Raw genomic sequence first — 53687 nt, forward strand, 5'->3', positions numbered from 1 at the left:
CCCAGCCTTCGGCCGGGGGGACCCCCAGAGCACGCACCTGACGCCGCAGGGCCCGCCCTTCGGGCGGACGACGGGAGTTTGACGACAGGGCCTAGGCCGGACGGCCTGGTACCGGCGGTCGTGACCGGTGGTCCGAAATGCCGATGCAAGGACCGTAACCGGGTTGAGAGCATGACGCCCATGCTGGAAGCCGCCGACACCACACCTGTCATATCCCGCCGCACGGCCGCGCCGACCTGGCTGGTGGTGGCGCTCGCCTGTGCCGGACAGTTCCTGGTCGTCCTCGACGTGTCGGTGGTGAACGTCGCCCTGCCGTCCATGCGCAGCGGCCTCGGCCTGACCCCGTCGGGCCTGCAGTGGGTCGTGAACGCGTACGCCATCGCCTTCGCCGGGTTCATGCTGCTCGGCGGCCGGGCCGGCGACCTGTACGGGCGCAAGCGGATGTTCCTCGTCGGGCTCGGCCTGTTCACGCTGGCGTCGCTGGGCGGCGGCCTCGCCCAGGAGGGCCGGCAGCTGCTGCTGGCGCGGGCCGTACAGGGGCTGGGCGCGGCGGTGCTGGCCCCCTCGACGCTGACCCTGCTGACGTCCGCCGTGCCGGAGGGCGCGGCGCGGGCGCGCGCGATCGCCACCTGGACCGCGGTCGGAGCCGGTGGCGGGGCCGCGGGCGGACTGGTCGGCGGGGTGCTCGTGGACGTGCTGTCCTGGCGCTGGGTGCTGCTGATCAACGTGCCGGTGGGCGCGCTGGTGCTGGCGCTCTCGGTGCGCCGGCTCACCGAGAGCAGGGCCGGCGACGGGCGGCGCCTGGACCTGCCGGGCGCGCTGCTGGTCACGGCGGGCCTCGCGGTCCTCGCCTACGGGATCTCGCAGACGGAGGCCGAGGGCTGGACTGCTGCCGGCACGCTCCTCCCGCTGCTCGCGGGCCTCGCGCTCATCGCCCTGTTCCTGCTGGTCGAGGCGCGTACGGCGGCCCCGCTGATGCCGCTCGGCCTGCTGCGGCTGCGCTCGGTCGCCTCGGCCAACGCGGCGATGTTCCTCTCCGGCTCGGCCATGTTCTGCATGTGGTACTTCATGACCCTGTACGCCCAGAACGTCCTCGGCTACACGCCGTTGGAGGCCGGGGTCGCCCTCGTTCCCAGCTCGCTGTCCGTGGTCGTCGGCTCCAAGCTGGCGCCGCGCCTGATGCGGGCGGCGGGCGCGCGGACCGTGGCGGCGCTGGGCACGCTGGTGGCCGCGACGGGATTCGGCTGGCAGTCGACGATGAGTGCGCACGAGGCCTACGTCACCGCCATCATGATCCCGGGGATCCTGATGATGCTGGGCGCGGGACTCGCGGCGACCCCGCTCGCCTCCCTGGCCACGTCCGGGGCGGCACCGGGCGAGGCCGGTGTGGTCTCGGGGCTGGTCAACACCTCGCGCACGATGGGCGGTTCGCTCGGACTCGCCGTGATGTCGACCGTCGCAGCGGCCGGCACGGGCAGCGGCCACGGACCCGAGGCGCTGACCGACGGCTACGCGCTGGCCTTCCGGACCAGTACGGCGGTGCTGCTGGGCGGGGCGGTGCTGATGCTGCTGTGGCTGCCGCGGAGAATCTCCTCGACGTGAGGCAACGGTCCGGGGCGCCCATGGACTCCTTCAGACGTCTAGGAGGTGCCCATGGGGGACGGGAAGCGGGCTCGGAACGACGAGTTCCAGAGCTTCATGGTCGGCCGCTGGCCGCGGCTGATGCGTACGGCATTTCTCCTCACGGGGGAGCAGCACGCCGCCGAGGACCTGGTCCAGTCGACGCTCGAGCGGGTCTATGTGTCCTGGCGCAGGGTCGGCGCCGCCGACGATCCGGAGGCGTACGTACGGCGCGTGATGATCAACCTGCACGCACGCAGACACCGAAGAAGGCTCAAGGAGTTCCTGGCTCCGAAGGACGACTCGGGCCTGGTGCACGAGATCGCCGACACGGGGGACCGGATCGCGCAGGCCGACGACCGCAGCGCGCTGCTCAAGGCGCTCGCCCAACTGCCGGTGCGGCAGCGCGAGGCGGTGGTCCTGCGCTACTGGGAGGACCTGACGGAGACCCAGGCGGCGGAGGCCATGGGCTGCTCGGTCGGCACGGTGAAGAGCAACGCGGCCAAGGGGATCGCGAAACTGCGGGCCATACCGGGACTGGCCGAGACGGTGACGCATGGAGGGCGGAAGTAGATGAGCGCGGACCGGGAGAACCACGAGGTGGCCGACATGACACCGACGGACATCGCCCTCCTCCTCGCGGACGCCGCGGACGAGGCCGAGATCGGCATGGCCCCTGTCGAGGCGGTCATCCGCAGGGGCCGACGGCGCAGAGCCCGCCGCTGGGCGGTGGCAGCGGCCACGACGCTGGTGCTGGCGGGGTCGACGGGGGCGACGCTGGCGGTGACGGGCCTTCCCGGCCACAGTGACCGGCATGCGGCCGTGGCGGCCGAGCCGTCCACCCTCGAGGACCGGCATGTGGATATTCCGCAGGAAACAGAGCTTGCGCGCGGGACGGACCACGGCAAGAACTGGCGTGTGGTCGTCTCCGTGTGGGGAGCGCCGCGGGACGCGTCGGAGGCGGCGGTGCAGCTGGCCGCGATGCGCAAGTACGGCATCGAGTCGGCCGCGCTTCCCGACCACGGGCACCGGCACCTGGTCGGCATGACCTCGTACTACTCGGGTCTGTACTACGGCGACAACCCGCTCAGAACGATCATTTTCGGCACGGTCAAGAGGTGGGAGCCCCTGACGGGCACGAGCCTGATGTCGGGGGCCCTCCCCCTGGACAAGGCGAACTCCGGCGGCCCCGACCGGCTCGTGGTGGGCGCGGTCGCCATCACCGCCCGTCAGGTCAAGTGCGGCTGGAAGGACGGCACCGGCACGGTGGTCGAGCCCCAGGCGGTGGCCGGCTCGCCGGTGGAGTGGTTCGCCTGCACGGCCCCGGAGGGGACGGCCTACCAGAACGCGGAGGTGATCCAGTAGGACCGCAGGTGACTCACAGCCACCCCTGCTGCCGGGCCTCCCGTACCGCCTCTGCCCGGTTGCGGGTGCCCGTCTTGCCGATCGCCGAGGACAGGTAGTTGCGGACGGTGGACTCGGACAGGTGCAGTCTGCCGGCGATGTCGGCGACGGTCGCCCCGTCGACCGACGCCTTCAGCACCTCGCACTCCCGGGCCGTGAGCGGACTGGGCCCGGCGCTGAGCGCGGCGGCGGCCAGGGCCGGATCGACGACGCTCTCCCCGGTGAGCACGCGCCGGATCGCCGCAGCCAGTTCCTCCACGGGCCCGTCCTTGACGAGGAACCCGGCCGCCCCGGCCTCCATGGCCCGGCGCAGATAGCCGGGCCGGCCGAAGGTGGTGAGGACCAGCACCCGGCAGTCGGGCGCCTGCTCGCGCAGCTCGGCCGCCGCGTCCAGCCCGCTGATGCCGGGCAGCTCGATGTCCAGCAGGGCCACGTCCGGCCGGTGGGTGAGCACGGCGTCCACGATGCCGTCGCCCGAGCCCAGCTGGGACACCACCTCGATGTCCTCCTCCATACCGAGCAGCAGTGCCAGCGCACCCCGCATCATGCCCTGATCCTCGGCGAGCAGCACCCGAATGGACTTGCCGGACCGGTGCTCCCGGGGCATCTCGTTCATCTGGAACCTCCGAGGAAACCCCCGTCTTCAGGCGGGGGAGGAATCGGACTCCTGCGGAGCAGGGTAGGGAAAGCCGAATCGCCGGCAGGGCGATTCGGCATCCGGATGTGTGCGCAAGGTCTACAATCTCGCGCTTGCGGCCCGCACCGAGGCATGGACGCTGCGGGCGGAGCGGATCAACTACAACACGACGTCGGCGATGCTGACTGCGTGGAAGAAGACCGAGGAACTCGCCTACCTCAACGACGTCTCCTCCGTTCAAGTCGAGGAAGAAGTCCGCCGAGTACACCACCTCGGCGTTCCGTTTCCGTGACGGCGAGCTGACGCTGGCGAAGATGGCGGAGTCGCTGGCCATCGTATGGTCGCGCCCCGAGGGTGCCGTACCGTCCACGGTGACCGTCTCCCAGGACCCGGCCGGACGCTGGTACGTGTCCCTCCTTGTGGAGGATCCCGGCATCGAGCCGCTCCCCGCCACGGATACGGCCGTCGGTGTGGACGCCGGACTCGACCACCTGCTGACCCTCTCGACCGGAGAGAAGATCACCAACCCCCGCCACGAGCGGCGCGACCGCACGCGCCTGGCCAAGGCCCAGCGGGAACTCTCCCGCAAGGCGAAGGGGTCTGCGAACCGGGCTAAGGCGCGCCGGAAGGCCGCCCGCATTCACGCCCGCATCGCCGACCGGCGACGCGACACACTGCACAAGCTGACCACTCGGCTCGTTCGTGACAACCAAACGATCGTGCTCGGTACGGCCGCGAAGTGATCGCAGTCGACCGCTGGTTCCCCTCTTCCAAGCTGTGCTCCAACTGCGGACGCCTGCAGGACAGGATGCCGCTGAACGTCCGCACCTGGACGTGCGAGTGCGGCGTGACCCAGGACCGCGATACGAACGCGGCGAAGAACCTTCTGGCCGCCGGACTGGCGGTGTCGGCCTGTGGAGCCGGTGTAAGACCTCAACGGAGTACTCCGGGCGGGCAGTCGGCGACGAAGCAGGAAACCCCACGGCGCGAGCCGTAGGAACCCCCTCCTGAAGGAGGGGGAGGAAGTCAAGGGCTCAGGTTACGGTCGGAAACCCGTCGCGGCGGCCGTCGTACTCGAGCGCCGGCAGACGCAGGACCGCGCCGAACCAGTCGGCCGCGAAGCCGACGCGCTCCTCGGCCGGCGCGAGGTTGCAGACGTGCTGGGTGCCGCCGCTGGAGCGGGACCATATGCGGCTGAAGAGACGGGTTTCTTCCAGCCGTTGCTCACGGCACGGGCAGCCGCCGTCGATTAAAGACTTGGCATTGTCCGGTGCGCCGGGGGTTGACGGTCTCCGGCGGTACTCAAACAATCGCCCCTGCATTTCCAGGAATCCGCGCAATTTCCACCGTCAAATAGGTTCGGTATTTCGATCGAACGTTGTCCGAGATATCGAACCGAGAATCCGAGGTGCACCGTGCCCGTGAGCTCCCCCCACATACGCCCCCGGCGGCTGAGAAGCGCCGCCCTGTCCGTGCTCGCCGTCTGCGCGACCCTCGCCGCGCTGCTCCTGGGCGTCGGAGCGCCCCAGGCCGCAGCCGCGAGTTCGCTGCCCTGTGACGTCTACGCCGCCGCCGGAACCCCCTGCGTCGCCGCGCACAGCATGGTCCGGGCGCTGTACTCGTCGTACAACGGCTCGCTCTACCAGGTGCAGCGGGCCTCGGACGGCGCCACGAAGGACATCGGGCTGCTGGCCGCCGGCGGATACGCCAACGCGGCCGCCCAGGACTCCTTCTGCTCCGGCACGACCTGCATCATCACCAAGATCTACGACCAGTCCTCCCGCCACAACGACCTCACCGTCGAGGGTGCGGGCGGGGCCGGGAAGGCCGATGTCGGGGCGCCCGCCGACGCGCTGCCGGTGACCGTCGGCGGGCACCAGGTCTACGGCCTGGAGATCTCCGCCGGCATGGGCTACCGGAACGACTCCACCTCCGGCGTAGCCACCAACGGCGCCGCCGAGGGGATGTACATGGTGACCTCCGGCACCCATGTCAACGGCGCCTGCTGCTTCGACTACGGCAACGCCGAGACCAACAACAGGGACACCGGCAACGGCCACATGGACGCCATCAATTTCGGCACCGAGTGCTGGTTCTCGCCCTGCTACGGGCAGGGCCCCTGGGTGCAGGCCGACCTGGAGAACGGGCTGTTCCAGTCCGACGCCGGATACAGCAAGAACTCCTCCAACACCGGCACCGGACCGCTGCCGTTCGTGACCGCGCTGCTCAAGAACAACGGTCAGAACCATTTCGCGCTGAAATGGGGGAATGCACAATCCGGTGGGCTGACGACCACCTATTCCGGAGGTGAGCCGACCACGAGCGGATACTCGCCGATGCACCAGGAGGGCGCGATCGTCCTCGGCACCGGCGGCGACAACAGCAACGGCTCCATCGGCTCCTTCTTCGAGGGCGTCATGACCTCCGGCATCCCGACGGACGCCGCCGACAACGCCGTCCAGGCCGACATCGTCTCCGTCGGCTACGGCGGCGCGACCGGCAGCACCGGCACGCTCGGCGCCGGCTCGGAGATCTCGCTGCGCGCCACCACCTCCTGCTGCACCGCCGACTACGTCCGCCACCAGAACAACGCCGGGGTCCTCTCCTCCATCACCTCCAGCAGCTCCGGCCTGGACAAGAGCGACGCCACCTGGATCGTCCGCAAGGGGCTCGCCGACAGCTCCTGCGTCTCCTTCGAGTCACGCAACTACCCCGGCGACTACCTGCGCCACTTCAACTTCAAGCTCTACCGGCAGCCGATGGACGGCACCGCCCAGTTCCGGGCCGACGCCACGTTCTGCCCGCAGGCCGGCAAGAGCGGCACCGGCACCTCCTTCGCCTCGTACAACTACCCGACGAGATACCTGCGCCACTACGACTACAACCTCTACGTGGCGAGCGACGGCGGATCCAACGACTTCGACAGCAGCACGTCCTGGACGAACGACGTCAGCTGGGCGGTCAGCGCGCCCTGGGCGCCGTAGCCACCGCCTTCGCGAACTCCGCCGACTGCACGGGGAGTTCGGCGGTCACCGTGAAACCGCCGCGCGGCGACGGGCCGGCCGTGAGCGAGCCGCCCGCCGCCGCGAGGCGCTCGGTGAGCCCCTTGAGCCCGGTGCCGCCGATGCCCTGCTGGGGCCGGCTGACCGGCTCGCCGCTGCCGTTGTCGGTGACGGTGAGCCGGACCTGCTCGGCGCCGCACTCGACCGTGACCTCACAGCGGCTCGCGTCGCTGTGCCGGACCACGTTCGTCACCGCCTCGCGCACCACCCAGCCCAGCAGCGCCTCCGTCTGCGGCTCCAGCGGCGCCCCCGACTGCCGTACCACCGCCTCCACGCTCGCCGCCGCCAGCGCCGAGCGGGCCCGGGTCAGCTCGGTGACCAGGCTCCCCTCCCGGTAGCCGGTGACCGCCTCGCGGATCTCGGTGAGCGCCTGCCGGCCCACCGACTCGATGTCCGCGATCTGGCCCAGCGCCGCGTCCATGTCGCGCGGGGCCAGCCGCCGGGCCGCCTCCGACTTCACCACGATCACCGACAGCGTGTGCCCGAGCAGGTCGTGCAGATCCCGGGAGAAGCGCAGCCGCTCCTTCTCCACCGCGCGCCGGGCCAGTTCCTCGCGGGCGGCGCGCAGTTCCCGCACCGCCTCGGACAGGCCGAGGATCGCGGCGGTCACCATGCTGGAGAGGAAGGTCGCGTAGCCGATGTTCGTCGCGTCCCCCCAGCCGCCCCGGACGGCGGAGACGCAGGCCGCGTACACCGTCAGCAGCAGACCGGTGCGGCCCAGCCACGGCCCGCGCAGGGCGGCGCCCACGGCGAGGCCGAGCAACGGGAAGAACATCAGCCAGTTGCCGCCGTAGCCGAGCGCCAGACCCGTGGTCACCAGGCCCATGAGGAGCAGCGCCACCCGGGTCGAGGCGGCCTCCCGCTTCGCGCGGTCGAAGGAGCGGAAGGTGACGTAGATGTACAGGGAGTTGAAGGCGACCAGGCCCAGGGAGCCGACCAGCGGGTTCGCGGTCCTGCCCTGCAGGAGGTTGGAGAAGGACCCCATCCCCATCAGCAGCCAGGGCAGCAGCGCGAAGCCGGTGGGCGGCGGGCCCGGATGGTCGACGTCCGGCTTCTCGCCCCGCTTCCGGGCGGCCCGTTGCGCCGCCTTGAACCGCTCGTGCTCGGCCTTCCACCGGCGCCGCTCGGCCCGCAGGACCTGTATCTGGCACCGAACTCCCGACACCCACGTCATGTCTGTGTTTCCCCCGGTCACATGGTCCCCGCCCGACGGCGGTACGACAGCACAGCGTACGAACCGAACAGAACGAGCCAAGCCGTCAGCACGATGATGGCACCGGCGCCCGGCGCGTGCCCCTCGGACACGGAGGTGCCCAGCTGGGCGAACCGACGGGTCGGGGTGTACGCCGACAGGGTCCGCAGCCAGCCGGGAAAGAGGCTGATCGGGAACCACAGGCCGCCCAGCACCGCGAGCCCCAGATTGCACCCCATGTTGACCACCCCGGTGCTCGGCCCGGTCAGCCGGTAGCCGTTGCCGAGGCCGAGCAGCGTGAACGGGACCGAGCCGAGCCACAGCAGCAGCGCGGTCGCCGCCCACTGCCAGGCCTCCAGCCGCACCCCGTCGACCAGCCCGCCCGCCGCCAGCACCGCGACGATCGAGGGCAGCACGGTCACCACGCCGGTCAGTGCCCGGCCGGTCACCACCTCCCGTGGGGGCATGGGGGTCACGCGCAGTTGGCGAAGCCAGCCGGTCGCGCGGTCCTCGGCGACGGCACCTCCGGTGTTCAGCGCGGAGCCCACGGCGCCGTAGGCGGCCATGCCGACCATGGCAGCCGTTTTCCAACTCCCGTCGTTCTCACCGAGGTTGGTGAACAGGACGTACATCACCACCGGCATGGCCATGCCGCCGATGACGAAGCCGGGGTCGCGCAGGGTGCGGAGGGTTTCCAGGCGGATGTAGGCGAGCATCAGACGGTCTCCTTTCGGCCGCCGGTTCGTTGTGGTCGCTCGCGCCCACGCGGTGGCAGCCGCATGTCGGACACGGCCCCGCTCCCCTTCGGGGCGCCTGCGCCTCCGTCGGCCGTCAAGGCGAGGAACGCATCGTCCAAAGACGCCTGGGCCACCTCCAGCCCCCTTATCGCCCCCGCCTCCGCCAGCGCGATCACCGTCGCGTCCGAGTCGTCGGTGCGCAGTCGGACCCGGTCGCCGTGCACCTCCACCGAACGGACGCCGGGCAGCAGGGCCAACCCGTTCGGCTCCCTGCCGGCCAGGTCCACGCACACCAGGTTTCCCCCCGCCGCCCGCCGCAGTTGCTCGCCCGTGCCGTCGGCGGCGATCCGGCCCCGGTCGATGACCACGATCCGGTCGGCGTGCGCGTCCGCCTCCTCCAGGTAGTGCGTGGAGAACAGGACGGTGTGCCCCCGCCGGGCGTAGGCGCGCATCGACTCCCAGAAGGCGTGCCGGGCCGCCACGTCCAGTGCCGCCGTCGGTTCGTCCAGCACCAGCAGCGCCGGGTCCCCGGCCAGCGCCACGGCGAACCGCACCCGCTGCACCTGCCCGCCGGACAGCCGGTCCACCCGCCGCCCGGCCAGGTCGGCGATCCCGGCCAGTTCGAGCGCCCGCGCGACCGGCATCGGTGCCGGATACCGGGAGGCCACGAAGGTGACCAGCTCGCCCACGGTGACCCGGGGCGCGGGCCGGGCGTCCTGCAGCATGGCGCCCACCCGCCCCGCGCGCACCGACCGCTCGGGCGCCGCGCCGAACAGTGCCACGGCGCCGGAGTCGGGCTCGTGCAGCCCGAGCAGCAGGCCGATCGCGGTCGACTTGCCGGCACCGTTGCGGCCCAGCAGGGCCACGGTCTCCCCGCGCCCGATGTCCAGGTCGACCCCGTCCACGGCGCGCACCGCGCCGTACGTCTTGACCGCCCCCGTGAAGGACACGGCGGTGTTGTCCGTCTGTGTCATGTCTACGACGTTAGGAAGCGCGCGCCGCCTCCGGCAGATGCGCATGTACGGACTCGGGCAGTACAAATGTCACCGCCCCGTCCCGGGCAGCGACCCCTGAGCTGACACAGCGTCAGGAGCCTTCACAACTGTGGAGCGCTGGGCTATACAGAGGGCGCCGGACTGGAACGCGTTCTAGATCGGCCCGTAGCGACCTCGGTGCGGCCGACGGTGCGGACGTCCGCACCGGGGTCTTGAACCGCCGGCGGACCGCCGGCGGACCGCCAGTGTCAGGAGCCGTATGCCCATCGACGCAAGCCGAGCCCTCGCGGCCGAACCCCGGACCGGCGAGATCTCCTGGACCACCAAGGACGTCCAGCTCTACCACCTCGGCATCGGCGCGGGAACCAACCCCGACAAGGACGATCCCGCCACCGACCCCGACGAGCTGCGCTACACCCTGGAGTCCCGGCTGCACGTCCTGCCGAGCTTCGCCACCGTCGCGGGCTCCGGCGCGCCCGGGGTGATCAGCGGGCTGTCCATGCCGGGCGTGGAGGTCGAGCTCGCCAAGGTCCTGCACGGCGGGCAGACGCTCCGGATCCACCGGCCCATCCCGGCCGAGGGCACCGCGACCGCGACCAACCGGCTCGCCGACGTCCACGACAAGGGCAAGGCCGCCATCCTGGTCCTGCGCACCGAGGTCGCCGACGCCGACGGCCCGCTGTGGACCAACGACGCCCAGATCTTCGTACGGGGAGAGGGCGGGTGGGGCGGCGACCGGGGCCCGTCGACGCGCCTGGAGCCGCCCACCGGCGATCCCGACAGGACCGTCGAACGCCCCGTCCGTGCGGACCAGGCCCTGCTGTACCGCCTCTCCGGCGACTGGAACCCGCTGCACGCCGACCCCGAGTTCGCCAAGCTCGCCGGCTTCGACAAGCCGATCCTGCACGGGCTGTGCACCTACGGCATCACGCTCAAGGCGGTCGTGGACACGCTGCTCGGCGGGGATGTGAGCCGGGTGCGGTCGTACACCACCCGGTTCGCCGGCGTCGTGTACCCGGGGGAGACCCTGCGCATCCGCATGTGGCGGCGGGAGCGCGGCGTCCGGGTGGCCGTGAGCGCGGTCGAGCGGGGCGACGCGCCGGTCCTCGCCGACACCGTCGTAGAGCACTCCTGAAACCAGCATCGAGGGGAGCCGCACCATGCGCGCAGCCGTACTGCACGAGATCGGCCAGGAGAAGCTGGAGGTCCTCGACGACGTCGAGGCGGTGGGCTTCGGCCCCGGCAAGGTCAGGGTCCGGGTGCGGGCGACCGGGCTGTGCCACTCGGACCTGTCCGCGATGAGCGGCGTGCTGCCGCAGCCGGCCCCCTTCGTGCCGGGGCACGAGGGTGCCGGTGAGGTCCTCGAAGTCGGGGAAGGCGTAGGGAACTTGAAGGCCGGCGACCGGGTCGTCATCTGCTGGCTGCCCGCCTGCGGCGCCTGTCCGGCCTGCGGGCGCGGCCAGAGCGAGCTGTGCCTGGCCGGCTTCATGAACGCGGGCACCCCCAACTTCAGGCGCGCCGGCGGCACCGATCCGGATGTGTTCGGCTTCGCCGGCACCGGCACCTTCGCCGAGGAGGTCGTGGTGGACGCCGGCTGCGCCGTGCCGATCCCGGACGACGTGCCCTACGACATCGCCGCGCTGATCGGCTGCGGGGTCACCACGGGCCTCGGTGCCGCCCTCAACACCGCCGACGTGCAGGCCGGTTCGTCGGTCGCCGTCATCGGCTGCGGCGGCGTCGGCATCTCGGCGGTGCAGGGGGCGCGGCTGAAGGGCGCCGCCGAGATCGTCGCCGTGGACCCGGTCGCCTCCCGGCGCGGGTCCGCCCTCAGGTTCGGGGCCACGAAGGCGGTTTCGCCCGAGGAACTCGCCGACGCCAAGCAGCAGGTCACCGGCGGCGAGGGCTTCGACTACGTCTTCGAGGTCGTCGGAAAGTCGGCCACCGCCCGCACCGCCTACGAGAACACCCGGCGCGGCGGCACCCTCGTCGTGGTCGGCGCCGGCGCCATGGACGACTTCCTGCAGCTGAACATGTTCGAGCTGTTCTTCGACGAGAAGCGCATCCTGCCGTCCCTGTACGGCGGCGGGGACGTGCTGCGCTCCTACGAGCGCACCATCGCCCTGTGGCGGGCCGGCCGCATCGACCTGGCGGGCCTGATCACCCACCGGGTCCCCCTCGCGGGGATCAACGAGGCACTGGACCAGATGCGTACCGGGACGGCCCTGCGTACGTGCATCGAGATCTGAGGACGGGGACCGGCAATGGCACTGCCATCCGAGGGGCCGTTGAAGGGGCTGTCCGCCGTCGTCACCGGCGCCGGACGCGGGCTCGGCCGGGCCGAGGCGCTGGAGCTCGCCCGGCTGGGCGCGGCCGTCGTCGTCAACGACTACGGGCAGCCCGGGCGGGACGGGTCGGGTGCGGCCTCGGCGGGACCGGCCGAAGAGGTCGTCGCCGAGATACGCGCGGACGGCGGCCGGGCGGTCGCCCACACCGGGGACGTCGCCGACTTCCAGCAGGCGCAGGAACTCGTACAGTTGGCCGTCGACGAGTTCGGCAGGCTGGACGTCCTCGTCAACAACGCGGGCATCCTGCGCGACCGCATGGTCTTCTCCATGACGGAGGACGAGTGGGACTCGGTGATCCGCGTCCACCTCAAGGGGCACTTCCACACCACCCGCTTCGCCGCCGCGCACTGGCGGGAGCGGTCCAAGGCGGCCGGGGGAGAGAAGGTCTACGGGCGGATCGTGAACACCTCCTCGGAGGCGTTCCTCGCCGGTTCCGCCGGACAGCCCAACTACGCGGCCGCGAAGGGCGGAATCGTCGGCCTGACCACCTCCACGGCCCTCGCCCTCGCCAGGTACGGCGTCACGGCCAACGTGATCTGCCCGCGCGCCCGGACCCGCATGACCGAGGACGTCTTCGCCGGGTTCGAGCAGCCCGCCGAGGGCCTGGACCCGCTGGCTCCCGAGCACGTCGCCCCGCTCGTCGGCTACCTGGCCTCGCCGGCCGCCGCCGGGATCAACGGCCAGCTGCTCGTCGTGCACGGCGGCATGGTCGCGATCGTCGAACGGCCGCGGGTGCGGGCGAAGTTCGACAGCAAGCAGGAGACGTTCACCTACGACGAACTCGACGCGCTGCTCACCGCGCACTACGCGGACCGGCCGCCGGGGGAGACCTTCGCGGCGGCGGAGGTGCTGGGGCTGAGACGGGGGTAGCGAAAAGGGGCGCCCGTTGGACGGGCGCCCCTTCTTCCACGTGCCGTCAGGCAGCCGCCTCCGCGGTCTCCTCGGCCGGCTTGCGGTGCCGGCCGTGGGGGGCCGACTCGCTCTCCTGGGCCGCGATCCGGCCCCGGTGCCGGCCGTGGCCGGCAGCCTCCTGAGAGTCGGCAGACAGCTGCTCCGTCGTGCTGGTGTCGCTCATCGGAAGTATTCACCCCGTCAACATGATCTTTCGTACAGCCGGGCGAGTGTAACCGGCGCACCACGGGCCGAATCCAGGCGCACACGCCAACCGGCACTAGTTCGTTACAAGACGTCCCAGAGGCGCCTGCTGCAACGGCACCGGACGCGCCATCACCGGCTCCACGGTGCCCGGTTCCGCAGGTTCCACACGTTCCACGGGCTCCACACGTTCCACAGGTTTCGGAGGGTCCGGTTCCGCCGGCTCCGGTGGCGCCCCGAGCGCCCCGGCAGCCGTGCCGTCCCGGACCGGACCCTCCGGACCCGCGCCCCCCGCGGCCGCGACCGTACTGCTGTCCGCGGCCGTCTCCCCCCTGGGCGCCGTCAGCTCCGCCACGCCGCACGGAGTCTCCTCCGTGGCGTACGGCAGCCGCAGCACCCCGTCCCGTGTCCACAGCCCGGCACCGGCCAGCCACCCCGCGGGCGCCGGGAGATGGCTCGTGCGCCGCCCGGCCGGCCGCCAGACCGCCACCCAGCTGTTGCCGTACGGCCCGTCGAGGCGCAGGGCCACCGCGCAGTTCTCCGGCATCAGCACCTGACCCGGCTGGATCGCGAACGGCGTCACCGCGCAGTCCGGCACCCGCAGGCACTCCGGGAAACGCACCGGAAGCAGGCTGCCGAGCACGCCCCAGCCCAGTCGTTCCCGCCCCGGCGAGGGGGCGTCGGAGGAGATGATCAGCAGCCCGCTGTCGGGGTCGGCCAGCAGCAGCCGGTCGTCGCTCCCGGCCGCGATCTGCAGCAGCGGCGAGACCTCCCCGCGCTCCAGGTCCACCACGACCGTCTTGACCGGCCCGCCGGCCGGCTGCCGGTCCAGCGCCAGCATCCGCCCGGCGCGGTCCAGCCAGATCCCGCCCGAACAGCGCCCCGGCACCTCGGCGAGCCGCTCGGGCCCGAACGCCCCGCCCGCCACCAGCCACACCACGCTGGAGCGCGACCCGACGGCGAGGGCGTACGCCCGTACGCCTCCCGGGGCGGGCGGCAGCAGCGTGAGCCCGGTGCCGGGCTCATGGCACTCCACCGCGCCCAGCGGCAGCTCGCCGGTGCCGGGACCGGTCGGGTACAGCAGCGAGAAGGTGTGCCGGTGCTCGACCAGCCGGTGGATCAGCACCCGGCCGTCGGACAGGGGCTGCACCTCGGTGCCGGGCTCCTCCGGCTGGTTGCCGGGCAACGGCACCGCGTACGGCTCCGGGCCGTCCAGCGTCCAGCGTTCCGGGAACCAGCAGTCGCCGGCCGGGGCGAGCCGGGCCGCGTAGGCGCCGTCCGCCGTCACGGAGAACGCCGTCCCCGGCGCACCGTCGGCCCCGCCCGTGGACGGGGGTTCGATAGCACAGGCCGTCATCGTTCGGTCACCTCCAGCGACGAAGCTAGTTTTCGCACGCACAGGCGGGGGACGGGCCGACCCCGGCTTCACACATACGGGTGGCGCAGAAGCGATTCACCTGTGGAAAGCGGGGTCTTTGTGCTGAGCGGTGACAGAGCGGACGGATGCGGTACGGCCGCCCGGACCAGCCAGGTAGCCTTGCCTTCGTGCCCCGTCTGTCTGAAGTCATCGCCGCGCTGGAGAACCTGTGGCCCGCCGAGCGGGCCGAGTCCTGGGACGCGGTCGGCACGGTCGTGGGCGACCCCGACCAGGAGGTCACCCGGGTCCTGTTCGCCGTCGACCCCGTGCAGGAGATCGTCGACGAGGCGGTCAAGCTCGGCGCCGACCTGCTGGTCACCCACCACCCGCTCTATCTGCGGGGGACGACCACGGTCGCGGCCGGCCACTTCAAGGGCCGTGCCGTGCACACGCTGATCAAGAACGACATCGCTCTGCACGTGGCCCACACCAACGCCGACACGGCGGATCCGGGTGTCTCGGACGCGCTCGCGGGTGCGCTGGACCTCCGTGTCGTACGGCCCCTGGTGCCGGACCCGACCGACCCGGCGGGGCGGCGGGGCCTCGGCCGGGTGTGCGAGCTGGACCACCCGGTGACCGTCCGCGAACTGGCGGCCCGCGCCGCCGAGCGACTGCCCGGCACCGCCCAGGGCATCCGGGTGGCCGGCGACCCCGAGGCCGTCGTCCGCACGGTCGCCGTCAGCGGCGGCTCCGGCGACAGCCTCTTCGACCAGGTCCGCGCGGCCGGTGTCGACGCCTTCCTCACCGCCGACCTGCGCCACCACCCGGCGTCCGAGGCCGTCGCCCAGAGCCCCCTCGCGCTGCTCGACGCGGCGCACTGGGCCACCGAGTGGCCCTGGTGCGAGCTGGCCGCGAGCCAGCTCGACGAGATCTCCGACCGCCACGGCTGGGACCTTCGCGTCCACGTCTCCAAGACGGTCACCGACCCCTGGACCGCCCACGCGGCGTCCACCACCTCTAGCTGAACTCCGGGAGCCCCCAACTGAACGCCGCGCCCGCCGACCAGATCCGACTCCTCGACGTCCAGGATCTCGACGTCCGCCTGCAGCAGCTCGCGCACAAGCGGAAGTCCCTGCCCGAGCACGCCGAGATCGACTCGCTGAACAAGGACCTCACCCAGCTGCGGGACCTGCTCGTCGCCGCGCAGACCGAGGAGAGCGACACCGCACGCGAGCAGACCAAGGCCGAGCAGGACGTGGACCAGGTGCGCCAGCGCGCCGCCCGCGACCAGCAGCGCCTGGACTCCGGTGCGGTCACCTCGCCCAAGGACCTGTCCAACCTCCAGCACGAGATCGCCTCCCTCGCCAAGCGCCAGGGCGACCTGGAGGACGTGGTCCTGGAGGTCATGGAGCGCCGCGAGGCCGCGCAGGAGCGGGTGAACGAGCTGACCGAGCGGGTCGCGTCGGTGCAGTCCAAGATCGACGACGCGAGCGCGCGCCGGGACGCGGCGTTCGAGGAGATCGACGGCGAGGTGGCGGCGGTGACCAAGGAGCGCGAGGTGGTCGCCGGGTCCGTCCCCGCCGACCTGCTGAAGCTCTACGACAAGCTGCGCGCGCAGCAGGGCGGCATCGGCGCGGCCAAGCTGTACGCCCGCACCTGCCAGGGCTGCCGCCAGGAGCTGGCGATCACCGAGCTGAACGAGATCCGCGCGGCGGCGCCGGACACCGTGGTGCGCTGCGAGAACTGCCGCCGCATTCTGGTGCGTACGGCCGAGTCGGGTCTGTAGTCGGGCTGTAAGAGCCGGTAAGGGGCTTCAGGGGTGCGGGAGTTCATCGTCGAGGCGGACGGCGGGTCGCGGGGCAACCCGGGCCCCGCCGGTTACGGCACGGTGGTCCGCGACGCGGCCACGGGCGAGCCGCTGACCGAGGTGGCCGAGTACATCGGCGTCGCCACCAACAACGTGGCCGAGTACCGGGGCCTGCTGGCCGGCCTGCGCGCCGCCCACGCCCTCGACCCGGCCGCTACGGTGCACGTCCGCATGGACTCCAAGCTCGTCGTCGAGCAGATGTCGGGCCGCTGGAAGATCAAACACCCCGACATGAAGCCCCTGGCGACCCAGGCCCGCTCCGTCTTCCCGCCGGACCGGGTCACCTACGAGTGGATCCCCCGCGAACAGAACAAACACGCGGACCGCTTGGCGAACGAGGCGATGGACGCAGGCTCGAAGGGCGAACAGTGGTCACCCGCGCAGTCCACGGCGGCCCTGGACTCGTCGGCCACCGCCGCAGCCGCGGTCAGCGAGCAGCGCCCTGCCACCACCGACGAGCAGCAACTTTCCAGTACCCCTGGCTGGAGCAGCGCCCCCGACCTCGGCGCCCCCGCCACCTTCGTGCTGCTCCGCCACGGCGAAACCCCCCTCACACCCCAGAAACGCTTCTCCGGCAGCGGCGGCACCAACCCCTCCCTCTCCGCCGTCGGCCGCGAACAGGCCCACCGCGTCGCGGAGGCGCTCGCCGCGCGCGGCACCATCCAGACCATCCTCGCCTCCCCCCTCACCCGCACCCGCGAGACCGCCGCCATCGTCGCCACCCGCCTCGGCCTGGACGTGACGATCGAAGAGGGCCTGCGTGAAACGGACTTCGGCGCCTGGGAGGGCCTCACCTTCGGCGAGGTCCGCGAGCGCCACCCGGACGACCTGAACGCCTGGCTCGCCGACCCGGAGGCCCACCCGACCGGCGGCGGCGAGAGCTTCGCCGAGACGGCCACCCGTATCGCCGCCACGCGGGACAAGCTGGTCGCCGCCCACGCCGGCCGCACGGTCCTGCTGGTCAGCCATGTGACCCCGATCAAGACCTTCGTCCGCCTCGCCCTCGGCGCCCCGCCCGAGTCGCTGTTCCGCATGGAACTGTCGGCGGCCTCCCTGTCGGCGGTGGCCTACTACGCCGACGGCAACGCGAGCGTACGGCTGTTCAACGACACGTCCCACCTGCGTCCCTGAGCCCGGCGAGCCGCGCCGCGCCCCGCGCCAGCTCCTCGATCCGCGCCCAGTCCCCGGCGGCCACCGCGTCCGCCGGGGCCATCCAACTGCCGCCCACGCAGCCGACGTTGGGCAGGGCGAGATACTCCGGCGCGGTCGCCGGGCCGATCCCGCCCGTGGGACAGAAACGAGCCTGCGGCAACGGCCCGGCCAGCGACCTCAGATAGTCCGTCCCGCCCGCCGCCCGCGCCGGGAAGAACTTCATCTCCCGCACCCCGCGCTCCAGCAGCGCCACGACCTCCGACGTGGTCGACACGCCGGGCAGGAACGGCACCCCGGACCCGCGCATCGCCTCCAGCAGCGCCTCCGTCCACCCCGGGCCGACCAGGAACCGGGCGCCCGCCGCCACGCACGCGCCGACCTGCTCCGGCGTGATCACCGTGCCCGCGCCGACGACGGCCCCGGGCACCTCACCGGCGATCGCCCGGATCGCGTCCAGCGCCCCCGGCGTCCGCAGCGTCACCTCGATCGCCGGCAGCCCGCCCGCCACCAGCGCCCGCGCCAGCGGTACGGCGTCGGCGGCGTCGGAGACGACCACCACGGGCACGACGGGGGCGAGGTCCAGCACGGAGGCAGCCGAAGAGGAGGGCAGCGGTGAGGTCATGCCCTCATCGTGCCCAGCCGCTGCAGCACGCGCAATGATCGTTGCGTATGCTGCAATGGCGCTGTTTGGAAGGTCTCCGGCTCCTCAGTGAATCTCGTCCACCAGCACGTCCAGCGACCACGCCCTGCCCGCCCTGCCCGGCGCCTCCGCCTCCACGACGTACCCGAGCTCCCGCAGCACCTCGACCAGCTCGGCGGGCCCCTCGGGCGCGGCACCGGCCGTCAGCAGGCTCCGTACCATCCGGCCCTTGGTCGCCTTGTTGAAGTGGCTGACCACCTTCCGGGTCGGCGCGTGCAGCACCCGTACGGTCGCCGTGCGCCCCGCGAGCTCGCCCTTCGGCTTCCAGGCCGCCGCGTACGCCGAGGAGCGCAGATCCAGGACCAGGCCGTCGCCGGCCGTCTCGGGCAGCACCTCGGCCATCGGTGCCCGCCAGTGCCCCGCCAGCGCACCGAGCCCCGGCAGCTTGACGCCCATCGAGCAGCGGTAGGAGGGGATCCGGTCCGTCACCCGCACCGCGCCCCACAGCCCGGAGAACACCAGCAGCGAGTCCGCCGCGCGTTTCCCCGCCGCCGCGTCCAGCGTGGCCAGGCCGAGCGCGTCGTACAGGACACCGGTGTAGATCTCCCCGGCGGGGCGGGCGCCGGCCGTGCGCAGGCCGGCGTTCTTCGCGACCTCGCCGCGCAGGCCCTGGCTCAGCCCGAGCACCTCGCGTGCCTTCTCGTTCTGCTCGGGGTCCCCGGCACACAGCTCGGCCAGCTCGGTGAGCACGGCCTCCCGCGCGGCGGTCAGCCCCGGCAGGGACAGCGACCCGAGCTCCAGCGGGGCGCCCTCGCCCGAGTTCGCCTTTCCTTCCGAGGGCGGCAGCAGGACCAGCAACACGTACTCCTCACGTAGACCTCCGCGACAGCGTACGGCGTGCCACCGGTGCGGCCCCGACCGCAGGTCCCGCCCGGCGGATCCTGCCGGAGACGCGGGGTCCGGCACGCCCGACTGCGCCGTTGCCGTCCGTTGTCGCCCTCCATGCTCGGCTTCCCCCCACGCTCGGCTTCGCTCGCGCGGGGGACCCCCATCGCCTCGGAGATCTGCCTGGCCGCCGAGGCCGGCCGGCGCCCGCCCGACTGGCTGCTCGCCGCGCTGGACGCGCTGCCCCGGCGGCTGGCCGACGGCTCCCGGATCGCCGGCACGGTCGAGCGCGAGTGCGTGGTCCGGCTCGGCCGGGCCGAACCGGGGGCGACGAAGATCCTGTTCACTGTGGCGTGAGGGCCCGCACGAGACTGCCGGGCTCGTCGGCGTGCAGCCGCACCGAGCTCACCTGGCGGGGCGGCCGAGGAGCGACCGGTGGGTGACGGGCTCGGCCGGCTCCAGCCGCACCGACGTCTGTGAACCGACCGCGAGGTCCAGCACGTCGTCCGCCGGCACGTGCGTCAGTCGCGTCTCACGGTGTACGGCGGTGATCGCGCCGAGCGGAATCACACGAAGGCCGGCCCCACCGTCGTGGCGCCCTGCCCGCGCATGTACCCGAACCCCCGCCCGCCGCCGGTCCCCTGAGTGCGCCGGGCCGGCCACAGCACCAGGCTCACGTAGAGCCGCACCTCGCACCGAACCAGCCGTGCCGCTGTCTTCAGCATCCCCATCTCCCTTCCCCCACAAGGACATTGAGTGCCCAGCGGCTATTCGGCCGGTGCGCCGAGCCAGTGTTCCAGGGGTTCCGGCAGGCCCTTGCCGCCCGCGTCCTCGGCGGCCCAGGCCACGAAACCGTCCGGGCGTACGAAGAGCGCCTTCAGCTCGGGCCGGGTCGGGCAGGTGGCCGTGACGACGTGCAGCCGGTCGCCGTAGCCCTCGGCGTGGGCGCGCAGCGTGGGATCGTCGGCGAGGTCGAGCAGCAGGGCGCGGCCGGTGTGCAGATGGTCGCCGAGCCGGGTGCCGTCGGCCAGCTCCAGGTCGGGGGCGCTGGCGCCGGTCAGGGGGTGGTCGCCGGGCAGGTCGTAGCGTTGCCAGATGCCGGAGATCTTCGTGACGAGGTAGGTCGTGCCCGTGGTGGTCAGGGCCAGGTCGGTGACCACCCGGCGCAGGGCGCGGGCATGCCGGTCCGGGCGCATCACCGCGATCTGCGCCCGGGTCCAGTCGAGCACCCAGGCGCCGATCGGATGCCGCTCGGCGGTGTAGGTGTCCAGCAGGGACTCGGGTGCCGTCCCGCGCACGACGGCGGCCAGCTTCCAGCCCAGGTTCATCGCGTCCCCGATGCCGAGGTTGAGCCCCTGCCCGCCGAACGGCGAGTGCACGTGCGCCGCGTCGCCCGCGAGCAGTACCCGGCCCCTGCGGTACTCGGTGGCCTGGCGGGCGTTGTCGGTGAACCGGGTCGCGGTGATCACCCTGTGGATCGTGAGCTCGGGCACGCCGGACACCCGGCGCAGGCTGTCCTGCAGCTCCTCGGCGGTGATGGGCGCCGACCGGTCGGCGGGCGGCCCGTCGAACTCCACGCTGAGGACGCGCCCGGGGAACGGCCCGTGGACGTACGTCCCCACGTCGGTGGTGTTCCAGCCCACGCGCAGCCGCTCGGTGCCGGACATCTCCACGACCGCCTGATAGCCGGTGATCTCCGGGTCGGTGCCCGGGAAGTCGAACCCGGCGAGCTTGCGGACGGTGCTGCGGCCACCGTCGCAGCCGACCAGCCAGCCCGCGCGGACCGTCCCCTCGCCGGTGTGCACGGCGACCCCGTCCTCCTCGGCGTCGAAGCCCGTCAGCTCCACGCCCCGGCGCACCTCCACCCCGAGCCCCGCGGCCCGCCGGGCCAGGATCCGCTCCAGCTCGGCCTGGGGCACGCCGAGTCCCGTGTCCCCGGCGGGGCCGACGTCCGCCCAGGCCGGGTCGGAGCCGTCGAAGAGATCGGGGTCCATGGTGATCCCGGCGAAGTGCCCGGCGAACTTGGGCGGGAGCTTGCCCCGGTCCTGGAGCTTTCCGCTCTCCCGGAAGGCGCGCATCCGTTCCCGCGCCGCCTCCCACACCGCCGCCAGCTCGGGCAGCAGGCCCCGCCGGTAGAAGGCCACCGCGCTCGGGACGTTGACCGCGCCCGCCTTGATCGTCTCGTCCACCTCGGTCAGCCGCTCCACCACCAGCACCCGCGCCCCGGCCAGCCCCAGCTCGCAGCCGAGGAAGAGGCCCACGGGGCCGGCGCCGGCCACCACCACGTCGTAATCCGTAGTCGTCATGGGTTTCACTGTAGTCACTAAAAATTTCGAGTGGCTATAGTTTTCGGCATGGGTGGCATGGGTGAGGAACTGGACGAGGAGCTTCCGCTGCGGGAGCGCAAGAAACGGGCCACGCGGCAGCGGATCTCGGACATCGCGACGGGGCTCTTCGTGGACCGGGGCTTCGACGCGGTGCCGGTCGCCGAAGTGGCCCGGGCGGCCGGCGTCTCGGCCATGACCGTCTTCAACTACTTCCCGCGCAAGGAGGACCTGTTCCTCGACCGCATCCCGCAGGCCGTCGAGCTGGTCGCCGTGGCCGTACGGGAGCGCAGGCCGGACGAGACCCCGCTCGCCGCCCTGCACCGGCTCGCGATCCGACTCCTCGAGGAGCGGCACCCGTTGAGCGGGGTGGGGGAGAGGTTCCTGCCCTTCTGGCGGACCGTGATCGCCTCGCCCGCCCTGCGCGCCCGCGCCCGCGAGGGCGTCGAGGAGGTCGAGCGGTCCCTGGCCGAGGCCCTCGCCGGGACCGGCGCACCGGACCCGCACCTCCTTGCCGCACTGACGGTCGCCGCCTACCGCACGGTCTTCGTCGCCTCCGCGCGACGGCTGCTGGCCGGGGACCCGGTGCAGGAGGTGGCGCGGGACCACCGGCGGTGCCTGGAGTCGGCGTTCGGGGCGCTGGAGCGCATGGTTGCCGAAGAGCCCGCTGCCACCCGGCGGGACGACAGGTCAGGGTGAGCGCCTGGCTCCTTGCGCCCTCCGGCGCCACGTTCCACGGCGGCTCCACGTTCCCCGGCCGGCCTCCCGCGGGCGCCGCCCCGGACGCGGCATGAAAGCGGGGCCCAAGGCGTTGCACCCATGACGGAAGGGGTGGTGGGGCCGGATGACGGAACAGGCGCTGTGGACGCGCGCCCGGCTGGGCAGCGGCGGACCTCCGCTGGACCTCCTGACGGCGAACTTCCGCCGGCACACCTACGCCCCGCACGCCCATGACGAGTACACGATCGGCGTCTGTGTCGGCGGCAGCGAGGTCATCGACTACCGGGGCGGCCACATCCGCACCGGCCCCGGCACGATCGTCGTCCTCGACCCCGGCGAGATGCACACCGGCGGCCCCGGCAACGCCACCGACGGCTACGCCTACCGCGCCCTGTACGCCGAGCCGTCCCTCCTGGCCGACGGCACCCTCGGCGGCCTCCCGCACTTCCGGGAGCCCCTCCTCGACGACCCCGAACTCGCCGCCGCGCTGCGCCGCGCCCACACCCGGCTGAGCACCTGCCCGGACCCCCTGGAGGCCGAGTCCGTGCTGCCCTGGCTGCTGACGGCCCTGGCCCGCCGCCACTCCACCGCCAGATCCGCGTCCGACGAGATCCCCGGCGCGGCCGCGATCGCCCGGACGGTCCGCGACCGCCTCGCCGACGAACTCACCGACCCGCCCTCCCTCGCCCTCCTGGCCGCCGACCTCGGCCTGTCCCGCTACCAGCTCCTGCGGGCCTTCCGTACGACCATGGGCATACCCCCGTACGCCTGGCTCGCCCAGCACCGGGTGAGCAGGGCCCGGACGCTTCTCGCGGCGGGCCTGCGCCCGGCGGAGGTGGCGGGGCTGGTGGGCTTCGCCGACCAGGCCCACCTGACCCGCTGGTTCCGCAGGGTGCTCGGGGCGACGCCGGCGGCGTACCGCAACAGCGTTCAAGACGCCAGGTGACAGGCCGGCCGAAACTCGCTGCATGACTGCACGCGGCTGGTTCCTGTTCTCCCTCATGGGAGTGATCTGGGGCATCCCCTATCTGCTGATCAAGGTGGCGGTGGCCGAGGTGTCCCCGCCGGCGCTGGTGTTCACGCGCTGCGCGCTCGGCGCGCTCCTCCTGCTCCCCTTCGCCCTGCGCCAGGGCGGCCTGCCCCGGACCGTGCGCACGCACTGGCGCCCCCTGCTGGCCTTCGCGTGCCTGGAGATCATGGTCCCCTGGTTCACCCTCACCGACGCCGAACGGCACCTGTCCAGCTCGACGTCGGGCCTGCTGATCGCGGGCGTACCGATCATGGGCCTGGTCGTGGCCCGCCTCCTCGGGGACACGGAACACCTGGGAGCCCGCCGCCTGACGGGCCTCGCCCTCGGACTGGCAGGCGTGACGGTCCTGACCCTGCCCCACCTCACCGGCGGTGACGCCCGCTCCCTGGCGGAGGTCCTGGTGACGGTCGTGGGCTACGCCACCGCCCCGCTGATAGCCGCGCGCCGCATGAAGGACGTCCCCTCGCTCCACCTGACAGCGGCCTGCCTGACCCTGGCGGCGCTGGTCTACGCACCCGTGGCCATGGCGACGCTCCCGTCCTCCCTCCCCTCGACCCCCGCCCTGGCGGCCCTGGCCGGCCTGGGCGTGCTCTGCACGGCGGTGGCCTTCGTGGCGTTCCTGGAGCTGATCAAGGAGACGGGTCCGACGCGGGCGACGGTGATCACGTACGTCAACCCGGCGGTGGCGGTGGCGGCGGGCGCGGTCTTCCTGAACGAGCGCCTGACGACGACGGTCCTGGTGGCCTTCGCCCTGATCCTGACGGGCTCGGTCCTGGCGACGGCGGCCGCGGGTCCGCGCCGCCCCAGGCGCCCGGTACCATGGTCGACACGGCAGACGAGCCGGGCGGACGGCCGCGTGGAGTCCCCCTAGGGGGCTTCCCGAGGAACGTCCGGGCTCCACAGGGCAGGGTGGTGGCTAACGGCCACCCGGGGTGACCCGCGGGACAGTGCCACAGAAAGCAGACCGCCCGGGGCTTCGGCCCCAGGTAAGGGTGAAACGGTGGTGTAAGAGACCACCAGTGCCCAGGGTGACCTGGGCAGCTAGGTAAACCCCACCCGGAGCAAGGTCAAAAGGGAGCACCCCGGTGCTCCTGCGCGGACGCTCGAGGGCTGCCCGCCCGAGTCCGCGGGTAGACCGCACGAGGCCGGTGGCAACACCGGCCCTAGATGGATGGCCGTCGCCCCGGCGCCCGCGAGGGCACCGGGGAACAGAACCCGGCGTACAGCCCGACTCGTCTGCCCTCCCGCTTGTACCTGTGGTTTCCCGGGGTTTCCCGGGGGATTGTGCACGGGGATGTGCACGCCGGCCCGGTGCCAGGGGCAGCTGTTGACCAATCTGTCGCCGCCATGCTGTGCCGGCACCGCCGATCAACCACCTGTGAGGGCCTGGCAACGCCTCATGATCGGGACATCATCCTCACGTCGGTACAGCCGCGCAGCTTTGCCTCGTGCTCGGCGAATGCCTTCACTGCGGATTTGGCGAACGACGCCGAGTAATGGCGGACGGGGTAGCTGTCGGTGTCCCGGTCGTAGAGGTGGTAGAGCACAAATACCGCCTCCTGATCCGACTGAGGGCACGTGGCGGTCGCCAAGGCGTAGTCGTCGCTGCGGTTGGCCGAATTGACCGACTCAAAGTCCTTGGCGACGACACCGTAGTACGCGTACAACCCGTAACCCGGCTTCCCTGCCGGGGTGTACAGGTAGCAGTTGACCTGCGGCGTGTGTGCGTCCGCGGGGTACTCGACGAAGTCGGGCGTCCCGGCGTCGGACGCCTGGCCGGCGAGTCCTCGCAGCGCGACGCAGGAGCCCCGGGTCTGCGTAAGTTGCTGAGGGGTTGTCTTCCCGCTCGGGGACGGGAACGGGACATGGGTCAACGGTCTGCCGCCCTGCGCCTGGCACTCGTACTTGGCAGCCGCCCTCTGCGCCGTTTCCGTCGTCACTCTGCCCAGCCCGGTGAGCACGGGTTCCTTCGTCTTGGCGTCCTCCGGCCACTGGATGAGGTCGCCGTATGCCACCAGAGCCCGGTTCTTGTTGTTCTGGCAGTCAAGGGCGACCACGACTTGCGCTGCCCCGTCGTACCGGACGAAGCCCGGCCAGCCGTTGCCGAGCGGAGCCGCCTGCCCCTGGACCCCGTTGGCGTTCCTGCTGAACGGCGCGAGGGCCTCGGATGCGGCCGACTGATCGCTCCAGCGGAGCATGAGCTGGAGAGCGCCGCCATGCCGACCTGTGTCGGGCCTGTTGATCAGGCAGGCCGCCAGGTACTCCGAGTCGTCGGCGGCCCTGGCACGCACCTGCGAGGAGTTCAGCGCATCGTCGAGGCCGCCCTGAGCCAGGGTGCCGCCGCATGCCGAGTCCAGGGACTGCTGATCCCGCCAGGACGCGTAGACGCCAGTGCTGTAGAGCGCCTGCCCCACGATGTACAGCGTCAGCAGGATGCCGCCCACGGACCAGCCGACCAGGCGCTGCCTGCGGCTTGCAAAGATCTTCATTGTGCTCTTCCCGTTCGGGTGGTGTCACCCTTCGGCGTCACCGGTCGGCTCGGAGAACGTCGAGCGCCCGGTCACGGCCGTAGTTGTAGTCCTGCTGGCCGACGTGGACATACTGCTTCGTCCAGTCGCTGTCGATGTCATTGCCGCGGCTCTGGCCCCACATCCTGACCATGTTCTCCACGTCGTGCTGTCCGGCTGCGTAGAGCTTGACGTTGTCTTCCGTGGCCTTGAGGTTCGCCTCGGCAACGTGTTCCTTGTTCGATTCGTACGTGTACAGGTCGAGAGCCCTCGAGGCCACATCCCCGGCCGGGCCGAGGAATTCGGCGTTCTTCGGCTTGAACATCAGTGCAGTACTGAGCGAGCTGCTGAGGCCGTGGTTGAAGTCGGCGGCCCACTGCGTCTTGTTGAAGCGTTCACCGAAGATGATGTCGGCGCGGACCCCGTCATACGCGCCCATGGCCCGCGAACAGTCGGTGATGCGATTACTGATCACCGTCTTGCTGGCATCCTGCGGAAGAGCGGCCAACAGGTCGTGAGCGTGGTGCTGCTCCGCAGCGTAGACATGTCCGAACGCCGTGGGATCATTGGCTATTCCGCGCATGAGCTTGGTGAGGGAGTCCCGCGCAACAGTGATGTGTGCTCCGTTCTTGTCGCTCCAGACCGAGCCTGTATTACCCGGAGGGAGCTCAAAACGGGAATCCGACTGTGCGTTGATCTCATGGGTGTCCGGCGTGTATGCCGTCAGGATGTGCGCCAGCGGAAGCGTGAGGTTGTTCGGTAGTTTCTTCGCCTGGTTATCCGAGTCCAGTGTGTCGATGGTGTGTTGCAGGATGCGGGCCTGCGGCTCGGTGTGCTGACCGACCGGGTGATAGCCGCCTGGCGCCTGGCCGGTCGTCGCGGCCTCCAGCGCATCGCCGAAGCCCTTGCGGGCGTCACTGTCCTCCACGTCGGGTCCCACGTAGTCGGTCTTGGCGCCCTCGTGCGTGGTGTGGATGATGTTCCAGTCCCGGCCGCCGTGTCCGTGGCCGAGGAGGTAGTCCAAGCGTTCCCTGCCGGCGGCGGTGCCGGGGTCGAGATAGCCGGTCGCCCCTTCCGGATTGCGTGACATGGCCTCAAGGGCGCCGTCGACGGGGTCGTTCGCGAACCATCCATCGCCGTCCTTGTCGCTGAACTTGCCATAGAGATCCCAGATGTGGGGGTCCTTCTTCTCCGTGGCGATCATGTCGTCAGCGACGTCCGCGACAAACTGGGGCGAGTAGTCGTGCCCCTGCTGCATGAGCGTGGCGAGGCTCTGGTAGCCGCGGATCTTCTGGCCCTGCCCGTACCCGACGGGGATCTTGTCTCCCGCTGCTTCGAGGGCGTATTCGTCGTCGCCGTGTTCACGTAGCGCCGCACGCCACTTGGTGTAGAACCGGGCGTCATCTGTTTTCGTCCAGGCCTGGAACGCCTCGTTGTACGCGGTGGTTCCGAAGCGCAGGCGTCTGCCCTCGGAGTCCTTGAAGTCCGGCACCCGTGTGGCGACTGCCAGGGAGTCCGCAAGGCCGCCATTGATTTCGAGGTAGGTGCTCTTGTTCTTGGTGTCGTCGAAGTACGCCAGGTCTTCCAGCTTGTTCGTGAACTTGAGCGTTCCGTCCGGCCCCAAACCGTCCAGGAAGGTCTGGCTGAATGTCTTGTCGCCCTTGTTGTCCCGGAAAGTGCGGCGCAGTTCGGCCAGGTCGGCGGCGGAGACCTTCTCGCCCTTGGCGACCCGTCGGGCGATGTCGTCCGCTTCCTGGGCCTCGTACTTGTCGATGTCGCCCTGGGCCTTGCCGTTGAAGCCGGGGACGGTGCCGTCGCCCATGTCGGGGCCTTTCACGACGGCGTCGAAGGCGACCTCGACGCCCTTGTCGGCGTCGTCCACGTCCTTCACGCACTGGTCGATGCGGGCCTGCCAGGAGGCGACGGACTTGCGGACGCTCTCCTGAGAGTCGGGGTCGTGCGCCAGCTCCTGCCGCTCCCCCGGGCTGAGCTTCCCGGTGTCGTACGAGACCACGCCCTGGTCTGACACCTTCATGCCCGCGGCGATCGCGTCCTGTCGGGCCGACTCCAGCTTCTTGCGCAGGTCCACGAACTGGGTGTGCGCTTCACGGAGGAGTGAGGCGATCGCCTTGGCCTCGGTCTGGGCGCTCTGGAACTCCGTGAGCCTGACGCCGAAGCGCGCGTTGGCGGCCTGCCGGCTCTCGCCCGCGAACGTCGGGAGCAGGGTGATGCCGTGGACGTCCCGCCGGTACGCGGTCTCCTGCTTGTTGAAGTCCTTTGCCATGCCGTCCCAGCGTTCGGCGGCCTTGGTGAGCGTGGACAGGTCGGTCGTCAGGATCTCGTGGTAGGTCGGCATGGGTCCCCGTTGGAAGCAGTGAATTCGGTGGCCTGCGAGACAGCCCGGCTGTCTGTCAGTGCTTCGGCGGCGGTGAGTACGTGTCGAACACGGACACCTTGCGCGCCGTACCGGCCACTCCCGTATCCGTTCCGGTCAACACGGTGTTGTTGTTCCGGAGGGCCGATTCATCCCCCGCCAACCGGATCAGAAAGTTCTGGACCTGTTCGCCCCAGATCTTGTGCGCCTTACTGACGGCAGTGGACGTGAGCCAGCCGTGTCCGTCCTTCGCATCGAACGCCTTCACCACGGCGCCCGTCTCGTCATCCGCCTGCTGCCCGGCCTTTTTGGTATCCGGTTCGATGTACTTGCCGAGTGTGTCCGCGGCGGCCTTCTTCTCGTCCGGAGAGTGGGCGAGGTCGGGCCCGCCCCCGCCCGGGATGTCCTGAAGGTGATTGAGCCGCATGCCCACCGGGTGTGCGGAATGACCGTGCACCATGTGCCGATCTCCTGCCGACTCGGACATAAACCCTCTCCCCGTTACACCTCGGTTGGCGTGCGCCTGCCAGGCTAGCAACCACACTCGTGCTTCTCAGTGGCGACGCTTCCTTGTGGCAACAGCCGCAACAACTCCGCCGATGAGTAGCGCAGCTCCGATGCCCGGTGCGACCCACAGAGTGTCGCTTCTGCCCTGGTCGGAAGAAGCTTCGGCCGCCGCTTTGTCTATCCTTCGCCTGCGAGGCGGAGTCCTTGGAACCGGCAGTGCCGGGAGAGGGCGACATCGAGGATGCGCCTGAGAAGTCCGGCAGCGGGTAGGCATCGGCCGGCCCGGGATCACCAGGGTTCGGCAGGGCGATGCGAGACCGCATGATGCCGTAGCCGATGGACTCGTTGCGTTTGGCGCCGTCTGTGGGGGCGCCGGCGGTGTCTAGCATGACGCGGAGGACCTGGTTGTTGGTCCAGTCTTACGGGGGTCACGGCCTACGGCGCCCACCGCCACCACCCCGGGAGTCCCGACGGGGTATTCGACTTCCGAGGTCCCATCATTGCCGGATCCGGCGAAGATCAGGGCTCCCTCGTTCAGGGCGTACTTCACAGCGGCAGTAAGTTCGTCAGAGCCTTTGTACGCCCTCATGGAGATGTAGATGGCCTTGGCGCCGGAGTCGACGGCGTACCGGATTCCCTGGCTCACTACTTTGGCACGGGCATCAGGCCGAGTGATCTGGCCGCAGCGGACGTGCACTCACCCGCGTCAGATGCCCCTCGAACACCTCCCGCGCCTCCGGCGTCAGGGTTCGAAGCGCCACCAGGGCCGTGATCACCACGTCGCACAGTTCCGCCTGTACGTCCTCCCAGGTGTGGGTGACGCCCTTGCGGGGGTTCTGGCCGGTCGTGCCGATGATCGCCTCGGCCACCTCGCCGACCTCCTCCGAGAGTTTCAGGACGCGCAGGAGGAGGCCCTCGGTGCCGGGGTGCTTGCGGGTGGCCTCCAGGCGGGACCAGAGTTGGTCGATGGTCGGCCAGAGGGCGGCGGTGCCGGTGGTGTCCTGATCGGTCATGCCGGGCAGCTTCCCATGCCCCCGGCACCGCCCCGCACCGCCTACTCCTCGAACAGCACCTCCTGCTCCCCCTCCACCTTCACCCGCACCCGCTGGTTCCGCGCCCCGATCACCAGCGCCGTCGCCGCCGCGGTGACCCCCAGGGCCACCGGTACCATCCAGCCCCGGTCGAAGACGTGGCCGAGGGCGTGGTCGAGGGAGAGGCGGCCGGGGCCCGTCACCGCGAGGCCCGCCGCCGCGAGGCCCAGGCTCGCCGCGTACTCGTAGCCGCCCTCCTGGGCGAAGAAGCCGTTGGGCATGTGGACCGTCGCCGCCCCCGCCATCGCGCCGGCCGCCGCCGCGCCCGCCGCCGGGGTCGCGAGGCCCAGGGCGAGGAGGGCGCCGCCGCCGGCCTCCGCCAGGCCCGCCGCCGTGGCGCTCGCCCTGCCGGGCGCGTAGCCGACGGACTCCATGAACTGGCCGGTGCCCTCCAGACCGCCCCCGCCGAACCAGCCGAACAGCTTCTGTGTGCCGTGCGCGGCCAGCACCCCGCCGGTCCCCAGCCGGAGCAGCAGCAGGCCCAGATCGCGTCGGTCGAAACAGCTCACGGTGACTCCCAAACGGAGAGGCGGAGAGGCTCGTGTGTCCACCGTCGCAGGTTCCACACCACCGGGCCCGTTCTGGCGGGCGTTCGGGTGGCGGGTCCGGCACCCCGGTGTGAACCTTGCGCCATGACGATTAAGCCAGCCAGACTCAGCGACCCGGCCGTTAGGGCGTTCGTCAACGCCGTCAACTCCCATGACCGGGAAGGCTTCATGGCGCTCCTGGAGCCCGGTGCGACCATGTCCGACGACGGATCCGACCGTGACCTCGCCGAGTGGATCGACCGGGAGATCTTCTCCTCCAACGGACACATGGACGTCGAGAGCGAGTCCGACGGGGGCCGGGCCGTGCTCGCCCGCTACCGCAACGACACCTGGGGCGAGATGCGCACCCGGTGGACCTTCACCGTGGAGGACGACGGGCGCATCTCGCGCTTCGAGACCGGGCAGGCTTAAGCGCCGTAGGGGGCTTGTGCGCGCGGGCACTCCAACTCCTGTCGTTCACGGACATGGAGACCCCAAGGACCCTGGGACGCAGCCGTATCGACGTCGGCCCGCTCGGCTTCGACTGCTGGGCCATCGGCGGGGAGTGACGGGCCGCCGACGGGCAGCCGCTCGGGTGGGGGACGGTGGCCGACGAGGAGTCCGTGCGGGCGGTCCACCGCGCCCTCGACCTCGGTCTCCTGGGTAACATCGGATTTTCATAACGTGGCAAATTCCACGGCGATGACGGCCCCGTGGTGCGGAATCCGCTGCTCGGCGCGGTGTACCTTCCCCGGGTGCGCGAATGTTCCCCGCTCAGCCGGCGTGCCGTCCTCGGACTGACGGCCGCCGCCCTGCCCCTGTCCGCGACCACTCCGGCGTCCGCCGCGACCGTGATCGGCGGCGAGCAACTGGCCGGTAACGGCGTCCAGGTGCGCGGTGCCTCGGGGCTGCCCGAGAAGCTCACCGCCCGCTCCTGGCTGATCGCCGACTGCGAGAGCGGCGAGGTGCTCGCCGCGTTCAACGCGCACCGGCGGCTCCCGCCCGCGTCCACGCTGAAGATGCTGTTCGCGGACACCGTGCTGAAGAAGTTCGACCGCACCCAGCGGTACACCGTCAAGGACTCGGACGTCGCCGACGTCCCGCTCGGCTCCAGCCTGGTCGGCATCAAGCCCGGCATCACCTACACGGTCGAGCAGTTGTGGCAGGGCGTGTTCCTGCGGTCCGGCAACGACGCCGTGCACGTGCTCGCCCACATGAACGGCGGCATCGCGAAGACGGTCGCCGAGATGCAGGCGAAGGCCACGGACCTGCAGGCCCTGGACACCCATGTGGTCAGCCCCGACGGCTTCGACCACCCGGGCCAGATCTCCTCGGCGTACGACCTCACGCTGTTCGCCCGCCACGGCCTGAAGAACGCCGACTTCCGCGGCTACTGCGGCACGCGGACCGCGGACTTCCCGGCGGGCGGCAAGAAGACCTTCCAGATCCAGAACACCGACCGCCTGCTGACCGGGGCGTGGGGGCTGAAGACGTACGACGGCCTGATCGGCGTCAAGAACGGCTACACCAGCCACGCCGGCAACACCTTCACCGGCGCGGCCACCCGGGGCGGGCGCACCCTGCTGGTGACGGTCATGCATCCCGCCGAAGGCAGCAACGCCGTCTACGAGCAGACCGCCGCGCTGCTCGACTGGGGCTTCGGGCGCGGGCGTTCGGCACAGGCCGTGGGCACGCTGGTCGATCCGCTCAGCGAGGGTGGTGCGAAGGCGACCGAGGCGCCCGCAGGGAAGGCGGTGCAGGCGGCGGCGGGCGCGCTGGGCTCGGGCTCCCGCGGCCCGTCCACCGGCCGGCTGGTGGAGGGCGCGGGCGGTACGGCCCTGCTGCTGGCGGCGGCGGGGGCGCTCGTGGTCAAGCGGCGGCGCAGGGCGGTCGCGGCGGCCGCGATGGCCGAGGCGGCCGAGGGAGCGGAGATGTCCGAGAGGGATGCGGGGGCCACGGAGCCGGGAGCCGGCCGGCACCGGCGCTGAACAGTGCGGCGGCCGTTCCACCGGCCGGCGTGTACCTCGCGTCCCGTCGCGAGGTCCACCCCCAACTCCGGCCCGGTGGAACGGCCGTCGCCTCCCCCATCGGTGATGGCTTGCGGAATCCACGTGCTCCAACTGTGAAGCTCTCGTGAAGGAAAGTTGAGCATATAAGCTCGACATGCCGCAATACCGCGGATGTTCGAATTCCGGTTGCGGAGACGGGTTCAGCCCCGCCCGATGTACGGCATCGCCGTCGCCAGCACCGTCGCGAACTGCACATTCGCCTCCAGCGGCAGCTCGGCCATGTGCCGCACGGTGCGCGCCACGTCGGTCACGTCCATCACCGGTTCCGGGACCACCTCGCCGTTCGCCTGCAGCACCCCCGCCTGCATCCGGGCCGTCATGTCGGTCGCCGCGTTGCCGATGTCGATCTGCCCCACGGCGATGCGGTACGGCCGCCCGTCCAGCGACAGCGACTTGGTGAGACCGGTCAGGGCGTGCTTGGTCGCGGTGTAGGCGACCGAGAGCGGGCGGGGCGTGTGGGCCGAGATCGAGCCGTTGTTGATGATCCGGCCGCCCTGCGGATCCTGCTCCTTCATCCGCCGGTACGCCGCCTGGGCGCACAGGAACGCCCCGTTGAGGTTGGTGTCCACCACGTGCCGCCAGGCGTCGTACGACAGTTCCTCGACCGGCACCCCGCCGGGTCCGAAGGTCCCCGCGTTGTTGAACAGCAGGTCGACCCGGCCGAACCGCTCCACCGTCGCCGCGAACAGCGCCTCCACGTCCTCGGGGCGGGAGACGTCGGTGCGCACGGGGAGCGCGGCGGCCTGCGGGACCAGCGCCGCCGTGGCCTCCAGTGCCCCGGTGCGCCGGCCGGCCAACGCCACCGACCAGCCGGCCCGCAGCAGTTCCACGGCGACGGCCCGCCCGATCCCGGAGCCGGCGCCGGTCACCACCGCGATCTTCGATTCCCTGTCAGTCATGACACCGCAGCGTAGGCGGCAAGTCCGCCATGCGGAATCCCGTGTCCGCCATACGGTTACCCGGGGAAGGCGGTCACCTCCTCGCGGGGACCGAATCCGCGCGGGAGACCGGTGGTGCGCCCTTCTGCGGAACGCCGGTCCAGTGGTCGCCGCGACCGTCTTCCCGGTACGCCGGTTGGCGGGGCCGAGGTGATTGTGTTCCCGGTTCGCCGGGCCGGGGTGGCCCTGTTCTCGGCATGTCGGCTCACGCGGTCGCCGCGACCGTCTTCCCGGCACGCCGGTTCGCGGGGCCGAGGTGACTGCCTTCCCGGCGTGCCGGTTCATGTGACGCTGCGATCGCCTTCTCGGCCCGTCGGGTCACACGGTCGCCGCGACCGCCTCCCCGGGATACCGCACCCCGATCCGCTCCCGCAGCGCGTCCAGCGTGCGCATCACCGCCAGCGAACCCTCCAGCGGCACCAGCGGCGACTCCTTCTCGCCCGCCCGCAGCGCCCGCATGACCTCGACCGCCTCGTGCCGCAGGGTGGTACGTGGCCCGTCGGCCGGGTCGGCGGGGAACTCCTCGGGATCGCGGCCGTCGCGGCGCAGCACGAACCGCTCCGGGTGGAAGAAGCCGGACGGCACGTCGATCCGGCCGCGTGAACCGGTCACCGACGCCGTGCCGCCCGTACCGCCGACGATCGAGCAGTGCAGCGCCGCCATCGCACCGCTCTCCCAGGACAGCACCGCGCCCGTCTGCAGGTCGACGCCCTCCGGCGACAGCAGGGCGCTCCCCGCGACCGCGTCCGGCTCCCCCAGCAGCAGCTGTGCGAACGACACCGGATACACGCCCAGGTCCAGCAGCGCTCCACCGCCCAGCGCCGGATCCCGCAGCCGGTGCGCCGCGGGGAAGGGGCCCGCGAGCCCGAAGTCGGCCTGCACGGTGCGCACTTCACCGATCGCCCCGTCGTCCACCAGCGCCATCAGCCGCCGGACCAGTGGATTGCAGTACATCCACATCGCCTCCATCAGGAAGCGGTCGTGCTCCCGCGCCAGCGTGACGAGTTCCTCCGTCTCCCGCAGGTTCAGCGTGAACGGCTTCTCGCACAGCACGTTCCGGCCCGCCTCCAGGCACAGCCCGGCCGCCGCACGGTGCGCCGAGTGCGGAGTGGCGACGTACACGACATCGATGTCCTCGTCCGCCGCCAGCGACTCCCAGTCGCCGTACGCCCGAGCCGCCCCGAAACGCTCCCCGAACGCCTCCGCCGACTCCCGCCGCCGCGAGGCCACCGCCGTGATCTCCGCGTCCGGCAGATCGACCAGGTCCGCCGCGAACGCCGCCGCGATCCCGCCCGTCGCCAGAATCCCCCAGCGCACCGTCTGCTCCGCCATCGCCCCGCCCTCGGTCATGTGTGCCCCGGCAGTGTGTACGAGCTGAGAGCATAGGTGCCGGTTGGTTGAAACAGGGAGGGACACATGCCCGAGCACGCGGCGGCGCCGACACCGGATGCCCAGCGCTCGACCCCGTCCCCGCTGTCCACCGCCACCCGCCGCACCGGCCCGCTCGTCACCCTCCTCCTCGGCGCTCTCACCGCGACGCCCCCGCTCGCCATGGACATGTACCTCCCGTCCCTGCCGGAGGTCACCCGCTCCCTGCACGCCCCCGCCGTCACCGTCCAGCTCACCCTCACCGCCTGCATGGGCGGCCTCGCGCTCGGGCAGCTGGTCGTCGGTCCCCTGAGCGACCGCTGGGGCCGTCGCCGCCCGCTGCTGGCCGGGCTCGCCGTCTACCTGCTCGCGACCGCCCTGTGCGCCTTCGCGCCGAACGTCGAGACCCTGGTCGTCCTCCGCCTGGCGCAGGGCCTCGCCGGCGCCGCCGGAGTCGTCATCGCGCGGGCCGTCGTACGCGACCTCTACGACGGCGTGGCCATGGCCCGCTTCTTCTCCACCCTGATGCTGATATCGGGGGCCGCCCCGATCGTGGCGCCGCTGATCGGCGGGCAGATCCTCAGGGTGACCGACTGGCGCGGGGTGTTCGCGGTCCTCACGGCCGTCGGCGCCGTCCTCGCGGCCGTCGTCTGGCTGCGGCTGCCCGAGACACTGCCGCGCGCCGAACGGCACGCCGGCGGAGTGGGGGAGACCCTGCGCTCCCTGCGCACCCTGCTCGCCGACCTCCCCTTCACCGGATACATGCTGGCCGGCGGCTTCGCCTTCGCCGCGCTGTTCGCCTACGTCAGCGCGTCCCCCTTCGTCGTCCAGGAGATCTACGGCGCCTCCCCGCAGACCTTCAGCCTGCTGTTCGGCCTCAACTCGGTCGGGCTGGTGATCGCCGGGCAGGTCAACGGCAAGCTGCTGGTCGGACGGGTCGCCCTGGAGAAGGTGCTGGCGTGCGGCCTGGCCGTGATCCTGCTCGCCGCGACCGCCCTGCTGCTGATGTCCACCGGCGCCCTCGGCGAGGTCGGTCTGCCGCCGGTCGCCGCCGCCCTCTTCGTCCTCATGTCCGCCATGGGCGTCACGCTCCCCAACGCCCAGTCCCTCGCCCTGCTGCGCACCCGGCACGCCGCCGGCTCCGCCTCCGCCCTGCTCGGCACCTCCTCCTTCCTCGTCGGCGCGGTGGCCTCACCGCTCGTCGGCGTCGCCGGAGAGCACACCGCCGTACCCATGGCGGTGGTCCAACTGGCGGGAGCACTGGTCGCGACGGCCTGCTTCATGGGAATGTGCCGTCCCTGGAGCACACGTGGGAACACACGTGCGGGGTCGGAGGGAGACGAGAACTGAGCGCACCGAGACTGCGCGCCGACACACCGGAGAGGGCGGGGCTCGACCCCGTGGAACTCGGGCACCTGGTCGGCGAGGTGCACGCCCTCACCGCCGGAGACCGCCCCTGGGCGGCCGGCGCCGTCGTGCTGGCCGGACGCGGACCCGTGGTCGCCGTGGCCGAGGCCGCAGGCTGGGCCGTCCGCTACTCCGCCCACGACCCCGAGACCGACACCGGTGTCGAACTGCCACCTGCCGCCCGGGTCCCGGCCACCGTCGACACGCCCTTCGACCTGGCCTCCCTCACCAAGCTGTTCACCTCCGTCGCCGCCGTGCAGCAGATCGAGCGCGGCACCCTCGGCATGAACGCCCGGGTCGGCGACTACCTGCCCGACTTCCACGCCGCGGCCGCCCACGGCATCACCGTGCGACAACTGCTCACCCACACCTCCGGGCTGCGCCCCGAACTGCCGCTGTACGACTGCCCGGACGACGCGAGCCGGCTGGCCCTGCTGCGCGCCGAGCCCCCGACGGGCGAGCCGGGCCGGTATCTGTACTCGGACCTGAACATGCTCCTGCTCCAGTCCGTGCTGGAGCGCATCACCGGTCGCGGCCTCGACGTCCTCGTCCAGGACGGCATCACCCGGCCGCTCGGCATGACGGCGACCTGCTTCGGGCCCTGCCCCGGCGCGGCCGCCACCGAGGACCAGCGGCGCCCCTGGGCCAAGGCGGACCGCGGAATGCTGCGGGGCGTGGTGCACGACGAGAACGCCTGGGCGCTGGGGGGTGTGGCCGGGCACGCCGGGCTCTTCTCCACCGCCCGCGACCTGGCCGTCTTCTGCCGTGCCCTGCTCACCGGCGGTGCCTACGGCCCCGCCCGCATCCTCGGCCCCGACTTCGTGGAACTGCTGCTGGCCCCGCCGGGGCTGGGCTTCGCCGTCGACCAGCCGTGGTTCATGGGCGAACTCGCGGGCCACGGGGCGGCGGGCCACACGGGCTTCACCGGCACGTCCCTCGTCCTCGACCCGAGGACGGACACGTTCTTGATCGTGCTGGCCAACACGGTCCACCCGAGACGCAGGGCACCGGACAGCAGACCACGGGCGGCGCTGGCGACACGGCTGGCGAGGGCGGTGATCTGAGCCGAACCGGACGGGTGGTGGGCGGGCATGGGCCGGGGTACCGGGGCGGAGCCCCCAGCAGGTCCGGCACCGGCACCGGGCGCCATAGAATCACCGGGTGAACGCCCCCGTACGCCCGGCGGAAGCCCTGCGCCGCAGCCTCGCCGACCTGCTCGACGGACTCCCGCCCACGCAGGCCGCCGGGGCCGTGGAACGGCTGATCGCCAACTACCGGGGCGAGACGCCCACCCACGCCCCGATCCTCCGCGACCGCGCCGACGTCGCCGCCTACGCGGCCTACCGCATGCCGGCCACGTTCGAAGCGGTCCGCTCGGCGCTGGAGGCGTTCGCGGCGGCCCTCCCCGACTGGACGCCCCGCAGCCATGTCGACGTCGGTGGCGGCACCGGCGCCGCCACCTGGGCCGTCACCGCGACCTGGCCCGGCGAGCGCAGCGTCACCGTGCTGGACTGGGCCGAGCCCGCCCTCGCCCTCGGCCGGGAGATCGCCGGCGCCAACCCGGCCCTGCGCGGCGCCCGCTGGCAGCGCGCCCGGATCGGCGCCGACCTCACCCTGGACGACGCCGACCTCGTCACGGTGTCGTACGTCCTCAACGAGCTCTCCGAGCCCGACCGCGACGCCCTCGTCGACGCCGCCGCGGCCGCCGCGCAGGCCGTGGTGATCGTGGAGGCCGGCACCCCGGCCGGCTACGCCCGCGTCATCGAGGCCCGCGACCGCCTGATCCGCGCCGGACTGCACGTCGTCGCCCCCTGCCCGCACAGCGCCGCCTGCCCCATCGAGCCCGGCCGGGACTGGTGCCACTTCTCCGCCCGGGTGAGCCGCTCCTCCCTGCACCGCCAGGTCAAGGGCGGCACCCTGCCGTACGAGGACGAGAAGTTCTCGTACGTCGTCGCCACCCGCCTGCCCGCCGCGCCGGCCCCCGCCCGCGTGATCCGGCGCCCGCAGATCCGCAAGGGCCAGGTGCTGCTGGACCTGTGCGAGGCCGACGACCAGCTGCGCCGCACGACGATCACCAAACGGCACGGCTCCCTGTACAAGGCGGCCCGGGACGCGGAGTGGGGCGACTCCTGGCCGCCGGAGGACTCCCCGGAGGAGCCGTCCGCGTAGCCGCCGTGGCTTGTTAGCGTCCCCTCATGGTCAAGAAGCCGGCCCCCGACGCCACCCGCCGCAGCGAGAAGTCCCGCAGGGCGATCTACGCCGCCGCCCTCGCCCTGGTCGGCGAGGTCGGGTACCCGAAGACCACCGTCGAGGGGATCGCCGCGCGGGCCGGGGTGGGCAAGCAGACGATCTACCGCTGGTGGTCGTCCAAGGCGGACGTCCTGCTGGAGGCGTTCCTCGACCTCGCCGGGCAGGCGGCACGGGAAGCAGGCCGGGAGCCGTACACCGTCCCGGACACCGAGGACCTCGCCGCCGACCTCAAGGCGGTGCTGCGGATCACGGTGGACCAGCTGCTCGACCCGCGCTTCGAGGTTCCCTCCCGGGCGCTGGCCGCCGAGGGCCTGGTCAACGAGCCGCTCGGCCGCCGGTTCGTCACCGAACTCCTCGAACCCCAGCTCCAGCTGTACGTCGACCGGCTGCGCTCCGCACAGGACGCCGGGCACGTACGGCCCGGCGTCGATCCCCGTATCGCCCTGGAACTGTTCGTCTCACCGCTCGCGCAGCGCTGGCTGCAGCACACCGGGCCGATCTCGTACGACTACACGGACACCCTCGTCGAGTACGCACTGCACGGAATCGCATCCCAGCCACCCCGAAGCACATGAAGATGGGACGATAAGGCACACTGTCCGCACACCAGCGAGGCGACCACCAGACCGAGGGGATAGATGAGCGCGACGTTCGGCGGCCGGTCCGGCCGGCAGGGCAAACTCTCCCAGTGGCTGCTCGGACGCCGCCCGAAGGAGGCCCCCGACGAGGGGGGCCGTGAGGCCCTGCTGGTGGCCGCCGCCGCGGCGGGCCTGCCGCTCGCCCCCGCCGCGCACCCCGCCCCCGGCTACCGCTGTTCCTGCGACCGCGTCGGCTGTCCCACCCCCGCCCGGCACCCGGTGTCCTTCGCCTGGCAGACGCAGTCCACCACCGACCGCGCCCAGATCGAACGCTGGGCCCGGCACCAGCCGCAGGCCAACTTCATCACCGCGACCGGCATGGTGCACGACGTGCTCGACGTGCCCCTGGAGGCCGGGCGGGAGGCGCTGGAGCGGCTGCTCGGCTCCGGCGTCGAGGTGGGGCCCGTCGCCGAGAGCGACGACGGCCGCATGCTCTTCTTCACCCTCACCCGCGGCACCCCCGAGGACGAGGACGAGTGGTGGCCGTGCGAGCTGGACTGCCACCCCGAGACCATGGACGAGCACCCGTTGCTGCGCTGGCACTGCCGGGGCTCGTATGTGCTGGTGCCCCCGGCTCGGCTCCCCGGTGACGATCAGTCGGTGCGGTGGGTACGGGGACCGGAGCACGCGCTGCCGGATCCGCTGAGCCTGCTGGAGGTGCTGACCGACGCGTGTTCGCGGTACGTGGGCGCGGAAGGGGCCGGCTGGCCCCTCCGGCACTAGGAGTTCGGCGGTGCTGGGGCGCCCCGCTTCGGGGAGCTCGGCGGTGCTGGGGTGCCCCGCTTCGGGGCGTTGATCACTCGCCCTGCGCCGAAGTGAGCCCCGGCACCCTGCCCAGCACCGACACCTTCCCGCTCCCCGCCGGGTCCAGTGCGACCTCTCCCGACATGAACTCCAGCGTCAGGGACTGCTTCACCTCGCCCTTGGTCAGTGCCTGTACGTCCTTGTTCGTGACCGGGACGGTGGTTCCGGTGGCGGCGGTCTGCTTCTCGTAGTGGTGTGTGGTGAAGAACACCAGCGCCCCGCCGTCCGCCGTGCGCAGCGCCAGCGGTGCGTAGCTGCCGTTCGTCAGCGGCCCGTCGATGAACTGCGTGACCAGGCCCGGCTTGCGGTCCCGTCTGGCCCGGTCGGCACGCTCGCCGCTGGTGTAGCTGCCGTCGGCGAAGGTCTGGCCGCCCTTCTTCAGGTACGTCGCGTACGCCTGGCTCAGCTTCCCCGGGGCGACGGCGAACTGCTGGGAGCCGACCGGTACCGCCTCGGCCCAGCCGTCCTTGTCCGTCGTGAACTCCGGTACCGCGGACGGCACCACGAGGGTGACGTAGGCCACCCGCCAGCGCTCGCCGAGGTCGCCCCGGGTGAACACCATCAGCCAGCGCTGGTCGCCGGTGTTGCTGCCCTTGGCGTCGGCGACGAACCAGCGCGGCCAGCCGGCCTTCTTCGGGATCGTGATCTTCACGTCCGACAGCTTCAGCGGCACGTGGTTCGGGTTGCCGGACGGGCTGTTGGTGTGCCTGGCCTTCAGCCGGGCGGCCGTGATGTCGCCGAACGGGCCGGTGAGATAGGGCGCGTCCAGGGAGTTGTCGTAGGCCTTGTCGGCCTCGTTGTACGCGGTCGTGAACGCGGTGAGCGCCTTGGCGGCCTCGGCACGGGTGGCGGCGGGGAGTACCTCGCGCTCCCCGTGCACCACCATGCACCCGCTCGCCGTCAGTGACAAAGCGGTCAACGAGGCCGCTATGAGTGCGTTTCGGTCACGCCTGCGGAGCCTGTGCGGGCTGCGATCCCTGCTCATCGGGTCCCTTCACCTTCCCCTTCCCGGAGGCGAACCCTACCCTGGACGACCGTCGGGGCCGAGGTCCGTGGGACGCTGGCCGGCATGGCGAACGCGCGCAGGGAACCGCTGGGGGCCGGCCGTCTGGTTCTCGACATCCGGGACCGGCCGGAGCCGTCGTCGCTCCGCTTCGAGACCGCGGACGACGGCAGGATGGTGCTCCTGCGGCAGTCCGGGCGCCCCCTGTTGCTCGGCCGGTCGGTCGCCGACGGCGCGCCGTGCTGCCCCGAGCTGTATCTGCACCGCCTCGACGGCTACCGCTCGCCGCTGCCGCCGCTGCGTGCGGCGCAGCAGCGGTCCTCCGTCAACTGGCCGCACGAGTACGCCCGTCGGCTGGAGGAGGCGACCGGGACCCCGCTGAGCGACGGCCGCTGGGAGCTGGCCCTGCGCACCGGATTCCCGCCCGGCATCTGGGAGGAGGACCTCGTGCGGGAGTGGCCCGGCGGCACGCTGGAGCTCTCCTGCGGTGGCGGCTGGCACGGTGTCGTCCCGCTGCGCCCGCTCTCGCCACCCGACTCCGGCCGGGTCAAGGCGCAGCGCAGACTCGTCCGCGAGGGCACGGCCGCGCCGGTCCTGCTGTGGTGGGTGTCCTTCCTCGACGGCTGGCTCCTGCTCGACGGCCACGATCGGGCGGTGGCGGCGCTGGCGGAGGGCCGCAGGCCGGACTGCGTGGTGCTGACCCGGCTGCCCGCGGCCGACGTGCAGTGGCACGGCGCCGAAAAGGTCCACGAGGCGCACGAGTACCACCTGCAGCGGCTTGCCGCGCTTCCCCCGGGGCCGGGAGCCGAACGCCAACGGGACGCCGTGAACCGGGCCTACGGCGACACCCTCGCCGGGTTGCCGTACGCCTCGGTGGCCACCGGTACCCACCCGCTCCCCGGCGGCGCCCCCGCCTGGGACGCGCTCGCGGGCGCCGCGATGTTTCAATTCCCCCGTGACTGACTACGACGTACTCCGTGTCTTCTGCGGACCGAACGGCGGCTACGGCAACGAACTCGGTGTCGTCCGCGACGGCTCGGTGCTGCCCGAGCGCGGTGACCGGCAGGAGCTGGCCGCCAAACTCGGCTTCAGCGAGACCGTGTTCGTGGACGACCCCGAGCGCGGCGTGATCGACATCTACACGCCCACCCTGCGCCTGCCCTTCGCCGGTCACCCCTGCGTCGGCACCGCCTGGCTGCTCGACGTGCCCGAACTCGTCACGCCCGCCGGGGTCGTCGGCGCCCGGCTGGACGGGGAGTTCAGCTGGATCGAGGCCCGCGCGGAGTGGGCGCCGCCGCGCACCCTGCGTCAGTACGGCAGCGCCGCCGAGGTCGACGCCCTGGAGATCCCGGCACCTGGTGAGTGGATCTACGCCTGGGCCTGGGAGGACGAGGCGGCCGGCCGCGTCCGCGCCCGCGCCTTCCCCGGCCGGAACGACGGCATCGACGAGGACGAGGCCACCGGCGCCGCGGCCCTCCTGCTCACCGACCGGCTGGGCCGCGCCCTGAACATCACCCAGGGCAGGGGATCGCAGATCCTGACCGCACCGCAGCCGGAGGGATGGGTGGAGGTCGGCGGCCGGGTCTACCTGGAGCGCTGAGCACCCTCCCACGCTAGGCCCTGTCGTCAAACTCCCTCCCCCAGCCTTCGGCCGGGAGGTGCCCCCAGCCCCGCGACGCCATGCACGCACTCTCGCCGCACCGGGCCCGGGCCCGAGTACGTCCAGTACGAGGGCCAGGGCCCGGCACTCCCCCAGCCTTCGGCCGGGGGGGGACCCCCAGAGCACGCACCTGACGCCGCAGGGCCCGCCCTTCGGGCGGACGACGGGAGTTTGACGACAGGGCCTAGGCGCTCAGCGGGAACTCCTCGCCCAGGGCCCGGAACACGCCTGTGTTCAGGGCGAACGCCCGCTTGCACTCCGCGATCACCCGCTGCTTCTCCAGCTCGTCCACGTCCACCGCATCCAGCAGTTCGCGGTAACTCCGCTTGAACGCGGCCGGGTTGGGGACGCCCTCGAAGACGTAGAAGCGGACGCCGTCGCCCTTCCTGGCGAAGCCCCAGGTCCTCTCCGCCCGGTCGCGGATGATCTGGCCGCCGGACAGGTCGCCCAGGTAGCGGGTGTAGTGATGGGCGACATAGCCGGCGGGCCAGCGCTCGGCGCACTCGCGGACCCGGGCCGCGTACTCCCGCGTGGCCGGCAGGGCGCTCAGGCCCGCCCGCCACCCCGGCCCCCGCAGATGCGCCAGGTCGCGCTCCAGCGCTGCCAGCCGGAACAGCTCGGGCCGGACGAACGGCCCCGCCACCGGATCCGCCGCCAGCCGCCCGGCGCCGCCCTCCAGGGCCTCGTACACGAACCACAGCTGCTCCGTGTAGCGGGCGTAGGCGGCCACGCCCAGCCGGCCGCCGAGCAGGTCGCTCATGAACGTCGAGGTCTCCGCCTCCACGTGCTGCTCGTGCGACGCGGTGCGGATGAGGGACGAGAACGACTCCATGGACACTCCCCGGTTTGCCGACAGCCTGTCGGTAAGTTTACCGACAGGCTGTCGGAAACGCATCAGGGGCATGAGAAAGGCCCGCCCTCCGAGGAGAGCGGGCCGAGGCGAGCGCGCCGTTACGGCAGGGTCAGGATGTCCGCGCCGGTCTCCGTCACCACCAGCGTGTGCTCGAACTGGGCCGTCCGCCTGCGGTCCTTCGTCACGACCGTCCAGCCGTCCTCCCACATGTCGTACTCGTGGGTGCCCAGGGTCAGCATCGGCTCGATGGTGAACGTCATGCCCGGCTGCATGACCGTCGTCGCGTGCGGGCTGTCGTAGTGCGGGATGATCAGGCCCGAGTGGAAGGAGGTGTTGATGCCGTGGCCGGTGAAGTCGCGGACGACTCCGTAGCCGAAACGCTTGGCGTAGGACTCGATGACCCGGCCGATGACATTGATCTGCCGGCCCGGCCGGACCGCCTTGATCGCGCGGTTCAGGGCCTCCCGGGTCCGCTCCACCAGCAGCCGGGACTCCTCGTCCACGTCCCCGACCAGGTACGTGGCGTTGTTGTCGCCGTGCACCCCGCCGATGTACGCCGTCACGTCCAGGTTGACGATGTCGCCGTCCCTGAGGACCGTCGAGTCCGGGATGCCGTGGCAGATGACCTCGTTGACCGACGTGCACAGGGACTTCGGGAAGCCGCGGTAGCCGAGCGTGGAGGGGTAGGCGCCGTGGTCGCACATGTACTCGTGGGCGACCTTGTCCAGCTGGTCCGTGGTGACCCCCGGCGCGATGATCCTCGCGGCCTCCTCCATCGCCTGCGCGGCGATGCGGCCGGCGATCCGCATCGCCTCGATGGTCTCCGGGCTCTGCACCTCCGGTCCGGTGTACGGCGCCGGCGCGGGCTTGCCGACGTACTCGGGGCGGCGGATGTTTCCGGGTACCGAACGGGTGGGGGACAGCTCCCCCGGTACGAGCAGCGACTGGCCAGACATGACAGCGAGTCTATCCAGCCGACATGGGGGAACATGACGTTGGCGAGAGGAGCTGTTCATGCCCCTGTTCAAGAAGCGCACCGTCGGCAAGCCGGGCGAGTGGTACTACTGCCTGGAGCACAAGAAGGTCGAGGAGGGCCCGGAGTGCCCGGGCAAGGACCGCTTCGGACCGTACGGCTCCCCGGAGGAGGCCCATCGCGCGATGGAGACGGCCGCCGAGCGCAACCTCCAGTGGGAGAACGACCCGCGCTGGCACGACACGGCGGCGGGCGGGAGCACCGACGACGACTGAGCAGGACCGGGCAGCCCTGATCAGGCCTGTACGGCCGTGCGCTGCTCGCGCATCCGTACCGCGTGCTCGTTGGTGCGGGCGTCGTACGTCATGAGCCCCGGCAGACACAGCGCGAGCAGTCCCATGGCGCCCGCGCACGCCAGCCCGCCGGAGACGACGGAGGCCCGTACGCCCGCCCAGGCGGCCATGCCGCCCGCCCGGACCTGGCCGAGCTGCGGGCCGACCGAGTAGGACAGCAGCTCGATCCCGGCGAGCCGGCCGCGCAGCTCGTCCGGGATCGTCTGGTTCCACATCGCCGACCGGAAGATCCCGCTGACCATGTCGAAGCCGCCGCCGACGGTCAGGAGGACGAGGACCAGCCACACGTTCCCGCACACGCCGGCCGCCGCGACCGCGAGGCCCCAGCCCGTCGCCGACAGCACCACCATCAGCCCGTGCCGGTGGATCCTCGACGCCCAGCCACTGGTCAGGCTGACCAGCATCGCGCCGGCCGGGACGGAGGCGTACATCAGGCCGAGCGCCCAGTCGGCGTGCAGTTCGTCGGCGAGGAACGGCAGCACTGCCAGCGGCATGGCCAGGAACATCGCCGCGAGGTCGACGACGTAGGTGCCGAGGAGTTCCTTGCGGCTCCAGGCGTACCGGGCGCCCTCCAGGACGGCGTGCAGCGAGGGCTTCGACGCCTCGTGCGAGGCGGGGGAGGGGGCGATGCGGACGATGTACGCCAGCGAGACGGCGAAGGTCAGCACGTCGGCGGCGTACGCCCAGCCGAGGCCCGCGCAGGCGACGACCACGCCCGCGACGGCCGGGCCCGCGACTCCGCCGACGGTCCAGCGCAGCGAGTTCAGCGAGGCCGCGGCGGGCATGTCGGCATGGGCGACGATCCGGGGCCACAGGGAGTCGAGGGCCGGGCGCTGGACGGAGGCCAGGGCGGAGGAGAGGGCGGCGACGGCGTACAGCGGCCAGACCATGGGGTGCGGGGCCAGCGCGTTGAGCAGCAGAACGGCACTCAGCACACCCTGCCCGGCCTCCGTCCACACGATGAGCTTCCGCTTGTCGAGCGCATCGGCGAGGGCGCCGCCGTACAGGCCGCACACGACGAGGGGCAGCAGCTCCACGGCGCCGATCGCGCCCACGGCAGCCGCCGAGCCGGTGAGGTCCTTCAGCTGGACGGGCAGCGCGACGAAGGTGAGGAAGCTGCCGAAGTTGCTGATCAGGCCCGACATCCAGAGGCGGCGGAAATCCGCGGAGGCCTTCCAGGGGGCGAGGTCGGGGAGGAGGGCGCGGGTCACTTCAGGCATGTTCGGCTGCCGGGCAGGGTGGGGCAACCGTTTTTCCTTCCCCGTCCGCCCACCCGTCCCGGTCGGCCGAGAGGCTGGAGGAAGAGGCCCGTTGCACCGTCACCAGGGGGCCGGCGGCGGTGCCGTCAGCGCTTCCGCCAGCCTTGCCAACCTGTCCCGGAACCCCCGCCGAACCCTCGGAGAGCCCCCGTTCTCGCCGGCCGCCGCGCTGACCAGGTGCTGGACGGTGTCCAGGTCCAGCTCCGCCCCGTCGGGCACGGCCAGCGTGTCATGGGCCATGGCCGCGAGGTCGCCGTCACCCGGCCCCAGGGCCAGTACCGTCACCCCGGCCCGCCGAGCCGAGTGGACCCGTTCCAGCAGCGGCGCGGGCTCCTCGGGAGCCACGACCAGCAGGGTCTCGCCCCGCCGTGCCGCCTCGATCCGGCCCGGCCCCACGGCCAGGTGGGGCGGGTCGGAGGGGCGCACGTGCTGCCGTACCAGGGTCGGCGCCAGCTCGGGCGTCCCGGACCACGCGGCCTCGTCCACCAGATGCGCCGCCAGATGCCACGGCTCGTACTCCGGCGTGCCCACCAGCAGCAGCCCGCCCCCGTGCGCCACCACCGACCCGCGCAGCACCCCCGCGAATCTCCGGGTGGCCCCCAGCCACTCGGTCCCGGCGAGCACTTCCCGCAGCAGCGCGACCCGTACGGCGTCCATACGCCCGCATCCTGCCGCAAACGGTCACTCGTGACGTGGAGTTCACCCGGAATTCGCCCGCCCCGGGGACATGCACCGGTCACCGTGCGAACAGGTCCCCGCACGAACCGGTCCCCGTCCCCCTCACCTTCGCCGAGGAGCCGCCCGATGGCCGAGGTCACCGTCCCCTTCCGCGCCGGACACGAGGGCTACGCCAGTTTCCGGATCCCTGCGGTCGTGGCCACCGGCGCCCGCACCCTCCTCGCCTTCTGCGAGGGCCGTGTCGACTCAGCCGCCGACCACGGGCACATCGACATCGTGCTCAAGCGGTCCACGGACGGCGGCCGCACCTGGGGCCCGCTCCGGATCGCCGCGAGCAACGGCACCGATCTCGCCGGAAACCCCGCCCCCGTCGTCCTCGACACCGGCCGCGTCCTGCTCGTGCACATCCGCGCCGCCGCCACCGCCACCGAGGCCGCCGTCCTGCGCGGTCAGGTGCCGGACGCCGACGGGCGGCGGGTGTGGGTGCAGCACAGCGACGACGACGGCGTGACCTGGTCCGCGCCGAGGGAGATCACCGCACAGGTGAAGAAACCCGGCTGGCGCTGGTACGCCACCACACCCGGCCACGCCCTCCAGCTGAGCACCGGCCGGGTCCTCGTCCCCGCCAACCACACCCTGCCGCCCACCGGCACCGACACCGGCGCCGAACCGCGGTACAACTGCGGCCACTGCCTGCTCAGCGACGACCGGGGGGAGTCCTGGTACCTCGGGTGTCTCGACGAGAGCACCGACGGGTACGTCAACGTCAACGAGACCACCGCCGCCGAACTCCCCGACGGGCGCGTCTACTTCAACACCCGCAACGACTCCCCCTCGCCCGGCAACCGCGCCGACGCCCGTTCCGAGGACGGCGGGCGGACGCTCGTCGAACCCTTCCGACCGCAGGCCGGGCTGACCGCACCCGTCTGCCAGGCCTCCGTGCTCCAGCTGCGCGACCCGGACCTGCTCCTCTGCTCCGGCCCGGCCGACCCCGCCTCCCGCGCCCGGATGACGATCCGCGCCTCCACCGACGGCGGCGCCACCTGGCGCCCGGCGTTCACCGCCGACGGGCTGCCGGCCGCCTACTCCGACCTGGTCCGCGTCGATGCGGACACCGTCGGACTCCTCTACGAGACCGGCGACTTCGGCGCCTACGAGACCATCGCCTTCCGCCGGGTTCCGGTGGCGCGGCTCGCGCGGGCCGGTGCCGTCCCCCGCACGGACGTAGAGTCGCACCCATGACCTCTACGACCTCTTCCGACAGCGCACAGACCCCGGCCAAGGCCCCCGCCAAGGACCCCTGGGACCTGCCCGACGTCTCCGGCTACGTCGTCGGCGTGCTCGGCGGCACCGGACCGCAGGGCAAGGGCCTCGCCTACCGGCTCGCCCGGGCCGGCCAGAAGGTGATCATCGGGTCCCGGGCCGCCGAGCGCGCCCGGGCCGCCGCCGAGGAGTGCGGCCACGGTGTCGAGGGCGCCGACAACGCCGAGACCGCGCGCCGCAGCGACATCGTGATCGTCGCCGTACCGTGGGACGGCCACGGCGACACGCTGAAGGCACTGCGCGACGAACTGGCCGGCAAGCTCGTCGTGGACTGCGTCAACCCGCTCGGCTTCGACAAGAAGGGCGCCTACGCCCTCAGGCCCGAGGAGGGCAGCGCCGCCGAGCAGGCCGCCGCCCTGCTGCCGGACTCCCGCGTGACCGCCGCCTTCCACCACCTTTCCGCCGTCCTGCTCCAGGACCCGGAGATCGAGCAGATCGACACCGATGTGATGGTGCTCGGCGAGGAGCGGGCCGATGTCGAGATCGTGCAGGCCCTCGCCGGGCGCATCCCCGGCATGCGGGGCGTCTTCGCCGGCCGGCTGCGCAACGCCCACCAGGTCGAGTCGCTGGTCGCGAACCTGATCTCCGTCAACCGCCGCTACAAGGCCCACGCCGGGCTCCGCGTCACGGACGTCTGAGCCGATGGGGGACACTGGTCGGCGAAGCAGTGAAGCAGTCCCGAGCAGTGTCCCCCACAGGAGCCACCCCCATGCCCCGCATCGCCCTCTACACCCTCGTCGTCTGCGTCCTCGCCGTGGCCGCCGCCGTCGTCTCCTTCGCGCAGGGCAGCTGGCTGGGGATCGTCTGGGTGCTGCTGGCGGGTCTGACGTCCAACATGACCTGGTACTACGTCAAGCGCGACCGGGCGGCTCAGGCCCAGAACCGGTAGAGGCTCCAGCCGTACGAGGTGTCCAGGTCGCTCACTCCCAGTGCGCGCAGGATCGCGTGGATCATGTCGAAGAACGCGATGTTGACCGACGGCACCCACAGCAGCGCGAACGCGAACAGCAGGCCGAACGGCGCGAACGGCTCCACCTGCCGCTTCACCCTGTACGACAGCCAGGGCTCGAGCACGCCGTAGCCGTCCAGGCCCGGTATCGGCAGGAAGTTCAGGATCGCCGCCGTCACCTGCAGCAGGGCCAGGAAGGCGAGCGCGCACCGGAAGTCGGTCGGTACGCCGCCCAGCGCGTCCAGCCAGAAGGGGGCCGTGCACACGGCCGCGAACAGCACGTTCGTCAGGGGGCCCGCCGCCGAGACCAGGCTGTGCCGCCAGCGGCCCCGGATCCGGCCGCGCTCGATGAACACCGCGCCGCCGGGCAGCCCGATCCCGCCCATGATCAGGAAGAGGACCGGGAGCACGATGCTCAGCAGCGCGTGCGTGTACTTCAGCGGGTTCAGGGTGAGGTAGCCCTTGGCGCCGACGGTGATGTCACCGCTGTGCAGGGCCGTGCGCGCGTGCGCGTACTCGTGCAGGCACAGGGAGACGATCCAGGCCGCCGTCACGAACAGGAACACCGCGACGCCCCGCTGTGTCGCATACCCCGTCCAGGTGGCCCAGCCCGCCACCGCCGTCACGGCCAGGATCCCGAGGAACACAGGACTGACCCGGCGATCGCCGCGGCGGGTGGTGGCGGTGGCCATGGCGGGCTCCCGTGCTGAGGGGGGACGGTCAAGGACTGCGACCGTACCGGCCGCGCACTCGTCGGGGAAACGTCTCGCGCCCGCCGTCCGGTTCCTGGACCCTGGAGGAATGCCACGGATGAGGGTGTTCTACGAGAACTGGCAGATGGAGTGCTGCGGCACGCCCTTCGCGGTGGGCGACGAGGTGGCCTGGCCGCTGGTCGCCCACGACGCCGAGGACATCCGGCAGGGCCGCGGCTACGGCGCCGGGGCCCGGGTGGAGAACCACGGCGGCCCGGACAGCATGGAACCGGTACCCGGCGCGCACACCCTGGAGGCCGTGGGCGCCTGCCCGAAGTGGTTCGAGAGCCAGGAACCCGGCAGAGAGCCGGGCCCCCACCGGATCCGCCGCGCCGTCGGCGTCCTCGTCGCCCTGGAGGTCCCGGACGGCACGCCGCCCGAACCCGGTGACCACCGGTGACCGCTCCGGCGACAATGGTCTCCGTGCGCTACCGGCTGCTCGGCACCATCCAGGTACTCCGCCCCGACGGCACGGCCGTCCCGGTCGGCGGGGCGCGGCTGCGTGCCCTGCTGGGCGTGCTCGCGCTCCGGGCCGGGCGGACCGTGCCCGTGGGCGTGCTGGTCGACGAGGTCTGGGGCGCCGACCCGCCCGCCGACGCCGCCGGTGCGCTCCAGGCGCTGGTCGGCCGGCTGCGCCGCACCCTCGGCGCGGACGCCGTCGCCTCCGCCGAGGGCGGCTACCGGCTGACCGCCGCGCCCGACGACATCGACCTCAACCGCTTCGAGCGGCTCACCGGCGACGGCCTGCGGGCCCTCGCCGACGGCGACCCGGCCAAGGCCGCCGCCGTCCTGGACGACGCGCTCGCCCTGTGGCGCGGCCCGGCGCTCGCCGACCTGCCCGACCACACCGCCGAGGCGGCCCGCTGGGAGACCCGCCGCCTGGACGCGCGGCGCGCCCGGCACACCGCCGGCCTCGCCCTCGGGCACGCCGAGCAGTCCCTGCCCGAGCTGACCGCCCTGTGCGACGAGCATCCGCTGGACGAGCCGCTCCAGGCGCTGCGGCTGCGCGCCCTGCGCGACGCCGGCCGTCCGGCCCAGGCCCTCGCCGCCTACGAGGACGTACGACGGCTGCTCGCGGACCGGCTCGGCTCCGACCCCGGGCCCGAACTGCGCGCCCTGCACACCGAGTTGCTGACCCAGGCGCCCGCCGAACCCGAGCACCGGGCGCTCGGCAACCTGCCCGCCCGGCTCACCTCCTTCGTCGGCCGGGAGACCGACATCGAGGCCATCGGCGCCGATCTGGGCGCCGCCCGCCTGGTCACCCTGCTCGGGCCGGGCGGCGCCGGGAAGACCCGGCTGTCCCAGGAGGCCGCCGAGGCGGTACGGCACACCGTCCCGGACGGGGTGTGGCTGGCCGAACTGGCGCCCGTGGACGACCCCGAGGCCGTACCGCAGGCCGTGCTCACCGCCATCGGTGCCCGCGACACCGTGCTGCACGGCGCCGGCGCCGAGAGCATCCGCGCCGTCACCGACCGGTACGACGACCCCCTCGAACGGATCGTGGAGCACTGCGCCCGGCGCCGGATGCTGGTCGTCCTGGACAACTGCGAGCACGTGATCGAGGCCGCCGCGCACCTCACCGAGCGGCTGCTGGCCCGCTGCCCGAAGCTGACCGTCCTCGCCACCAGCCGTGAACCCCTCGGCGTGCCGGGGGAGTTGGTGCGCCCGGTGGAGCCGCTGCCGGAGCCGGTCGCGCTGCGACTGCTCGCCGACCGGGGCGCGGCGGCCCGGCCCGGATTCCGCGTCGAGGACGACCCCGAGGCGTGCGCGGAGATCTGCCGGCGGCTCGACGGACTCCCGCTCGCCATCGAACTGGCGGCGGCCCGGCTGCGGATGCTCACCCCGCGCCAGATAGCCGCCCGGCTCGACGACCGCTTCCGGCTGCTCACCTCCGGCAGCCGCACCGTGCTGCCCCGCCAGCAGACCCTGCGGGCCGTCGTGGACTGGTCCTGGGAGCTGCTGGACGCCGACGAACGGGACGTCCTCGCCCGGCTGTCCGTCTTCGCGGGCGGCTGCGACCTGGCCGCCGCCGAGGCCGTGTGCGGGCCCGTCGCCCTGGACGCGCTCGGCTCCCTGGTCGACAAGTCCCTGGTGGTGGCCGCGCCTCTGCCGGACAAGGGGGCCGAGGGCGGGATGCGCTACCGGCTGCTGGAGACGGTCGCCGAGTACGCCGGTGAACGGCTGGAGGAGACCGGGCACCGTACCGACGCCGAGCGCGCCCATCTGACGTACTACCGCGAACTCGCCCGCGGCACCGACCCGTTGCTGCGCGGCCCCGAACAGCGGGCCGCCATCGAACGGTTCCAGCTGGAGTACGAGAACCTGCGCACCGCGCTGCGGCACGCCGTCACCGCCCGCGACGAGCAGGAGGCGCTGTGCCTGCTGCTGTCCCTGGTGTGGTTCTGGCAGATGCGTGACCAGCGCATCGAGACCCGCACCTGGTGCCGGGAGGTCATGGCGCTCGGCCCCGACCCCTTCGCCGAGCCCGTCCGGCCCGCCGAGCCGGTGTGGCAGCGCTGCACCGACGCCCCGCCCCCGTACACCGGCGAGGTCCTCGCCGAGGCCCGGCGCGGCGTCCACCTCGCCCACCTCGCCTGCATGGACCATGAGCTGGAGGCCTGGCAGACCCCCGAGGCCCAGGCCAAGCTGCGCGCCATCACCCGGGTCTACCGCCCCGGGCTGCCGCAGACCTGTCGCGCGCCCGGCATGCTGTGGTTCTTCGCCGTGATGCTGACCGGCGGTGTGGACCCGATGCGGGAGGTCATCGACGCCTGCGTGCAGACCAGCCGGGAGACCCCCGGCTTCGAGTGGGAGCTGGCCGGCGCCCTGCAGATGCGCGCCAACATCCTCGCCAACCGCGCCGCCTGGGCCGGCAACGCCACCCGGGACGCCGAGGAGGCCCTGGAGATCTACCGCCGCCTCGGTGACGCCTGGGGCACCGCCGAGGCGCTGTCCGCCCGGGGCGAGGCCCACGAACGCCAGGGCGAGTATCCGGAGGCCGCCGCCGACTACCGGGCGGCCGTCGCACACGCCGAACGCCTCGGCGCCCGCGGCCAGATGGCCGTCCTCCGCGCCCGCCTCGGCAGCGTGCTGATGGAGGCCGGGGACATGGAACTGGGCGAGCAACTGCTCCGGGACGTCATCGCGAGCAGGGACGGTTCCCTCAACGAGGCCATGCCCGCCGCCCGGCTGTTCCTCGCCTGCTGGCTCGGCCTGACCGGCCGTACCGCCGAGGCGCGTGAGCAACTGCGCCTGCTGCGCGAGGAGTTCAAGATCGCGCACTTCGTCGTCTTCAACTCCATGATCCTCACCCAGGAGGCCTGGCTGGACGCCCTCGACGGCCGTGCCGAGGACGCCCTGGAGCGGGTCGGGCGGGCCCTGCACCTCGCTCGGGACCCGCTGGCCCAGGCCATCGCCCCGCACCTGGACTCCGTCTGCCTCTACACCGCGGCGATGGCCCTCGCCCGCGTCGACGGCGGCAGCCGCGCCGTCGACGCCGCCCGCTGCCTGGGCGCCGCCCGCGCCCTGCTGCCCTGCGGGCACATCCTCTCCGGGGTCGAGCGCCGGTGCCACGACATGGCCGAGGACCGGATCCGGGAGGTCCTGGGCGGACCCGCCTACCGGGCCGCGTACGCCGAGGGCGGTGGCCTCTCCCTCGCGGAGGCCACCGCCCTGGTCTGAGGCACGGGTGCTCAGGTCTTGGTGCGGAACTTGTGGATGGCGACCGGGGCCATCACCGCGGTGATCCCCACCGACCAGGCCAGCGTCACCCACAGGCCGTGGGTGACCGGGCCACCCACCATCAGACCGCGCGCCGCGTCGGCGAGGCCGGACATCGGGTTGTAGTCGGTGAAGTGCCGCAGCCAGCCCGGCATCGAGTTGGTCGGGGCGAAGATGGACGAGCCGAACTGCAGCGGGAACAGCGTCAGGAAGCCCATCGCCTGAACGGACTGCGCGTTCTTCATGATCACGCCGAGGGTCAGGAAGACCCACATGATCGACGACGCGAAGAGCGTCGCCAGGCCCACGGCGGCGAAGAGCCCCGGCCAGTCGGTGATGTCGAAGCCCACCAGCACACCGACGACCAGCAGGACGGCCGTCGCGATCAGCATGCGGGCCAGCTCCACCGCGATCTTCGCGAAGAGCACGGAACCACGGCCGATCGGCAGGGACCGGAACCGGTCCATCACACCGCTGTTGAAGTCCTGGTTGAAGCCGGTGCCCACGCCCTGGGCCATGGACAGGCTCGTCATGGCCATCAGGCCGGGTACGACGTACTGGACGTACCGGTGCTGTCCGCCGCCCAGGGCCTGCCCGATCGAGCCACCGAAGACGTACACGA

The 53687-nt window shown here is 72.1% G+C and carries 55 protein-coding genes, 1 other RNA gene and 3 pseudogenes (1 of these 59 running past the window's edge); 32 read left to right on the plus strand and 27 right to left on the minus strand.

Annotation, left to right across the window (positions count from 1 at the left end; translation table 11 throughout):
- The first annotated feature begins 171 nt into the window (after positions 1–171).
- From ACFYZB_RS39160 to ACFYZB_RS39170, 3 genes are read left to right on the plus strand one after another with little or no spacing between them, the layout of a single operon-like run.
- Positions 172–1602, plus strand: coding sequence for an MFS transporter (locus ACFYZB_RS39160; RefSeq protein WP_388766574.1), 1431 nt, complete (start codon positions 172–174; stop codon positions 1600–1602).
- Between the two features lie 51 nt (positions 1603–1653).
- Positions 1654–2193 carry a SigE family RNA polymerase sigma factor gene (locus ACFYZB_RS39165; protein WP_388766575.1) on the plus strand — a complete coding sequence of 180 codons (540 nt, stop codon included), beginning with the start codon at positions 1654–1656 and terminating at the stop codon, positions 2191–2193.
- A complete protein-coding gene (locus ACFYZB_RS39170) occupies positions 2194–2985 on the plus strand; it encodes a hypothetical protein (protein ID WP_388766578.1) in 792 nt (263 codons plus the stop codon).
- Positions 2986–2998: 13 nt separating this feature from the next.
- On the opposite strand, the gene ACFYZB_RS39175 is transcribed toward ACFYZB_RS39170, so the two are convergent.
- Positions 2999–3640 (minus strand): response regulator, encoded by a 642-nt coding sequence (locus tag ACFYZB_RS39175; protein WP_388766580.1) that lies wholly within the window; start codon positions 3638–3640, stop codon positions 2999–3001.
- Between the two features lie 103 nt (positions 3641–3743).
- On the opposite strand from ACFYZB_RS39175, the pseudogene ACFYZB_RS39180 reads away from it, so the two are divergent.
- Positions 3744–4658, plus strand: a pseudogene (locus ACFYZB_RS39180) (RNA-guided endonuclease InsQ/TnpB family protein); the annotation flags it as partial.
- Positions 4659–4695: 37 nt separating this feature from the next.
- Here the strand turns inward: ACFYZB_RS39180 and ACFYZB_RS39185 are convergent.
- The gene (locus ACFYZB_RS39185; protein WP_388766582.1) at positions 4696–5001 is read right to left on the minus strand and encodes a hypothetical protein; all 306 of its coding nucleotides are present in this window, start codon (positions 4999–5001) and stop codon (positions 4696–4698) included.
- A gap of 81 nt (positions 5002–5082) precedes the next feature.
- Here ACFYZB_RS39185 and ACFYZB_RS39190 point away from each other — a divergent pair, with 81 nt between their 5' ends.
- Complete coding sequence (locus ACFYZB_RS39190; protein WP_388766584.1) at positions 5083–6645, plus strand: alpha-L-arabinofuranosidase B; 1563 nt, start codon at positions 5083–5085, stop codon at positions 6643–6645.
- Here ACFYZB_RS39190 and ACFYZB_RS39195 read toward each other — a convergent pair.
- Genes ACFYZB_RS39195 through ACFYZB_RS39205 form a run of 3 tightly spaced genes read right to left on the minus strand, consistent with a single transcriptional unit; the run spans position 6623 to position 9626 of the window.
- Positions 6623–7897, minus strand: coding sequence for a sensor histidine kinase (locus ACFYZB_RS39195; RefSeq protein WP_388766585.1), 1275 nt, complete (start codon positions 7895–7897; stop codon positions 6623–6625). The two genes, ACFYZB_RS39190 and ACFYZB_RS39195, sit on opposite strands and share 23 nt — an antisense overlap.
- Before the next feature lie 17 nt (positions 7898–7914).
- Entirely contained in the window at positions 7915–8631 is a 717-nt protein-coding gene (locus tag ACFYZB_RS39200; protein ID WP_388766587.1) for an ABC transporter permease, read from the minus strand.
- Complete coding sequence (locus ACFYZB_RS39205) at positions 8631–9626, minus strand: ABC transporter ATP-binding protein (protein WP_388766589.1); 996 nt, start codon at positions 9624–9626, stop codon at positions 8631–8633. The genes ACFYZB_RS39200 and ACFYZB_RS39205 overlap by 1 nt, the downstream gene beginning before the upstream one ends.
- 280 nt (positions 9627–9906) lie before the next feature.
- Between ACFYZB_RS39205 and ACFYZB_RS39210 the strand changes: the two genes are divergently transcribed.
- Genes ACFYZB_RS39210 through ACFYZB_RS39220 form a run of 3 tightly spaced genes read left to right on the plus strand, consistent with a single transcriptional unit; the run spans position 9907 to position 12862 of the window.
- Positions 9907–10782, plus strand: coding sequence for a MaoC/PaaZ C-terminal domain-containing protein (locus ACFYZB_RS39210; protein ID WP_388766592.1), 876 nt, complete (start codon positions 9907–9909; stop codon positions 10780–10782).
- Positions 10783–10807: 25 nt separating this feature from the next.
- Complete coding sequence (locus tag ACFYZB_RS39215) at positions 10808–11893, plus strand: Zn-dependent alcohol dehydrogenase (RefSeq protein ID WP_388766593.1); 1086 nt, start codon at positions 10808–10810, stop codon at positions 11891–11893.
- Between the two features lie 15 nt (positions 11894–11908).
- Entirely contained in the window at positions 11909–12862 is a 954-nt protein-coding gene (locus tag ACFYZB_RS39220) for a 3-oxoacyl-ACP reductase (protein WP_388766596.1), read from the plus strand.
- 46 nt (positions 12863–12908) lie between these two features.
- Here the strand turns inward: ACFYZB_RS39220 and ACFYZB_RS39225 are convergent, their stop codons facing one another.
- Complete coding sequence (locus ACFYZB_RS39225; protein WP_351203515.1) at positions 12909–13067, minus strand: hypothetical protein; 159 nt, start codon at positions 13065–13067, stop codon at positions 12909–12911.
- A gap of 96 nt (positions 13068–13163) precedes the next feature.
- Positions 13164–14444, minus strand: a complete 1281-nt coding sequence (locus ACFYZB_RS39230) for a hypothetical protein (protein ID WP_388766598.1) — start codon at positions 14442–14444, stop codon at positions 13164–13166.
- A gap of 188 nt (positions 14445–14632) precedes the next feature.
- Here ACFYZB_RS39230 and ACFYZB_RS39235 point away from each other — a divergent pair, with 188 nt between their 5' ends.
- The 3 genes from ACFYZB_RS39235 to ACFYZB_RS39245 are packed head-to-tail and all read left to right on the plus strand — an operon-like array spanning position 14633 to position 17442.
- Positions 14633–15469 carry a Nif3-like dinuclear metal center hexameric protein gene (locus tag ACFYZB_RS39235; RefSeq protein ID WP_351203519.1) on the plus strand — a complete coding sequence of 279 codons (837 nt, stop codon included), beginning with the start codon at positions 14633–14635 and terminating at the stop codon, positions 15467–15469.
- Between the two features lie 17 nt (positions 15470–15486).
- Complete coding sequence (locus tag ACFYZB_RS39240; protein ID WP_388766716.1) at positions 15487–16230, plus strand: zinc ribbon domain-containing protein; 744 nt, start codon at positions 15487–15489, stop codon at positions 16228–16230.
- Between the two features lie 33 nt (positions 16231–16263).
- Positions 16264–17442, plus strand: coding sequence for a bifunctional RNase H/acid phosphatase (locus tag ACFYZB_RS39245; RefSeq protein ID WP_388766599.1), 1179 nt, complete (start codon positions 16264–16266; stop codon positions 17440–17442).
- On the opposite strand, the gene eda is transcribed toward ACFYZB_RS39245, so the two are convergent.
- A complete protein-coding gene (eda, locus tag ACFYZB_RS39250; protein ID WP_388766601.1) occupies positions 17414–18085 on the minus strand; it encodes a bifunctional 4-hydroxy-2-oxoglutarate aldolase/2-dehydro-3-deoxy-phosphogluconate aldolase in 672 nt (223 codons plus the stop codon). The genes ACFYZB_RS39245 and eda overlap by 29 nt on opposite strands.
- A gap of 84 nt (positions 18086–18169) precedes the next feature.
- Positions 18170–18961, minus strand: a complete 792-nt coding sequence (gene yaaA / locus ACFYZB_RS39255; RefSeq protein WP_388766717.1) for a peroxide stress protein YaaA — start codon at positions 18959–18961, stop codon at positions 18170–18172.
- A gap of 144 nt (positions 18962–19105) precedes the next feature.
- On the opposite strand from yaaA, the gene ACFYZB_RS39260 reads away from it, so the two are divergent.
- Complete coding sequence (locus tag ACFYZB_RS39260; RefSeq protein ID WP_388766603.1) at positions 19106–19345, plus strand: hypothetical protein; 240 nt, start codon at positions 19106–19108, stop codon at positions 19343–19345.
- 48 nt (positions 19346–19393) lie between these two features.
- On the opposite strand, the gene ACFYZB_RS39265 is transcribed toward ACFYZB_RS39260, so the two are convergent.
- Genes ACFYZB_RS39265 through ACFYZB_RS39275 form a run of 3 tightly spaced genes read right to left on the minus strand, consistent with a single transcriptional unit; the run spans position 19394 to position 21294 of the window.
- On the minus strand, positions 19394–19558 hold the full coding sequence (locus ACFYZB_RS39265) for a hypothetical protein (protein WP_388766604.1): 165 nt from the start codon (positions 19556–19558) through the stop codon (positions 19394–19396).
- Complete coding sequence (locus tag ACFYZB_RS39270; RefSeq protein WP_388766605.1) at positions 19555–19713, minus strand: hypothetical protein; 159 nt, start codon at positions 19711–19713, stop codon at positions 19555–19557. Before ACFYZB_RS39270 ends, ACFYZB_RS39265 begins: the two co-directional genes overlap by 4 nt.
- A gap of 42 nt (positions 19714–19755) precedes the next feature.
- The gene (locus ACFYZB_RS39275; RefSeq protein ID WP_388766606.1) at positions 19756–21294 is read right to left on the minus strand and encodes an FAD-dependent oxidoreductase; all 1539 of its coding nucleotides are present in this window, start codon (positions 21292–21294) and stop codon (positions 19756–19758) included.
- Between the two features lie 48 nt (positions 21295–21342).
- On the opposite strand from ACFYZB_RS39275, the gene ACFYZB_RS39280 reads away from it, so the two are divergent.
- The 4 genes and pseudogenes from ACFYZB_RS39280 to rnpB all read left to right on the plus strand — a co-directional run bounded on the left by ACFYZB_RS39280 (position 21343) and on the right by rnpB (position 24301).
- Positions 21343–22011: a TetR/AcrR family transcriptional regulator gene (locus ACFYZB_RS39280; protein WP_388766608.1), complete on the plus strand. Its 669-nt coding sequence runs from the start codon at positions 21343–21345 to the stop codon at positions 22009–22011.
- A gap of 145 nt (positions 22012–22156) precedes the next feature.
- Positions 22157–22978: an AraC family transcriptional regulator gene (locus tag ACFYZB_RS39285; protein ID WP_388766609.1), complete on the plus strand. Its 822-nt coding sequence runs from the start codon at positions 22157–22159 to the stop codon at positions 22976–22978.
- A 55-nt stretch (positions 22979–23033) separates the two neighbouring features.
- Positions 23034–23780 (plus strand): annotated as a pseudogene (locus ACFYZB_RS39290) (DMT family transporter); the annotation flags it as partial.
- Between the two features lie 118 nt (positions 23781–23898).
- An RNA gene (gene rnpB, locus ACFYZB_RS39295) (RNase P RNA component class A) lies at positions 23899–24301 on the plus strand.
- 158 nt (positions 24302–24459) lie between these two features.
- On the opposite strand, the gene ACFYZB_RS39300 is transcribed toward rnpB, so the two are convergent.
- From ACFYZB_RS39300 to ACFYZB_RS39325, 6 genes are all read right to left on the minus strand, one after another.
- A complete protein-coding gene (locus ACFYZB_RS39300; protein ID WP_388766611.1) occupies positions 24460–25551 on the minus strand; it encodes a hypothetical protein in 1092 nt (363 codons plus the stop codon).
- Positions 25552–25588: 37 nt separating this feature from the next.
- Positions 25589–27925 carry a hypothetical protein gene (locus tag ACFYZB_RS39305; protein ID WP_388766613.1) on the minus strand — a complete coding sequence of 779 codons (2337 nt, stop codon included), beginning with the start codon at positions 27923–27925 and terminating at the stop codon, positions 25589–25591.
- Positions 27926–27980: 55 nt separating this feature from the next.
- Positions 27981–28403, minus strand: coding sequence for a hypothetical protein (locus ACFYZB_RS39310; RefSeq protein WP_388766615.1), 423 nt, complete (start codon positions 28401–28403; stop codon positions 27981–27983).
- Positions 28404–28832: 429 nt separating this feature from the next.
- The gene (locus ACFYZB_RS39315) at positions 28833–29147 is read right to left on the minus strand and encodes a S8 family serine peptidase (protein WP_388766616.1); all 315 of its coding nucleotides are present in this window, start codon (positions 29145–29147) and stop codon (positions 28833–28835) included.
- Complete coding sequence (locus tag ACFYZB_RS39320) at positions 29113–29463, minus strand: MazG-like family protein (RefSeq protein ID WP_388766618.1); 351 nt, start codon at positions 29461–29463, stop codon at positions 29113–29115. Before ACFYZB_RS39320 ends, ACFYZB_RS39315 begins: the two co-directional genes overlap by 35 nt.
- A 41-nt stretch (positions 29464–29504) precedes the next feature.
- Positions 29505–30050, minus strand: a complete 546-nt coding sequence (locus tag ACFYZB_RS39325; protein ID WP_351203549.1) for a DoxX family membrane protein — start codon at positions 30048–30050, stop codon at positions 29505–29507.
- Between the two features lie 123 nt (positions 30051–30173).
- Between ACFYZB_RS39325 and ACFYZB_RS39330 the strand changes: the two genes are divergently transcribed.
- The 3 genes and pseudogenes from ACFYZB_RS39330 (at position 30174) to ACFYZB_RS39340 (ending at position 32056) form a co-directional block, all read left to right on the plus strand.
- Positions 30174–30500: a nuclear transport factor 2 family protein gene (locus tag ACFYZB_RS39330; RefSeq protein ID WP_388766620.1), complete on the plus strand. Its 327-nt coding sequence runs from the start codon at positions 30174–30176 to the stop codon at positions 30498–30500.
- Positions 30501–30553: 53 nt separating this feature from the next.
- Positions 30554–30727, plus strand: a pseudogene (locus ACFYZB_RS39335) (aldo/keto reductase); the annotation flags it as partial.
- Positions 30728–30781: 54 nt separating this feature from the next.
- On the plus strand, positions 30782–32056 hold the full coding sequence (locus ACFYZB_RS39340) for a D-alanyl-D-alanine carboxypeptidase family protein (protein ID WP_388766622.1): 1275 nt from the start codon (positions 30782–30784) through the stop codon (positions 32054–32056).
- A 221-nt stretch (positions 32057–32277) separates the two neighbouring features.
- Here the strand turns inward: ACFYZB_RS39340 and ACFYZB_RS39345 are convergent, their stop codons facing one another.
- Entirely contained in the window at positions 32278–33036 is a 759-nt protein-coding gene (locus tag ACFYZB_RS39345) for an SDR family oxidoreductase (RefSeq protein ID WP_388766624.1), read from the minus strand.
- A gap of 357 nt (positions 33037–33393) precedes the next feature.
- On the minus strand, positions 33394–34407 hold the full coding sequence (locus tag ACFYZB_RS39350; RefSeq protein ID WP_388766719.1) for a Gfo/Idh/MocA family protein: 1014 nt from the start codon (positions 34405–34407) through the stop codon (positions 33394–33396).
- An 84-nt stretch (positions 34408–34491) separates the two neighbouring features.
- Here ACFYZB_RS39350 and ACFYZB_RS39355 point away from each other — a divergent pair, with 84 nt between their 5' ends.
- The 5 genes from ACFYZB_RS39355 (at position 34492) to ACFYZB_RS39375 (ending at position 39461) form a co-directional block, all read left to right on the plus strand.
- Positions 34492–35793, plus strand: a complete 1302-nt coding sequence (locus tag ACFYZB_RS39355) for a multidrug effflux MFS transporter (RefSeq protein ID WP_388766625.1) — start codon at positions 34492–34494, stop codon at positions 35791–35793.
- Entirely contained in the window at positions 35733–36914 is a 1182-nt protein-coding gene (locus ACFYZB_RS39360) for a serine hydrolase domain-containing protein (protein WP_388766626.1), read from the plus strand. Before ACFYZB_RS39355 ends, ACFYZB_RS39360 begins: the two co-directional genes overlap by 61 nt.
- 97 nt (positions 36915–37011) lie before the next feature.
- Positions 37012–38019 (plus strand): small ribosomal subunit Rsm22 family protein, encoded by a 1008-nt coding sequence (locus ACFYZB_RS39365; protein ID WP_351203561.1) that lies wholly within the window; start codon positions 37012–37014, stop codon positions 38017–38019.
- Positions 38020–38045: 26 nt separating this feature from the next.
- Positions 38046–38675 (plus strand): TetR/AcrR family transcriptional regulator, encoded by a 630-nt coding sequence (locus ACFYZB_RS39370; protein WP_388766629.1) that lies wholly within the window; start codon positions 38046–38048, stop codon positions 38673–38675.
- Between the two features lie 63 nt (positions 38676–38738).
- A complete protein-coding gene (locus tag ACFYZB_RS39375) occupies positions 38739–39461 on the plus strand; it encodes a bifunctional DNA primase/polymerase (RefSeq protein ID WP_388766631.1) in 723 nt (240 codons plus the stop codon).
- Between the two features lie 73 nt (positions 39462–39534).
- On the opposite strand, the gene ACFYZB_RS39380 is transcribed toward ACFYZB_RS39375, so the two are convergent.
- Complete coding sequence (locus ACFYZB_RS39380) at positions 39535–40428, minus strand: hypothetical protein (protein ID WP_388766633.1); 894 nt, start codon at positions 40426–40428, stop codon at positions 39535–39537.
- Between the two features lie 183 nt (positions 40429–40611).
- On the opposite strand from ACFYZB_RS39380, the gene ACFYZB_RS39385 reads away from it, so the two are divergent.
- Together ACFYZB_RS39385 and ACFYZB_RS39390 are read left to right on the plus strand one after the other, a co-directional pair.
- The gene (locus ACFYZB_RS39385) at positions 40612–41508 is read left to right on the plus strand and encodes a hypothetical protein (RefSeq protein ID WP_388766634.1); all 897 of its coding nucleotides are present in this window, start codon (positions 40612–40614) and stop codon (positions 41506–41508) included.
- Positions 41501–42145 carry a PhzF family phenazine biosynthesis protein gene (locus ACFYZB_RS39390; RefSeq protein WP_388766636.1) on the plus strand — a complete coding sequence of 215 codons (645 nt, stop codon included), beginning with the start codon at positions 41501–41503 and terminating at the stop codon, positions 42143–42145. The genes ACFYZB_RS39385 and ACFYZB_RS39390 overlap by 8 nt, the downstream gene beginning before the upstream one ends.
- 244 nt (positions 42146–42389) lie before the next feature.
- Here ACFYZB_RS39390 and ACFYZB_RS39395 read toward each other — a convergent pair whose 3' ends face one another.
- Complete coding sequence (locus ACFYZB_RS39395) at positions 42390–43037, minus strand: heme oxygenase (biliverdin-producing) (protein WP_388766638.1); 648 nt, start codon at positions 43035–43037, stop codon at positions 42390–42392.
- Between the two features lie 119 nt (positions 43038–43156).
- The gene (gene map / locus ACFYZB_RS39400; RefSeq protein WP_388766640.1) at positions 43157–44014 is read right to left on the minus strand and encodes a type I methionyl aminopeptidase; all 858 of its coding nucleotides are present in this window, start codon (positions 44012–44014) and stop codon (positions 43157–43159) included.
- Positions 44015–44072: 58 nt separating this feature from the next.
- Between map and ACFYZB_RS39405 the strand changes: the two genes are divergently transcribed.
- The gene (locus tag ACFYZB_RS39405; protein ID WP_388766641.1) at positions 44073–44306 is read left to right on the plus strand and encodes a hypothetical protein; all 234 of its coding nucleotides are present in this window, start codon (positions 44073–44075) and stop codon (positions 44304–44306) included.
- Positions 44307–44326: 20 nt separating this feature from the next.
- Here the strand turns inward: ACFYZB_RS39405 and ACFYZB_RS39410 are convergent, their stop codons facing one another.
- Together ACFYZB_RS39410 and ACFYZB_RS39415 are read right to left on the minus strand one after the other, a co-directional pair.
- Positions 44327–45604 carry an MFS transporter gene (locus ACFYZB_RS39410; RefSeq protein WP_388766643.1) on the minus strand — a complete coding sequence of 426 codons (1278 nt, stop codon included), beginning with the start codon at positions 45602–45604 and terminating at the stop codon, positions 44327–44329.
- Positions 45605–45703: 99 nt separating this feature from the next.
- On the minus strand, positions 45704–46300 hold the full coding sequence (locus ACFYZB_RS39415) for a hypothetical protein (RefSeq protein ID WP_388766644.1): 597 nt from the start codon (positions 46298–46300) through the stop codon (positions 45704–45706).
- 147 nt (positions 46301–46447) lie between these two features.
- On the opposite strand from ACFYZB_RS39415, the gene ACFYZB_RS39420 reads away from it, so the two are divergent.
- The 3 genes from ACFYZB_RS39420 (at position 46448) to ACFYZB_RS39430 (ending at position 48533) form a co-directional block, all read left to right on the plus strand.
- Positions 46448–47563 (plus strand): exo-alpha-sialidase, encoded by a 1116-nt coding sequence (locus ACFYZB_RS39420; protein ID WP_388766646.1) that lies wholly within the window; start codon positions 46448–46450, stop codon positions 47561–47563.
- Positions 47560–48282: an NADPH-dependent F420 reductase gene (gene npdG, locus ACFYZB_RS39425; protein ID WP_351203585.1), complete on the plus strand. Its 723-nt coding sequence runs from the start codon at positions 47560–47562 to the stop codon at positions 48280–48282. Before ACFYZB_RS39420 ends, npdG begins: the two co-directional genes overlap by 4 nt.
- Before the next feature lie 71 nt (positions 48283–48353).
- Positions 48354–48533, plus strand: coding sequence for a hypothetical protein (locus ACFYZB_RS39430; protein ID WP_351203587.1), 180 nt, complete (start codon positions 48354–48356; stop codon positions 48531–48533).
- Here the strand turns inward: ACFYZB_RS39430 and ACFYZB_RS39435 are convergent.
- Entirely contained in the window at positions 48515–49285 is a 771-nt protein-coding gene (locus tag ACFYZB_RS39435; RefSeq protein WP_351203589.1) for a site-2 protease family protein, read from the minus strand. The genes ACFYZB_RS39430 and ACFYZB_RS39435 overlap by 19 nt on opposite strands.
- Positions 49286–49403: 118 nt before the next feature.
- Here ACFYZB_RS39435 and ACFYZB_RS39440 point away from each other — a divergent pair, with 118 nt between their 5' ends.
- Together ACFYZB_RS39440 and ACFYZB_RS39445 are read left to right on the plus strand one after the other, a co-directional pair.
- Entirely contained in the window at positions 49404–49745 is a 342-nt protein-coding gene (locus ACFYZB_RS39440; protein WP_388766648.1) for a DUF6578 domain-containing protein, read from the plus strand.
- Positions 49746–49759: 14 nt separating this feature from the next.
- Positions 49760–53026: a BTAD domain-containing putative transcriptional regulator gene (locus tag ACFYZB_RS39445; RefSeq protein ID WP_388766720.1), complete on the plus strand. Its 3267-nt coding sequence runs from the start codon at positions 49760–49762 to the stop codon at positions 53024–53026.
- An 11-nt stretch (positions 53027–53037) separates the two neighbouring features.
- Here the strand turns inward: ACFYZB_RS39445 and ACFYZB_RS39450 are convergent, their stop codons facing one another.
- Positions 53038–53687, minus strand: partial view of an ABC transporter permease gene (locus tag ACFYZB_RS39450; RefSeq protein WP_388766649.1) — the 3' portion only. It continues 166 nt past the right edge of the window; only the last 650 of its 816 coding nucleotides appear in the window; its start codon lies beyond the right edge, outside the window; its stop codon occupies positions 53038–53040.

This window comes from Streptomyces sp. NPDC001852 (genome assembly GCF_042891825.1).
Taxonomy (GTDB): Bacteria; Actinomycetota; Actinomycetes; order Streptomycetales; family Streptomycetaceae; genus Streptomyces.

What these genes read in the sequence shown, in the direction of transcription:
- ACFYZB_RS39375 (WP_388766631.1), top strand. Translation starts at nt 38,739, where the DNA reads ATGAGCGCGACGTTCGGCGGCCGGTCCGGCCGGCAGGGCAAACTCTCC.
- ACFYZB_RS39385 (WP_388766634.1), top strand. Translation starts at nt 40,612, where the DNA reads ATGGCGAACGCGCGCAGGGAACCGCTGGGGGCCGGCCGTCTGGTTCTC.
- ACFYZB_RS39160 (WP_388766574.1), top strand. Translation starts at nt 172, where the DNA reads ATGACGCCCATGCTGGAAGCCGCCGACACCACACCTGTCATATCCCGC.
- ACFYZB_RS39285 (WP_388766609.1), top strand. Translation starts at nt 22,157, where the DNA reads ATGACGGAACAGGCGCTGTGGACGCGCGCCCGGCTGGGCAGCGGCGGA.
- ACFYZB_RS39205 (WP_388766589.1), bottom strand. Translation starts at nt 9,626, where the DNA reads ATGACACAGACGGACAACACCGCCGTGTCCTTCACGGGGGCGGTCAAG.
- ACFYZB_RS39415 (WP_388766644.1), bottom strand. Translation starts at nt 46,300, where the DNA reads ATGGACGCCGTACGGGTCGCGCTGCTGCGGGAAGTGCTCGCCGGGACC.
- ACFYZB_RS39430 (WP_351203587.1), top strand. Translation starts at nt 48,354, where the DNA reads ATGCCCCGCATCGCCCTCTACACCCTCGTCGTCTGCGTCCTCGCCGTG.
- ACFYZB_RS39320 (WP_388766618.1), bottom strand. Translation starts at nt 29,463, where the DNA reads ATGACCGATCAGGACACCACCGGCACCGCCGCCCTCTGGCCGACCATC.
- ACFYZB_RS39195 (WP_388766585.1), bottom strand. Translation starts at nt 7,897, where the DNA reads ATGACGTGGGTGTCGGGAGTTCGGTGCCAGATACAGGTCCTGCGGGCC.
- map (WP_388766640.1), bottom strand. Translation starts at nt 44,014, where the DNA reads ATGTCTGGCCAGTCGCTGCTCGTACCGGGGGAGCTGTCCCCCACCCGT.
- ACFYZB_RS39445 (WP_388766720.1), top strand. Translation starts at nt 49,760, where the DNA reads ATGGTCTCCGTGCGCTACCGGCTGCTCGGCACCATCCAGGTACTCCGC.
- ACFYZB_RS39210 (WP_388766592.1), top strand. Translation starts at nt 9,907, where the DNA reads ATGCCCATCGACGCAAGCCGAGCCCTCGCGGCCGAACCCCGGACCGGC.
- ACFYZB_RS39395 (WP_388766638.1), bottom strand. Translation starts at nt 43,037, where the DNA reads ATGGAGTCGTTCTCGTCCCTCATCCGCACCGCGTCGCACGAGCAGCAC.
- ACFYZB_RS39350 (WP_388766719.1), bottom strand. Translation starts at nt 34,407, where the DNA reads ATGGCGGAGCAGACGGTGCGCTGGGGGATTCTGGCGACGGGCGGGATC.
- ACFYZB_RS39165 (WP_388766575.1), top strand. Translation starts at nt 1,654, where the DNA reads ATGGGGGACGGGAAGCGGGCTCGGAACGACGAGTTCCAGAGCTTCATG.
- ACFYZB_RS39280 (WP_388766608.1), top strand. Translation starts at nt 21,343, where the DNA reads ATGGGTGGCATGGGTGAGGAACTGGACGAGGAGCTTCCGCTGCGGGAG.
- ACFYZB_RS39275 (WP_388766606.1), bottom strand. Translation starts at nt 21,294, where the DNA reads ATGACGACTACGGATTACGACGTGGTGGTGGCCGGCGCCGGCCCCGTG.
- ACFYZB_RS39370 (WP_388766629.1), top strand. Translation starts at nt 38,046, where the DNA reads ATGGTCAAGAAGCCGGCCCCCGACGCCACCCGCCGCAGCGAGAAGTCC.
- ACFYZB_RS39435 (WP_351203589.1), bottom strand. Translation starts at nt 49,285, where the DNA reads ATGGCCACCGCCACCACCCGCCGCGGCGATCGCCGGGTCAGTCCTGTG.
- ACFYZB_RS39215 (WP_388766593.1), top strand. Translation starts at nt 10,808, where the DNA reads ATGCGCGCAGCCGTACTGCACGAGATCGGCCAGGAGAAGCTGGAGGTC.
- ACFYZB_RS39300 (WP_388766611.1), bottom strand. Translation starts at nt 25,551, where the DNA reads ATGAAGATCTTTGCAAGCCGCAGGCAGCGCCTGGTCGGCTGGTCCGTG.
- ACFYZB_RS39355 (WP_388766625.1), top strand. Translation starts at nt 34,492, where the DNA reads ATGCCCGAGCACGCGGCGGCGCCGACACCGGATGCCCAGCGCTCGACC.
- ACFYZB_RS39220 (WP_388766596.1), top strand. Translation starts at nt 11,909, where the DNA reads ATGGCACTGCCATCCGAGGGGCCGTTGAAGGGGCTGTCCGCCGTCGTC.
- npdG (WP_351203585.1), top strand. Translation starts at nt 47,560, where the DNA reads ATGACCTCTACGACCTCTTCCGACAGCGCACAGACCCCGGCCAAGGCC.
- ACFYZB_RS39420 (WP_388766646.1), top strand. Translation starts at nt 46,448, where the DNA reads ATGGCCGAGGTCACCGTCCCCTTCCGCGCCGGACACGAGGGCTACGCC.
- ACFYZB_RS39380 (WP_388766633.1), bottom strand. Translation starts at nt 40,428, where the DNA reads ATGGTGGTGCACGGGGAGCGCGAGGTACTCCCCGCCGCCACCCGTGCC.
- ACFYZB_RS39330 (WP_388766620.1), top strand. Translation starts at nt 30,174, where the DNA reads ATGACGATTAAGCCAGCCAGACTCAGCGACCCGGCCGTTAGGGCGTTC.
- ACFYZB_RS39230 (WP_388766598.1), bottom strand. Translation starts at nt 14,444, where the DNA reads ATGACGGCCTGTGCTATCGAACCCCCGTCCACGGGCGGGGCCGACGGT.
- ACFYZB_RS39200 (WP_388766587.1), bottom strand. Translation starts at nt 8,631, where the DNA reads ATGCTCGCCTACATCCGCCTGGAAACCCTCCGCACCCTGCGCGACCCC.
- ACFYZB_RS39310 (WP_388766615.1), bottom strand. Translation starts at nt 28,403, where the DNA reads ATGGTGCACGGTCATTCCGCACACCCGGTGGGCATGCGGCTCAATCAC.
- ACFYZB_RS39440 (WP_388766648.1), top strand. Translation starts at nt 49,404, where the DNA reads ATGAGGGTGTTCTACGAGAACTGGCAGATGGAGTGCTGCGGCACGCCC.
- ACFYZB_RS39175 (WP_388766580.1), bottom strand. Translation starts at nt 3,640, where the DNA reads ATGAACGAGATGCCCCGGGAGCACCGGTCCGGCAAGTCCATTCGGGTG.
- ACFYZB_RS39170 (WP_388766578.1), top strand. Translation starts at nt 2,194, where the DNA reads ATGAGCGCGGACCGGGAGAACCACGAGGTGGCCGACATGACACCGACG.
- ACFYZB_RS39270 (WP_388766605.1), bottom strand. Translation starts at nt 19,713, where the DNA reads ATGCTGAAGACAGCGGCACGGCTGGTTCGGTGCGAGGTGCGGCTCTAC.
- ACFYZB_RS39305 (WP_388766613.1), bottom strand. Translation starts at nt 27,925, where the DNA reads ATGCCGACCTACCACGAGATCCTGACGACCGACCTGTCCACGCTCACC.
- ACFYZB_RS39260 (WP_388766603.1), top strand. Translation starts at nt 19,106, where the DNA reads ATGCTCGGCTTCCCCCCACGCTCGGCTTCGCTCGCGCGGGGGACCCCC.
- ACFYZB_RS39225 (WP_351203515.1), bottom strand. Translation starts at nt 13,067, where the DNA reads ATGAGCGACACCAGCACGACGGAGCAGCTGTCTGCCGACTCTCAGGAG.
- eda (WP_388766601.1), bottom strand. Translation starts at nt 18,085, where the DNA reads ATGACCTCACCGCTGCCCTCCTCTTCGGCTGCCTCCGTGCTGGACCTC.
- ACFYZB_RS39405 (WP_388766641.1), top strand. Translation starts at nt 44,073, where the DNA reads ATGCCCCTGTTCAAGAAGCGCACCGTCGGCAAGCCGGGCGAGTGGTAC.
- ACFYZB_RS39345 (WP_388766624.1), bottom strand. Translation starts at nt 33,036, where the DNA reads ATGACTGACAGGGAATCGAAGATCGCGGTGGTGACCGGCGCCGGCTCC.
- ACFYZB_RS39410 (WP_388766643.1), bottom strand. Translation starts at nt 45,604, where the DNA reads ATGCCTGAAGTGACCCGCGCCCTCCTCCCCGACCTCGCCCCCTGGAAG.